This is a genomic window from Mycobacterium sp. MUNTM1, assembly GCF_054660795.1.
The window spans coordinates 1-43,292 of sequence record NZ_BAAGDE010000055.1 but is presented as its reverse complement, the minus strand read 5'-3'; the positions used below and the strand labels follow the sequence as shown (position 1 = coordinate 43,292).

The window sequence follows — 43,292 nt, the reverse complement described above, 5'->3', positions numbered from 1 at the left end:
CGTCCGCGAGCTCTACCGAGCCCTCCAAGCCGACCTCAACCCACCACTCCACATCCTTGACGCTGCATAGGAGCATCCACGTCACCGACTTCAGCAAGTGCCACACCACCGACGTCAACGACCTCACCTTCGCCTGCGGCCCGCATCACCGCCTGCTGCGACCCGGCGGCTGGACCACCCGCAAAAACACCCGAGCCGACACCGAATGGAAACCACCACCTGAGCTCGAACGCGGACAACCCCGCACCAACACCTTCCATCACCCCGAGAAGCTGCTGCGCGATGGAGACGACGATGAGGCGGCGTAGCGGCTTGAGCGGCGCTACAGAATTTTCATCTGCTCCGGCTGCGGCTCGGCCGGCTCAAGCAACTGCGGGCCGTTGTTGCGGACGTTGTTGACCAACGTCGACACCTCGCGCATCCGGATGGCGCGCACGTCGGGCGTGCGGGCCAATAGCTTTTCGTCGATCGCGGCGTCCGGATCCAACCACCGGTCCCAGTCGCGCTCGGGCAGCACCAGCGGCATCCGGTCATGAATCTGCGCCAGCTCCCCAGGCGCATCGGTGGTGATGATCGTGCAACTCAGCAACGGCGACGCGTCCTTGGCCGGTTTCCAGACCGACCACAGGCCCGCCATGAACAGCGGCTCCCCGTCCTCGGAGTACATGAAAAACGGCGTCTTGCGGGTCTTCTTGCCGGCGGCGTCGTCCGAGTTGACCCGCCATTCGTAGTAGCCGTCCATCGGGATCAGGCAGCGCTTGGACTTGGCGCTGGTCCTGAAGGCGGGCGAGGTGGTGACCTTGTCCGCGCGCGCGTTGATCAGCATCGGCCCCTTGGTGTCAGGCGCGCCGTCGGCACCGGCCTTGGCCCACGGCGGCACCAGGCCCCAGCGCATCAGCCGCACCCGCCGCGTCGGCTGGTCGTCGGGCTCGGAATGCCGGCTGACGACGGTCGCGATGGACGTGGTCGGGGCCACGTTGTAATTGGGGGCGCTCGAGGCCCCCTCAGCGCCGGTGGCCTCGTCAATCGCCTTGATCTTCTCGGCCAGCAGGGCCGGATCGGTGGTCACCGCAAACCGTCCACACATAGTCCCAATAGTGGCAGAGCCACTCGTCCCAATAGTGGCAGAGCCACTCGTTCCGACAGTGGCAGAGCCACTCGTTCCGACAGTGGCGGAGCCACTCGTTCCGACAGTGGCAGAGCCACGAAGTCCTATTGGGCCCGAAACCGGTGACAGGCGATGATGGACCGGTGACGACATGGACCGCCCTCTTGGCATCGCAGCCGGTGCACGCGACCGTGACCGTGCCGGGTTCGAAGTCGCAGACCAACCGGGCCCTGGTGCTGGCAGCCCTGGCGGCCGCGCAGGAACAAGGCACCCCGACCGTCAGCGGGGCGTTGCGCAGCCGCGACACCGACCTGATGATCGGCGCGCTGCGCACGCTGGGCTTGCGCATCGACGGTGACGGGACGGAGCTGACGGTCAGCGGTCACGTCGAACCGGAGACCCCGGCGCAAGTCGACTGCGGCCTGGCCGGCACGGTGCTGCGGTTCGTGCCGCCCCTGGCGGCGCTGGCCGAGTCGGCGGTCGAGTTCGACGGCGACGAGCAGGCCCGGGCACGGCCCATCGCGCCGCTGCTGGACGCGCTGCGCGGGCTCGGCGTCCGGATCGACGGCTCCGGTCTCCCGTTCCGGGTGCTGGGCGCCGGTTCGATCACCGGCGGCACCGTGGAAATCGACGCCTCGGCGTCCTCGCAGTTCGTTTCGGGGTTGCTGTTGTGCGCGGCCTCGTTCGCCGAGGGCCTGACCGTGCGGCACATCGGTGACGCACTGCCGTCGGCGCCGCACATCGCCATGACGGTGGTGATGTTGCGTCAGGCCGGCGTCGACGTCGACGACTCCGTCCCCAACCGCTGGACGGTGCGCCCGGGGCCGGTCGCGGCGCGGCACTGGGAGGTGGAGCCGGACCTGACCAACGCCGTGCCGTTCCTGGCGGCGGCGGTGGTCACCGGCGGTGCGGTGCGCATCACCGGCTGGCCGGCGGACAGCGTGCAGCCCGCCGAGAACATCCTGGCCGTCTTGAGAAAGCTCAATGCCGCTGTCACGCAAAATGATTCGTTCCTGGAAGTACGCGGGTCCGGCGACTTCGGCGGGTTCGATGTCGACCTGCGCGCGGTCGGCGAGCTGACACCGTCGGTGGCCGCGCTGGCGGCGCTGGCGACGCCCGGATCGGTGTCGCGCCTGTCCGGCATCGCGCACCTGCGCGGCCACGAGACCGATCGGCTGGCGGCGCTGAGCGCCGAGATCAACCGGCTGGGCGGCGACTGCACGGAAACCCCTGACGGCCTGGAGATCACCGCGACGCCGCTGCGGTCCGGGGTGTGGCACTCCTACGCCGACCACCGGATGGCGATGGCGGGCGCGATCGTCGGGCTGCGGGTGGACGGGGTCGAGGTGAGCGACATCGGCGCCACCAGCAAGACGCTGCCGGACTTTCCGCGGCTGTGGGCCCGCATGCTGGAGCCCGGGGAAGAGCGCGGCATGTGAAGCCCGGCGACTACGACGAGTCGGACGTCAAGATCCGCTCCGGCCGGGGCTCGCGGCCGCGGACCAAGACCCGTCCCGAGCACGCCGACGCCGAGGCCGCGATGGTGGTCAGCGTCGACCGCGGCCGCTGGGGATGCGTGCTGGGCGGCGACGTCGACCGCCGGGTCACCGCGATGCGGGCGCGCGAACTGGGCCGCACCCCGATCGTGGTGGGCGACGACGTCGACGTGGTCGGCGACCTGTCCGGGCGGCCCGACACGCTGGCCCGTATCGTGCGTCGCGGGGAGCGGCGAACGGTGTTGCGGCGCACCGCCGATGACACCGATCCGACCGAACGGGTGGTGGTCGCCAACGCCGATCAGCTGCTGATCGTGGTGGCGCTGGCCGACCCGCCGCCCCGCACCGGCCTGGTGGACCGGACGCTGATCGCCGCCTACGCCGGCGGGCTCACGCCGATCCTGTGCCTGACCAAGACCGACCTCGCCCCACCGGAGCCGTTCGCCGAGCAGTTCGTCGACCTGGACCTGACCGTGGTGGCCGCCGGTCGCGACGATCCCCTGCTGGCCGTGGCGGACCTGCTCGCGGGCAAGATCACCGTGCTGCTCGGGCATTCCGGCGTCGGCAAGTCCACGCTGGTGAACCGCCTGGTGCCCGACGCGGACCGCGCCGTCGGCGACGTGACCGACATCGGCCGGGGGCGCCACACGTCGACGCAGTCCGTGGCGCTGCCGCTGACCGAGCCGCTGGGCACCACCGGCTGGGTGATCGACACGCCGGGCATCCGCTCCTTCGGACTCGCCCACATCCAGCCCGACGACGTCATGATGGCGTTCTCCGACCTGGCCGACGCCATCGCGGACTGCCCGCGCGGCTGCGGGCACATGGGGCCGCCGGCCGACCCCGAGTGCGCGCTGGACACCCTGACCGGGCCCGCCGTGCGCCGCGTCGCCGCGGCCCGCCGGCTGCTGGCCGCGCTCAACCAGACTTCTTAGCCAGCCGCATGCCGAGCTCGTCGGGCGGCACCAGATGTCCTTCGGCGCAACGGATTTCGACGGTCGCCTCGGCGCCGCAGCCGAGGTGGGTCAGCCGCAGCCGGTTGCGGCCCGGCAGGTGATGCCTCCCCCACTCGAACAGCGCCCACACCACCGGCATGAAGTCGATGCCGGCGTCGGTGAGCACGTACTCGTCGCGGCTGCGCTGCCCGGGCTCCCGATAGGGCTGGCGCCGCAGCAGCCCCAGCTCGACCAGCTCGCTCAGCCGCGCCGAGGTGGCGGCCTTGGTGATGCCCACCCGGCGGGCGAAGTCGTCGAACCGGGTGGTGCCGTAGTAGGCCTCGCGCATGATCAGCATCGCGGATTTGGTTCCGACCACCGCCATCGTCTTCTCGATCGCGCACTCGCCCACCGCCGACCACGCGTCGCGGTCGGCCAGCGGACCTTGCAGCAGTGTCATCTAAATCACCTCCGCACCTGGGTTGCTTTAAGCATACCGAGGTGTTTATCTGGGTACAGCGATCTATACCCAGATCGAGACCGACTCGAGGAGGAGTCATGACGAGCCATCCCAGTTTCGGGGTCCGCGACGCCGTCATCGTCGGAGCCGTCCGCACACCCATCGGCAAGGGCAAGGCCAGTGGCGCGCTGCACGACGTGCTGCCTGCCGATCTGCTGGCCCACAGCCTGCGCGAGCTGGTGGCGCGCACCGGCGTGGATCCGGCCCAGGTCGACGACGTCATCGCCGGCGCCGTTACCCAGGTCGGCGACCAGGCGGCCAACATCGCCCGTAATGCCCTGCTGGGCGCGGGCTTCCCGGAATCGGTTCCCGGCGTGACGATCGACCGGCAGTGCGGTAGCAGCCAGCAGGCCATCAGCTTCGCCGCCCAGGGTGTGATCGCCGGCGCCTACGACCTCGTCATCGCCGGCGGCGTGGAGTCGATGAGCCGCGTGCCGATGGGCACCCAGGTGTCGCCGGGCAGCAACCCGATGGGCGAGGACATGACCCGCCGCTACCCCGACGGCCTGGTGCCGCAGGGCATCAGCGCCGAATTGATCGCCGCGAAGTGGGGCTTCTCGCGCGTCCAGCTCGACGAGTTCTCCGCCGGCAGCCACGAGAAGGCCGCCCGCGCCACCAAGGAAGGGCTGTTCGACAACGAACTCATTCCGATCGCCGGGCTGGCCACCGACGAGATCATCCGTCCCGGCACCACCGTCGAGACGCTGGCCGGATTGCAGCCGGCGTTCTACAGCGACGCGGCCAAAGCCCGTTTCCCGCAGATCAATTGGGAGATCACGCCCGGCAACTCCTCGCCGCTGTCCGACGGCAGCGCCGCGGTGCTGATCGCCAGCGGCGAGACCGCCAGCAGGTTGGGGCTGCGCCCGTTGGCGCGGATCCACACCGCCACCGTGGTGGGCTCCGACCCGCTGTACATGCTGACCGGCGTCATTCCAGCGACCGAGAAGGTGTTGTCGAAGGCGGGCCTGACGCTCGCCGACATCGACCTGTTCGAGGTGAACGAGGCGTTCGCGCCCGTCGTGCTGGCGTGGGCGCAAGACACCGGCGCCGATCTGGCCAAGACCAACGTCAACGGCGGAGCGATCGCGATCGGTCACCCGTTGGGCGCCAGCGGCGCTCGGCTGATGACCACTCTGGTCAACGCGCTGGAACAGCGCGGCGGTCGCTACGGGCTGCAGACGATGTGCGAGGGCGGCGGCATGGCCAACGCCACCATCATCGAGCGATTGGGCTGACATCATGCAAGAGACGAAATTCGACGGCGTGCGAGTGCGCTACGACAGCGCCAAGGGCTACGAAGAACTACGTGCCGCGTTGTTCGCCGATATCGGCGAGCAACCGGTGCCGATCAACGACATCGCGACGTCCACCGGCGACTGGCGGTCTTACCAGGAGCGCGTCGAATCCCACGTCGGCCCAAGCGGATTCATGCTGTTCGGCCTGGTCGACCATGGCGCCTGGATCACCAAGGCCGGCATCGAGCGCAAGGCGTTGCGTGTCATCCTCGGCAATCCGTTGATCGCCATCACCATGCTGCGCCACGACGTGACGGCCGGGCTGTTCGCGCCGGTCGAGTTGCTGTTGCTCGAGGAGGACGACGGCAGCAGCCTGACCTACGTCAAGCCGTCGTCGCTGATGGTGGTCGAGCCCAATCCGCAATTGCTCGGCGCCGCAGAGAAACTCGACGCCAAGCTGGCGACGTTGGCCGAAAAGGTGACCGGCGGCTGAGCAGTCAGGATTCGCTCGAGTACCAATGACATACGTCGTCGCCCCGGTTGTAGCGCTCGAACCAGTGGTCGGCGAACTCGGGAAGTGGTTCCTTCGCGGGGTCGTGTAGGGGCGTCTGGCTCATCAGCACCCGGGCGGCGGTGCTGAGCTTCTGCTTCCAGGGCACCGTGTGCAGCGCGGGCTTCACGCGCCGAACCGCATCCGTATCGCGTCTTGGCCCGCGTACCTTGTCGATGACGCTCCTGAGGGGGGCGAAATCCCGTGCGTCCACGCCCCGTTCGGAGAGGGGAACGTTGGCGTCAATGCTGTCGAACAGCCGGGTGGCGACCTTCATCAGGTGTTTGACGACGCGGGGCAGCACCCGCAGCCGGTACAGCTTGTCGTTTACGACCGCGTTGTAGACCATTAGCGCCGAGCTACGGTGTTCGACCTCCTCGACGAAGTGCCACATCAGCAGTGAGGCCACCCGTTCGTCACCGTGGCGAAACAGCGTGGCCTCGTTGTCGAGCAGCATCTTGAAGAACGGCGTGAAAGTCGCCTCCAGGTCCGCGACGTAGGCCAACCGGAAGTTCAGCGGGGTCGTCGCCGTCAGGTGGTCATACGAGGCGACGGCCTCGTCGAGCGTTGTCTGTAGGCCGGGATGGCTTCGGGTCAGGGCCCGCAGGTGCTGGCGGTGTGCGTTGGCGTGTTGGGCCTCCTGCCGCAGGAACGCCTCGGCTTCGTCGGCGACCGCGGCGTCGGTGATGCGCGGCATGGCCTCGCGCACGGCGGAGACGAGCATTTTTTCGAAGCAGATCGCCATGATCGAGACCATGTTCATGTAGGTCGAGAAGGCGGGGTTGCCCGAGTTCCAGTTGAACGGCACGTCGCCGTCCAGGTCGAAGCGAATGCGCCGAATTTCCAGATCGGTCATGGCTTTACCTCGTGCCGGTGAGCTGCTTGCGACGAATGAGGGCCGACGGACGGACGGCGCGTACGGTCACCGACATCGTCAGCGCGACCGCGAGCAGGAAGCATGCCATCGCATAGCCCAGGTTGCCGGTGGGTGTTCCATCGGGCGTGAGGCCGTGGGCGGCCTTGTGGTGGGCGGGCATGGCCGACAACCACAGCGCACCGAGCACGAGCAGGAATGCGGACCCGAAGATCGCGACGAAGGTGTTGCGCGCGCCGGGCGTGAACGCGGTGTTGCGCCACTGCCGCAACAGGATTGGGATCGCCACCACCGCGAATGCACCCAGAATGACGAAGTACAGGGCCCGTCGCAGCGCGCTGTCGGGGTGCTCGTCACCGGCCAGCAGTATCGGGAGATTGGCGACGAGCAGACCGACAGGCACCAGCACGGCCACGCCGAATGTGCGGCCGGCCAATGACATTCGACTCAGCACGCGGCCGCGCTCGATGGGGCGGGTGACCAGGAGCTGGGTGAACAGCGCGACGCAGGCCGGTCCGACGGTGGCGAACAGCAGGACGCTGCTCATCGGCACCGAGGCCAGCATCGGGCGGTTGATCGCGTTGTCGGTGTTCCACGCCCACCAGCGCAGCTGCGGACCCAACTGGTCGAAGATTTCGTAGAAGCAGTTGTGCACGAAGCCCACACACACCGCGCCGACGATCGCGCCCCAGTCCCGGAACACGCCGAGGCTGCGGACCACCTCGTAGGCCAAAGTCATCATCGCGGGATACAACGCGACGATGTAGATCGGCAGCCGGTCGTACATGAACTGAACCGTGAAAACGTTGTGCGCGAAGACCGCACCGATGGAGCCGTCGACGCCGAAGACGGTCGGAAAGTACAGGGGCGGCTCGACGATGAGCAGGTAGATGACCGTGGCGAACCAGATCACGATGTTGGCGGGATCCCGGTCGCGGCGCAGCCGGCGGATCGCCCACCAGAGCGCCAGCACGGCGCCCGCGACCACCAGCAGTTCGAGCACCGGCAGCGTCCAATTCGCCAGTCCGAACGGGTTCCTCAGCGTCACCCATGGCGCGGCGTGCTCGCAGCTGAACCCCAGGCGGCTGGCGATGCGTTCGATGTCGTCGCTACATTGACCGCTCATCGTTGGGCGTCCTCAGTTGCTGGCACACGTACGAGCCCGTACGCGCTTACCGAAAGCTTGACGATACATGTCTAGCAAGAGTGTATCGCCGATGTCCAGCCTCGATTACATTTGCAGCTATGCGGACCCATGGGTGGCAGGGAAAACCACCGAGCAGCGACGAGGATGCCGTCGCGCGAATCGTGGCGGCGGCCGACCGCTGCGTGCGACGCCGCGGCGGGCAAACCACCATCGCCGACGTCGCGGTCGAGCTCGGGGTCAGCCGCAAGACGGTGTACCGGTACTTCCCCAGCACCACCGCGTTGCTGCGGGCGGCGGCCACTGAAGGCACGCGAAAGTTCTTGGAAACCATGGCCGAACGCTTGAGTGCGATCGACGATGTCGCCGAGGCCGTCGTGGAGGGCGTCGTCCTCACCGTCACCGCGGTGCCCGACGAGCCGTACCTACAACTCCTGCTGGAGGAGCCGTCGCACGCGCTGCTGCGCAGCGTCACCTCGGAGACGGCGCTGCGCATCGGGCAGTCGATCCTCGTTGAGAACACGTCGATCGACTGGGAGCGCACACCGATGGCGTCGCGGACCCTGGACGAGTTGGTCGAATGGGCGTTGCGCGCGGTGCACTCGTTCATGTCCAATCCCAGCGATCCCCCGCGAGACGAGGATGAACTGCGCGGGTACCTGCGGCGCTGGCTGGCGCCCGCGATCAGGGACTGGGCCGGACACGCGGCGGCGGGGGTAGCCGGCTGAAATTCACTGACGATCGTCATTGACGACCGTCAGTTACGAGGCGTACGGTGCCACCATGGGGTCACCGCGCGCACCGTCCGCGACCGGATCGCCGGGCGGGAGCGTCCGCGAAACGCGCCGGCTGGAAACCCGCGCGCGCCTGTTCGACGCGGCGCTGGCCGAGATCGCGCGGCGCGGCGTGTCCGCCGCCGATGTCAGCGCGATCGTCGCCGAGGCGGGCGTGGCCCGGGGGACGTTCTATTTCCACTTCCCGACCAAGGAGCACGTCCTCGTCGAGGTGGAGCGGGTGGAAGAGACCCGGATCATCAGCGAACTCGGCGACGCCGAGGGCGATCTGGCGTCGGTGCTCTCCCAGCTTGTGCATCACGTGCTCAGCGCCGAAAGCCGTTTGGGCGAGGCGGTTTTCCGGGACATGCTCGGATTGCATTTCTCCTCGACCCGTCCGGTCGAAGACGAGTTCGCCCAGCACCCGCTCGGCCAATTTCTGGTAGGCGTCATCGGTCGAGCCCAGGACGCGGGGCAGGTGGACTCCGACGTCGACGCGGCCGAACTCGCGACGTTCTTCCTCACCGGACTCTTCGCGCTGCTGGCCACCGGGGCCCACGATGCCGCGCTGTTAAGCCATTACGTGACAACGATTGTCAAAGGGATGGAGAAGCGATGAACCGCACCGGCATCGAAGGCTACCGGGACTTCCTCGCCAAGCGTGACGGCGAGGCCGATCTGCTCAACAGGCGACTGGCCAACCGCGAGCAGTTCTTCAGCGACATCGAATCCAATCCTGTGCGGTCGGCCCATCCCGCCGACCGCACCACCTTCCTGCGCAACCTGCGCCGCCGTCGGCCAGAACCCGGACTGGACGCCACGATGCTGTTCCTGCTGGCGACGGCAAAGCTCAATCAGGCGGAGCGGTTCGGCGTGGGCCTGGGTGAGACCTACGGGCGCAACAGCGACGAGAGCGTGCCGCCCGAGCGCGTCTACCTCGAGCTCGAAGAGCACTACCACACCCGGCTGCTGGCCTACGCGCTCGACGTGTTCGACCTGACCTTCCAGGTCGTCCCGCCGCCCTTCGTGATACGCCAGTTCGTCAAGGCGAACGTGTTCCTGCCCGAACGGCTGGGCTTTCTGTTCGTCGGAGCCGCGGAGATGGCGGGATGCATCCTGTTCGACGAATTACGTCGTGCCGGCACAAGGCTTTTCGCCGACGAACCCCCCGTCGCCGAGCGAATCGAACTGCTCTACAGCGAAATCCTCACCGACGAGATCGGCCACGTCGGCTACTGCGCGTCGCGCTGCACCTCCGCGGAGCGGGCGATCATGCGCCGAATCTATCCCCTCATCGGTCGACTGTTCGCCCGGCAAACCGCGGAGATAAGCCTGCTCATCGATCCGAAGGCGTTGCACGCGCGGCTGGACCGGCCCTTCGACGTCGACGAACTCACCGCCGGCCTGGACAACGAGACCTATCTCGTCACACATCCCTGACCACGGAGAATATCGCCGTCTCTCTCGCAGACGTCGAACACTTCGCTGGCCGAGCTGGCCCACAGGCTGATCCAGATCGACCATCCCAGCCGATGACGCTCTGGCCCGAAAAGCCAAGGGGCGGTTAGGCAGCCAGGCCTTCGCCGGCGGGGCGAGCCGCGGTCGCCCGCTTCCCGCGCCGCCAACCGCGCACGGCGGCAATCGCGGACTTCAGGCCGCGGCGGCGGCCGGTGGCCGGGTCGGTGCCCAGGAAGCCGGGCTCGAGCTCGGCGAACATCCGCTCGCTACGGGTCTCCGGCGCGTTGTCGGCGTCGTCACGCAGGTACTTGTTCGGCAGCGACAGCTTGGCCAGCGTGCGCCAGGTCTTGGCGTACTGGAACAGGAAAGAACCTGTGGTGTAAGGCAAGTCGTACTTGTCGCACACCTCGCGCACCCGTACCGAGATCTCGTGCAGCCGGTTGCTGGGCAGATCCGGATACAGGTGGTGCTCGATCTGGTGGCACAGGTTGCCGCTCATGAAGCGCAGTGCCGGGCCGGCCTCGAAGTTGGCGCTGCCCAGCATCTGGCGCAGGTACCACTGCCCCTTGGTCTCGCCGATCATGTCGGTCTTGGTGAATTTCTCTGCGCCGTCAGGGAAATGGCCGCAGAAGATCACCGCGTTGGCCCACACGTTGCGGATCACGTTGGCCGTCGCATTGGCCGTCAGCGTCGACCGGTAGGTCGCACCGGGCGACAAGGAGGTCAGCGCCGGGAACGCGACGTAGTCCTTGAGCACCTGATGCCCCGCCTTGGACAGGAACTCGTCGACCCGCTGCCGGGCCTCCTCGTGCTCCATGCGCCGCTTGACGATCTTGCCGAGCTCCACATGCTGCAGGCCCACTCCCCATTCGAAGAGCAGCGCGAGCAGGGTGTTGTACACCAGGTTGAAGACGTTGAAGCGCTTCCAGCGCTGGTCGCGGGTGACGCGCAGCAGGCCGTAGCCCACGTCGTCGTCCATCCCGAGGATGTTGGTGTACTTGTGGTGCACGAAGTTGTGGGTGTAACGCCAGTGCTTGGACGACCCGCTCATGTCCCACTCCCACGTCGAGGAGTGGATCTCGGGGTCGTTCATCCAGTCCCACTGGCCGTGCATGACGTTGTGGCCGATCTCCATGTTCTCGACGATCTTGGCCACGCCCAGGGTCACCGCTCCCGCCCACCAGGCCGAGCGCCGCGAGCTGGCGGCCAGCAGCAGCCGGCCGGTCACCTCGAGCGCGCGCTGGGCCGCGATGGTGCGGCGGATGTAGCGAGCGTCCCGCTCGCCGCGTGAGTCTTCGACGTCCTGGCGGATGGCATCGAGCTCAACGGCCAGGCTTTCGATGTCGGCGTCCGTCAAATGGGCGAATACGTCGACGTCTGTGATCGCCATCGTCGTCATCTCCCTGCGGTAGTTTGTTCGGTCCCGATCGTGTTCCAGACCTACGCTATCGTAACCTACGAAGCCGTAGGTTACCTTTGAGTAGCCTTTAAATGTCGAGCACGCAATCGCCGGAAGCCGCGGACACGCAGGTCTGCACGCGGGTCCCCGGGTCGTGCTCCTGGCCGGTCCGCAGATCACGGACGTGACCCTCCACCAGGCCGACCACGCACGACTGGCAGATCCCCATCCGGCACCCGAAGGGCATCTGCACGCCGACGCCCTCGCCCGCGTCCATCAGCGAGGTCGCCGCGTCGGCATCCACGGTGCGTCCACTGCGGGCGAAGGTGACGGTGCCGCCGGCGCCGGTGGGTGCGGCCTTGGACACCGCAAACCGCTCGAGGTGCAGGCGCTCACCGATGCCCGCGCCCGACCATACCCGCTCCGCCTCGGCGAGCATGCCTTCCGGACCGCACGCCCAGGTCTGGCGTTCGCGCCAGTCCGGCACCTCGTGGTCCAGCACGGAAAGGTCCAACCGACCCTGGGTGCGGGTCTCGCGCAGCCGCATTCGATAGCCGGGGTGCTCGGCGGCCAGCGCGGACAGCTCGGCGCGAAACAGAACGTCTGCCTGGGTGGGCGCCGAGTGCAGGTGGGCGATGTCGCCGACTTGGTTGCGGCGCACCAGGGTTCGCAGCATCGACATCACCGGCGTGATCCCGGAGCCGGCAGTGAGGAACAGGATCGACGCGGGCGCCGGATCGGGCAGCACGAAGTTGCCCTGCGGTGCGGCCAGCCGGACGATGGTGCCCGGCTCGACACCGGCGACCAGGTGCGACGACAGGAACCCCTCCGGCATCGCCTTCACGGTGATGGTCACGGTGCGCGCCGAACCGGACTCGGCTCGCGAGCCCCGGGCGGCCGGGGCCGAGGTGAGCGAATACGACCGCCAGCGCCAGCGACCGTCCATCAGCAGACCGATGCCGATGTACTGGCCCGGCTGGTAGTCGAAGTTGAAGCCCCAGCCCGGCTTGATCACCAGCGTCGCGGAATCCTCCGTCTCGCGGCGCACCTGCAGGATGCGGCCCCGCAGTTCGCGTGCCGACCAGAGTGGGTTGGCCAGGTGCAGATAGTCATCGGGCAACAGCGGCGTCGTGATGCGCGCGGCGAGCTTGCGCAGCGCATGCCAGCCGGGGTGCCGGTCCGCGCCGGCGACAACAGGTCGCGTGGTATCGACGACGTTGCCCGTGATCGATGGGTTACGTCTGCCCAGGGGAAGCTCCTGCTCACGATGCGGCGTCTGGCTTGCGCTCACATTGTGATCGATTCTGTGCGCTTCACGAAACCTACGGTACCGTAACCTACGGTGTCGTAGCTAGCGCTGGGCGCCGGTTTGCCTCACATCCGGGTCACATCAGCTCCAGTAGAAACGGCAGCTCCTGGTTGGCGTACCAGGCCAGATCGTGGTCCTGCGCATCGCCGACGATCAGGTCGGCGTCCTCATCGCCCAGGTCGGCGGCGTCGACCGCCTCGATGGCCCTCGCGACCGCCGGTTCGGCCCCGGCGTTGTCGACATAGGCGGCGATCACGTCCTCGATCGGCACCGGCCCGGACAGCCTGACCACGGCGTCGTCGAGGTCGGGACGGTACGTGACGTCCTCGACCTCGGCGGCCAGCACCGCGCGGCGGGGCGGCGGGGGCTCCGACGACTCGTCGCCCCCTTCCGCTTCCGACCCCGCCAGCAGCCGCAGCGAGGCCAGCGCCGCCTCGCGCAGCGCCACGTCGGCGAGCTCGTCGTCGTCGCCCTCGGCGTAGGCCTCGCGCAGCCTGGGCGTCAGCGCGAATGCCGTGCCACTGACCGGCCACAACGAGCCGTCGGCGACGAGCTGCGCCAACATGGGCAGCGTGGCGGGGATGTAGACGACCGTCATGGCAGCTAGATCAGCGTGGCCGCGTAGTCGTCGACGTACGTCGACAGCTCGCGCGACGGGCGCTGATAGTTACCGCTGACGACGGGACGCTGTGGCAGCTTGACCTTGGGCGTCTCGACGTCGTGGTAAGGGACGGTGGACAGCAAATGGGCCATCATGTTCAGTCGCGCGTGCTTCTTGATGTCGGATTCCACGATGTACCAGGGGCTCACCGGGGTGTTGGTGTGCACCATCATCTCGTCCTTGGCACGCGAATAATCATCCCACCGATATAGCGATTCCATGTCCATCGGGGACAGTTTCCATTGCCGCACAGGGTCATTCAGCCGGGCCTTGAACCGGCGCAGCTGTTCGGCCTCCGAGACCGAGAACCAATACTTGCGCAACATTATCCCGTCGTCGATCAGCATCTGCTCGAAGATCGGCGTCTGGCGCAAGAACAACGCATGCTCTTGGGGCGTACAAAATCCCATCACCTGCTCCACGCCGGCCCGGTTGTACCACGACCGATCGAACAACACGATCTCCCCTTTGGTGGGGAGGTGGGCGATGTAGCGCTGGTAATACCACTGGCCGCGCTCCCGGTCGGTCGGCGCGGGCAACGCCGCGATGCGGGTGACGCGCGGGTTCAGGTATTCGGTGATCCGCTTGATGGTGCCGCCCTTGCCCGCCCCGTCACGGCCTTCGAAGATGACCACCAGGCGTTGTTCGGCGTGCCGCAACCACTCCTGCAGTTTCACCAATTCCGTTTGTAGCCGGAACAATTCGGCTTCGTAGACCTCGTCGGAGATCTTGGGCGCGGCTGAGCGCGCCGACTTCTTCTTGGCCGGCGCGCCGTCGCCTTTCGCAGTGCTCACAACAACGAATAGTAGCCCCACGCAGGCGTTTTCACCGCCAGCTAGGATCGGGACGCCTCCAGCAGTTCTTCGAGCGCCTGGTGCAGCAGCCCGGGCAGCAGCTCGACATCGCTCATGGCTTCGCGGTCGGCGTTGATCCCGTAGTACAGCTCGCCGTTGTACGACGTCACGCCGATGGCCAGCGCCTGGTTGTGCAGCAGCGGCGGCACCGCGTAGGTCTCCAGCAATTTGGTCCCGGCGATGTACATCTGCGACTGGGCGCCGGGGGCGTTGGTGATGAGCAGGTTGAAGGTGCGCTTGGAGAAACTCGGGAAGCTGGTCGCCACCCGGATGCCCATGGCGTGCAGCGTCGGTGGGGCGAAACCCGAGAGCGTGACGATGGTCCTGGCGTCCACCAGATGCGCGGCCGTCGGGTTCGATTCGGTAGCGTGCGCGATCTGCGACAGCCGCACCACGGCATTGGGCTCCCCCACCGGCAGGTCGACGAGGAACGGCATCACCTGGCTGATCGCCTGACCGGGCCCGCTGGTGTCGAGGTCGCCGTCGTCGTACACCGGCAGCGGCGCCATCGCGCGCACCGTCGCGGTGGGCGAGACCGCCACCCCGCGTGACATCAGCCAGTTGCCCAGTGCGCCGGCGATGACCGCGAGCACCACGTCGTTGACGTCGCAGTCGTAGCGCGCACGCACGGTGCGGTAATCGTCGAGGCTGCCCCGCGCGACAGTGAAGCGCCGGTGCCGCGACACGGTGGCGTTGAGCGGGCTGCTGGGCGCGGTGCCCCGGGCCACGGTGCGCACCAGGTCAATGGCCCGGCGTCCGGCATCGAGCAGCTCGCCGTGGTTGGTCAGCAGGCCCCCGACCATCGAGCCGACGGCCTGCAGCTGGGCGCCCGGGCCGGTGACCCATTCGCTGATCGCGCCCAACATCAGCCGGGTGTTGCCGGGATCGCGCTCCGGGATCCAGATGTCCTCGGGGAACGGTGGCGGGCGTTTCGTCCGGTCGCCGATGACGTGATTGATCTCCAGCGCCGACATGCCGTTGATCAGCGCCTGATGCGACTTGGTGTACAGCGCGACCCGGTTCTTGGACAGGCCTTCGACCAGATACATCTCCCAGAGCGGGCGGGATTTGTCCAGCGGCCGCGCGGCCAGCCGCGCGATCAGCTCGTGCAGCTGCTCGTCGCTGCCCGGCGAGGGCAACGCCGAGCGCCGCACGTGATAGGTGATGTCGAAGTCGTTGTCGTCGAGCCACACCGGCCGGGCCGTGCCGACCCGCACTTCCCGCACCTTCTGCCGGTAGCGCGGGATCTGCGGCAGCCGCTGCTCGACGGTGGCCAGCAGCGTCTCGTAGCTCAGGCCGGCGCGGGGGCGACGCAGGATCGACAGCGATCCCACGTACATGGGGGTCGCGGTGTTCTCCATGCGGTAGAACGACGCGTCCGGCGGGGACAAGCGACTCACCATGCGGCGCTGTCCTCCTGGTCAGTTCGTCGCCCGCGCGCTCGGGGCCCGATGTCCCGCCCACGGTAACCGTGCGGCCGTGCACCGGTCAGCGTGGGTACGCGTGCGGTCGAGTTGTGCCATGATGACCACTGACTAACCACCGTCTGCCCCTCTCCAGCAGGCTCGAAGGTCCGGCCGAAGAGTTGGAGAGTGCGCGTTGAACACTAGTCCCGTTGCGGATCCACCTGACGCTTTCACCGTCATACCAGTCGTCGACTACGAGCCGCCGACGCAGGACGTACCGCATCCCGCCGCGCAGTGCCGGCCATCCCCGCGTCCCCCGGCGCGCCGTCGCGGCGGCCACGCGCCGCCGCGGTCCTACACCGGCCAGCCCAGTAGGGCGCCGGATCCGGGCGCGGCCATGTCCCCGCGGCTGCGTCAGGCGGCCGTCTTCGCCGACGCGGCGCTGCGCCGGGTGCTGGAAGTCATCGACCGCCGCCGGCCCGCGGCGCAGTTGAATCCGCTGCTGGTGCCGAGCCTGGTGGATTCGGTCGCGGCGGTGGGCCGTTCGGCCGCGGGCCGCAACCGGGGCGCAGCGGTGTTGCGCCGCATGCGGCTACAGGCGGCCGGTCACCGTGACCCGGACTCGGCGGCCGAGGTCTTCGGCTCCTACAGCCGCGGGAACCGGATCCACGCCATCGCCTGCCGGGTCGAGCAGGTCAGTGCCGCGGGCGGCACCCGGTGGATGGTGGTGGCCCTGCACATCGGGTGACGGCGGCGGCGGTCAGGCCGCCGGGGCGGCGCCGGCCGGCCGCGGCCCGCCGGTGTAGCGGGTGAGGATGGGCCCCGCGATCGCCATGATGAAAACGTAGGAGGTCGCCAGCGCCGCGACCGCGGGCAGCGACTTGCCGGCCAATCCGATGATGATCAACGAGAACTCGCCTCGCGCGATCAGCGCGGTGCCCGCGCGCAGCTGCCCACGCCGCGCCACCCCGTCGCGGCGCGCGGCGAAGATCCCGGTGGCCACCTTGGTCGCCGCGGTGACCGCGGCCAGGATCAGCGCCGCCGGAAGCATCGGGACCAACTCGTGCGGGTCCACCGAGTAGCCGATCGCCAGGAAGAAGATGGCGGCGAACAGGTCGCGCAGCGGGCTCAGCACCTGACGGGCCCGCTCGGCCGTCTCGCCGGTCAGCGTCAGGCCCACCAGAAACGCGCCGACCGCGGCCGAGGCGTGCAGCGACTCCGCCATCGCCGCCACGATGAGGGTGATGCCCAGCACCCGCAGCATCAGCTGCTCGGAGTCGGGGTGTTGCACGAGCCGCTCCACGTGGTGACCCCACCGGTAGGACGCGGCGAACGCCGCCACCAGCGCGCCCACCGCCACGACCATGCCGCCGACCGCGTGCAACCATCCGCCGCCCGACGCCAGCACCGCGAAAAGGGGCAGATACGCGGCCATCGCGAAGTCTTCGAGCACCAGCACCGACAGCACCGACGGCGTCTCCCGGTTGCCGAGCCGCTGCAGATCCTCCAGCAGCCGCGCGATGACGCCCGAGGAGGAGATGTAGGTGACACCGGCCAGGCACAGGACGGCCACGCCGTCCAATCCCAGTAACCAGCCGGCGATGGCGCCGGGCGCGGCGTTGAGCACGATGTCGACGGCGGCCGACGGCAGGTGGTGGCGCATGCTGGACGAGAATTCGGCCACCGAGAACTCGCAGCCCAGGGTCAGCAGCAGCAACACGACGCCGATGGGCGCGCTGGTGGTGATGAACTGGCCACCAGTGGACACCGGCAGAATGCCGCCGTTGCCCAGGGCCAGGCCCGCCAGCAGGTACACGGGGATGGGCGACAACGCGAATCGCCTTGCGGCGGCGCCCAATACGGCCAGAGTGGCCAGGAGGGCGCCGAGTTGCAGAAGCAGCGTCCCCGAAATCTGCACCGGCTCAGCCTTTGTCGATAATCTTCTCGACGCCCGCGATGCCGTCTTCGGTGCCGATCACGATCAGAACGTCTTGGACGTGCAGCATCTCGGCGGGTCCAGGTGAGGCGAGCACTTCCTCGTTGCGCACGATCGCCACGATGGACGCGCCGGTACGGGTGCGCGCCCGGGTGTCGCCCAGCGGGTGGTCCACGAAGGGGCTGCCGGCCAGGATGTGCACCTGGCCCGTCTCGAGTCCCGGGATCTCGCTGGCCAGCTCGGTGAATCGCTCGGCGATCCGCGGCGCCCCCAGGATCTGGGCCACGGCCTCGGCCTCCTGGTCGTTGAGGTGCAGCAACGGCCGGGCCTCGTCCGGATCTTCGCGGGCGTACACGACGACGTCGAAATCGCCGCTACGCCGCGCGATGATGCCGATGCGGTCACCCCTTTGGTCGGTGAATTCGTAACGAAGGCCGACCCCGGGGAGCAACACCTCCTTGACATCCATACCGTCAATCCTGACAGGTCGACGGGGGCCGCCGGAAGCGGATGGAGGCAACGAGCCTCAGCTCGGGGCGTCCGCAGGCCGGCCGGGGCCACCGCGCGGCCGACGCCCTAGCGGCAGCAACCTCGGCACCTCGCGGCGGTAGTCGAGGTAGTCATCGCCGAGCGCCTCCACCAGGTCGTGCTCCTCGATCCGGGTGGCGACCAGGATGTAACCCGTCATCACGATCGAGAACAGCAGGTGTCCGGCCGTCATGGTGGGGGCCGCCCAGAAGGCGATGAGGAATCCGAGCATTAGCGGGTGGCGCACCAGCCGATAGAACATCCGAACGTGAAAAGCGATGTGCGTGTAGGGTTTTCCACGCCACGCCAAATACACCTGCCGGAGCCCGAACAGGTCGAAGTGGTTGATCATGAACGTCGACGCCAGGGCGATCGCCCAGCCGAGCCAGAACAGGATCCACAACACCAGGCGCCCGGCCGGTAGCTCCACCTCCCAGATGACGGCCGGCATCGTTCGCCATTGCCAGTAGAGCAGCACCAGCACGGCGTTGGACAGCATCACGTAGGTGCTGCGCTCTATCGACGGCGGCACCGCCCGCGTCCACCACGCCTTGAACCCGGGGCGCGCCATGACGCTGTGCTGCAAACCGAACAGGCCGAGCAGCACCATGTTGACCCACACCGCCTGACCGATGGGCGCCGACAGCCCGCGGTCCACCGTTCGCGGCACCCAGAAGTTGCCAACGAAGGCGACCAGGTACAGAAATACGACAAGAAAGAGCAGATAAGCGGCCGCGCCGTAGGCGACCGTCAGGTAGCGCTTCATTAGCTGATTGTGCGCCCGATCGGGCGTGAAGAACATGGGGCGGTTGCCCCAATTTCGGCGGAAGAGCCTCGGCACGCCGGCCTGGTCCGTCCCGGTTCGGCCTTTGGGGCAAACGCCTCATGCAGCCCTGGCAGCGGTGGATCGATGATCGCCCGTGACAGCCCTAGTTCAAGGAACACGGAGTCCAGATCATGAACAAATCGGTATGCGACGCACCGACCGTCGAATCGCGCGGTGCCCAGCGGGTACCAGCGTCGGACGGCGCACGGGCCGTGGTGTTGCGCGTGCTCGGTCGGCTCCTCGCGGCCGGATGGCACGTCTACGCCTTGCTGTTCGCACGATTGTGATCGAAGCGATCTCGGCGCTGGCCCTGGGCCTTTTCGCGTCGGCCGCCGTCTCCAACTCCGCGCAGGCGGCCCTGGCCCTGCCGATGCTGTGCTTCCCGCAGGTGCTGTTCGGTGGTGCCATCGTCCCCGTCGACCAGATGCCCACGCCCGGGCGGTTGATGAGCCTGGTGCTGTGACGGCCATCCCGGGCCCGGGTCAGTCGGGGAGGCCGCCGGTCAGGCCGTGCCGGGTCGCGTACAAGCTGGCCCCGATCCGGTTCGAGACCCCGATCTTGGCGTAGATGTGTTCGACGTGATTGCGCACCGTCTTCTCGGAAATCCAAAGCGCCGAGGCGATCTCCTTGTTGGAAAGCCCTTGTGCGACATGGAGTAACACCTCGGCCTCGCGGGAGGTCAGTCCCGCCGGCCTGGCTGCTCTGCGCGACGGCCGGTGGCCAGCGGCCTGCAACACCGCTTCCACCGCGTCGCCGTCGAGGCGGCCCCGGGCCGCTTCGTCTCGCAGTTTCCTTGCCGCGGCGTCCCCGTCGCGCGCCTCGCGATACGGTCGCGGTTCCATTGAGGAGCAATAGCTTTCGGCAGCGGCGAGCACGCGGTCGCGAACGGACAGGTCGTCGCCGCGCACACCGTTGGGATAGCCCGAGCCGTCCAGTCGCTCGTGATGATTCACCGCGGCCTCCCGGACAGCCTTCAGCCCACCGACCCGGGCCAAAATCCTGCCCGTCAAATACGGGTGCAGATGCACGCGCTCTCGCTCGACATGGGTCAATTCGCCCGGCTTCTCCCACACCCGGTTCGACACGCCGATGCGGCCGAGATCGTGAACGTAGCCGGCGCGACGCAGGATGTCGATTTCGTCTTGCGGCAAGCCGGCGCACTTCCCGGCGCGGTCCGCCAGCTGTGCGACGGCGCGCGAATGGCCAAGGGTGAACGGGCATTTCAGATCCACGAAATCACCCATCGCGCACAGGAGTCGGTCCAGCGCGGGACCGCTCAACGCCTCGCCCGGATCTGGAGCAAAGCCGCCGGCCGTCGACCACACGTCTTCGTCTTCGCGCAGCAGGTCATCGGCGGCCGCGGTGAACACCGCGACCATATCCGGGTCGAACTGTTTGCCGCTGCGCCGGCGAATTTCGGCGACCGCGGCGCTCGCGCCGTAGGCGCGATGATGCACTTCGGCGATGTCGGAGATCTGCGCCACCCGCATCGCCACCGGAATCTGGTCTCCGGCGGCCCCGGCCGGAAGGCCGCTGCCATCCCATCGTTCGTACGCGTACGGCAGGGCCGCACCCACATCGGCGCCCAGACCGATCTCCTCGGCAAGCAGCGCGGCCGACAGGCAATGAGAGTGCACCAATGCGCCGAGATTCCCGCGCGCGTCCCAGAACACCTTGGCCGCCAACTGCGCTCGTTTCGGCAACGTCGTCCCCCGGCCCAGATTGCTGATGAGGAATCGGCGGTAGGGTGCGCCGGACCAGTCGATGTAGTGGCTGGCGTGTCGGACCGCAATGTCGTCGCCGAACCACTGCGCATACTCGTGCGAGTCGGCGTGACAGCCGATCCACATCACCAGGGCCGTGTAGAAGACCGTCCCGCACTCGCGCTCGTCGAGACCCAGCCGCGTCGCCAATCTCGAGCCCATCGCCGCCGACCGCAGCATGTGATCCATCGGCTGCCCGAGCCCGAGGTCGATCGCCAGGGATAGCGCCGTCAGGACATCGGTCCGCGACACAGCTCCGTCGAAGGGCATGGAACGCGCCCCTTTCTCGGCCCGTCACCGGCGCATCGTCGGTGTAGCCACACACAGGCCGATGCCTGATAAGCCTAGGGCATGGGCGTTGCCAGCCGAATGGCCTCGCCGAGTGTGAGGCTAGGCGCACACTCGGGCAGGGTGGCCAGGCCAGAGGCGGCTAGCGCCGCTTGACCGACTTGGGCGGCTTGGCGCCGCGGCCCTGTTGCCGCGCCGCGGCGCGCCGCTCGCGCCGGCTGGCGCCGCCGGGCACCCCGGCCGGGGCCTTGCCGTCGCCGCCGTTGCGCTGCACCGCCGCGGTGCCGTCCTCGGACGGGCCGGAGTACGTCATGGCCGGCGCCTCGTTGTCGATTCCCTTGGCGCGCAACCGGGTTGGGGCCTCTTCCCGCACGGCCGTCGCGGTGCTGCCAGTGCCGCCTTCGGCGCCGACGGCGGCGGCGGTGGCGAACTCCTCCAGCCCCTCCGGCGCTTCGACCGGCGCGACCTGCGGGCTGGGCACCGCCTCGACGGTGACATTGAACAGGAACCCGACCGACTCCTCTTTCATGCCGTCGAGCATCGCCATGAACATGTCGTAGCCCTCGCGCTGGTACTCCACCAGCGGATCGCGCTGCGCCATCGCGCGCAGCCCGATGCCCTCCTTCAGGTAGTCCATCTCGTAGAGGTGCTCGCGCCATTTGCGGTCGACGACGTTGAGCAGCACGTTGCGCTCCAGCTGGCGCATCGCGCCTTCGCCGGCGATCTCCTCGAGCTCGGCTTCCCTTGTGGCATAGGCATTTTCGGCGTCTTTGAGCAACTCCTCGAGCAGTTCCTCACGGGTGAGGTCGTCGCGGTCGGAGTCCGCATCGTGGTGGGTCAGCGTCGCATGGTCGATGCCGACCGGGTACAGCGTCTTCAGCGCCGTCCACAGGGCTTCGAGGTCCCAGTCCTCGGCATAGCCCTCGGCGGTGGCGCCGTTGACGTAGGCGGTGACGACGTCGCGGACCATGTCCAGCGCCTGCTCCTTGAGGTTCTCGCCCTCCAGGATGCGGCGGCGCTCGGCGTAGATCACCTTGCGCTGCTGGTTCATCACCTCGTCGTACTTGAGGACGTTCTTGCGGACCTCGAAGTTCTGCTGCTCCACCTGGGTCTGGGCGCTCTTGATCGCCCGGGTGACCATCTTGGCCTCGATGGGCACGTCGTCGGGCAGGTTCAGCCGGTTGAGCATCGCCTCGAGCGCCGCGCCGTTGAACCGGCGCATCAGCTCGTCGCCCAGCGACAGGTAGAACCGCGACTCGCCCGGGTCGCCCTGCCGGCCGGAACGGCCGCGCAACTGGTTGTCGATGCGGCGCGACTCGTGGCGCTCGGTGCCCAGCACGTACAGCCCGCCGGCCTCGATCACCTCCGCGGCCTCGGCGCTGACCTCCTCCTTGACCTTGGGCAGTTCCTCGTGCCACGCCGCGTCGTACTCGTCGGGCGTCTCGACGGGGTCGAGGCCGCGCTCGCGCAGCCGCTGGTCGGTGAGGAAGTCGGCGTTGCCGCCCAGCACGATGTCGGTACCGCGGCCGGCCATGTTGGTGGCCACGGTGATGCCGCCGCGGCGGCCGGCGACGGCGACGATGGTCGCCTCCTGCTCGTGGAACTTGGCGTTCAGCACGTTGTGCGGCACGCGGCGCTTCTGGAACTGGCGCGACAGGTACTCCGAGCGCTCGACGCTGGTGGTACCGATCAGCACCGGCTGGCCCTTCTCGTAGCGCTCGACGACGTCGTCGACCACGGCGATGTACTTGGCTTCCTCGGTCTTGTAGATCAGGTCCGACTGGTCGGCGCGGATCATCGGCTTGTTGGTCGGGATCGGCACCACGCCCAGCTTGTAGATCTCGTGCAGCTCGGCCGCCTCGGTTTGGGCGGTACCGGTCATGCCGGCGAGCTTGTCGTAGAGCCGGAAGTAGTTCTGCAGCGTGATCGTGGCCAGCGTCTGGTTCTCGGCCTTGATCTCCACGTGCTCCTTGGCCTCGATGGCCTGGTGCATACCCTCGTTGTAGCGGCGGCCGTAGAGCACGCGGCCGGTGAACTCGTCGACGATCAGGACCTCGCCGTCGCGCACGATGTAGTCCTTGTCGCGGTTGAACAGCTCCTTGGCCTTCAGCGCGTTGTTGAGGTAACTGACCAGCGGCGAGTTGGCGGCCTCGTAGAGGTTGTCGATGCCGAGCTGGTCCTCGACGAACTCCACGCCCAGCTCGTGCACGCCGACGGTGCGCTTGCGCAGGTCCACCTCGTAGTGGGTGTCCTTCTGCATCAGCGGCGCCAACCGGGCGAACTCGGTGTACCAGTTCGACGCGCCGTCGGCGGGGCCGGAGATGATCAGCGGGGTGCGGGCCTCGTCGATCAGGATGGAGTCGACCTCGTCGACGATGGCGAAGTTGTGGCCGCGCTGCACCAGGTCGTCAAGCGAGTGCGCCATGTTGTCGCGCAGGTAGTCGAACCCGAACTCGTTGTTGGTGCCGTAGGTGATGTCGGCGTTGTAGGCCACCCGGCGCTCGTCGGGCGTCATCTGCGCGAGGATCACGCCGACGTCCAGACCGAGGAAGCGGTGCACGCGGCCCATCCACTCACTGTCACGTTTGGCCAGATAGTCGTTCACGGTGACGATGTGTACGCCCTTGCCGCCGATGCCGTTGAGGTAGGCCGGCAGCACCGAGGTCAGGGTCTTGCCCTCACCGGTCTTCATCTCGGCGACGTTGCCGAAGTGCAGCGCCGCGCCGCCCATCAGCTGCACGTCGAACGGGCGCTGGTCGAGCACCCGCCAGGCCGCCTCCCGGGCCACCGCGAAGGCCTCGGGCAGCAGGTCGTCGAGGCTTTCGCCGTCGGCGTGCCGCTTCTTGAACTCGTCGGTTTTGGCCCGCAACTCGGCGTCGGTGAGCTTCTCGATCTCGTCGGACAAGGTGTTGACGTAGTCAGACACCCGCTTGAGACGCTTGAGCATGCGACCTTCGCCAAGGCGCAGCAACTTCGACAGCACAGCTATGTCCCCTGTTGGTAGGAGTCTTGCATTGAGCGACTCCCATGGTAGGCGACGAGCCCAAGATGGCCGCCGTAGCGGCGATCGCAAGCGCGGCAACGCCGGGCGCTGGGGGTACCTCCCGCTTGCGGGGACGGGTCGCCGCGCGACGACCCCGTTCAGGACAGCCTGATCAGCCCGTAGTCGTAGGCGTGCCGTCGGTAGACCACGCACGGCCGTTCGGTCTGCTTGTCGTGGAACAAGAAGAAGTCGTGTCCGACGAGCTCCATCTCGTAGAGCGCGTCGTCGACCGTCATCGGCGTGGCCGGGTGCTCCTTGGTCCGCACGATCCGTCCGGGCTCGTGGTCGGGCTCCACGCCGTCGTGCTCGGCCGGCGGGGACTGCGCCGCGGTGGGCACCGGGGCGGGTGGCGGCACCGCGGTCGCGGCGGCCAGTGACACCGGGGTCTTGTCCCCGTAGTGAACCTTGCGGCGGTCCTTGACGCGGCGCAGCCGGTTCTCCAGCTTGTCGACCGCGGACTCGAACGCGGCATAGAAACTGTTGGCGCACGCCTCCGCCCGCGTCACCGGGCCGCGGCCGCGGGCGGTGATCTCCACGCGCTGACAGGATTTGCGCTGACGCCGGTTGGGTGCGTGCTTGAGCTCGACATCGAAAAGGTAAATGGAGCGATCGAACCGCTCGAGGCGGGCGAGTTTTTGCGAGACGTACAGACGGTAATGATCGGGGATTTCTACGTTGCGGCCCTTGAACACAACGTCTGCGGTGGTTGTCGGTTGGGCTTGCCCATCGGTGACGGGCGGTTGGTCCAGAATCTGACCGGAATCCACGGATAGCCTTGACATACGTGACAACTCGTTTCTCTCTTCACGTCGCACGCGCCCTGCGTGCCCGGCTGTTTACTGCGCCGACGAGGTAAGAGCGGTTCGAGACTGGCTACCGCCGCAGGCTGCCCGCCGGAGCAAGGTGTCGATTACTCACCCCTTCCCGCGGATGGGTCTCACCTGGAGATTTTGCGACCAGTGAGTCAGACCGATGAGTCGTTCTTCGTTGATCTCGACGTTAGCTCGTGTTCGCCTGCCGATGCCACTAATTTGGTCGAGCTGTTGCATGTTCTTCACAACCTCTTGGCTGGTTCATGGGTTGCGCGCGGCGGCGGCAGATTCAGACCGCGGCGAGCGTAAGCACCGCGGCGACACGAACCCCGGCGGCCTGCAGGATCCGCACCGACTCGCGCGCCGTCGCTCCCGTGGTGATGATGTCGTCGACGACCACGACTTCGGTGTGCGGCGGCGCACCGCGCAGCACCACCCGGCCGGCGACGTTGCGTTCGCGCGCGGCGGTGCCCAGGCCCACCGAGTCGCGCGTCAGCGCCTTGAACCGCAAGGCCGGCGCGACGGTGATGTCCGGATGGCGCGCCACCGCGGCGCGCGCCACCCGTGCCACGGGGTCGCCGCCGCGCCGGCGCGCGGCCGAGCGCCGCGTCGGCGCGGGCACCACCGTCAGCGGGGTCGCCACGATCCCCCACCACAACAGGCGGTGCACCCCGACGGCCAGCGCATGCGCCAGCGGATCGACGAGGTCGGCGCGGCCCTGCTCCTTGAGCGCCAGGATCGCGCGCCTGCGGGCGTTGGCGTAACGGCCGAGCGCGAACACCGGTACCCCCGGGTCGATGCGCGGATTCACCACGTGCGGCTGATCGGCGGCCACCGACAGCTCGCCCGCGCATGCGTCGCACCAGCGGGTCGACGGCGCCCCGCAACCGCCGCATTCGGCCGGCAGAAACAGGTCGAGCATGGCGCCAGTGTGCTGGTCGGGTGTGACATGTCTGCCGGCCAGCCCGCGTGTCAGCCCGGCAGCACCGGAGCCGCCCCGGGCACCGTCAGCCCGGGCACCTCCGACCAGCCCTGCTGACCGTCGGCCGACGGCGAATACTGCAGCACGCCTTGGGGACCCGCGACATAGGCAGTCGACGGGTTGGCGACCACCGTCGTCACCGGCATCTGCAAACCGTGCGGCGGCGCGTCGGAGTTCACCCCGTCGATGTTCACGTAGGACACCGGATGGCTGGCGTCGGTGCGGGTCACCACGATGTCATCCCCGGTACGCCACGACAGCGACACCACCGAATTGCCCAACCCGAACCCGAGCCGGCGCGGGAAGGTCAGGGCGTACTGCCCGGCCTGGGTCTGCTCGACGCTGGCGAGGATCACCTGGCCGCCGATCACCATCGCGGCCCGCGTGCTGTCGCGGGACAGCTGCAGGTCCGTGATCGGCCCGGGGAACCGGGTGGCGACCGCCACCGAATCCACGGGAAGGCGCGCGGGTTGCCCGGAGGCCGGCTCCTGGATCGCCCGCAGCACGTTGTTGCCGTCGACCACCACCCAGACCACGTCGTCCAACGACCAGGTGGGGCGTGACAGGTTGTGCCCGTCGGCGGCCTGCACGGCTTCCTGGCCGAGGTCACCGATCCACAGGGACGCCGCCATGTCCGGGGCGCCGCGGTGCAGCGTCACCACCGACGCCACCTGCCGGCCGGTGCGCGACAGCGCGGCGCCGGTCTGATCACCCACGCGCCCGAACGCGCCGGGCACGGTGACGGCGTGCTGGCCGTCCAGCGACACCAGCGAGCCGTTCACCAGGGCGTGCAGCCCCGCGCCCGCGCCGTCGGCCGCGCCGGGATCGGTGGCCGCGACGTCGGAGGTGGTCCACCCGTCGCGGAACCGGTCGTCCAGCGGCGCGCCGTCGGCGCTGATCACGTACGGGCCCCGGATGTCGGCCCTGGCCAGCGTCCAAATGATCTGTGCCGCAAGCAATTGCCGGCTGTGCGGATCGGTGGTGGACAGCTTCTCCAGGTCGACGCGCGCCCCGCCGTACCCGCGCCCGATGCCGCTCTTGCCGCCGTCGGCCCGGGTCACCGGCCCGCGCAGCCGCAGCGGCGGGGCAAGCAGATTGCGCACCGTGTGCGCCATCTCGGGGCGCGGGCCGCCGATCAGCTTGGAGATCAGCTCGGTGGCCAACTGGTCGTGGTCGGGCACCGCCACGTAGCGCGGATCGGGAACCACCGTCTTGCCGGTGGGGTCGGCGAAATAGAGCGTGTTGCGCTTGTAGGTGGACTGGAACTGCTGCCAGTCCAGGAACACGCCGTTGGGCAGCCGGTCGATGCGCCAGCCGCCGGAGGTCTTGACCAACTCGATCGGCCCGGGGTCGGGCAGCACACCCTCGGCGGTCTCGAACACACCCATGTCGGACAGCGAGCCCAGTATATCGGCCCGCATGGTCGCCGAAACCCGTTCGGCCGCACGGGTTTCCACGAACACGACGTGGTCGATCAGCAGCGCGCTACCGGCGTCGTCCCAGGCGTTGGACGCCGACTGGGTGAGGAACTGGCGGGCGGCCAGGTGCCGGTTCGCGGGATCGGCTGTGGCTTTGAGGAATTCGCGCAGCAGCACGTCGGGGTCCATGCCCGGGGTGGGCTTGGGCAGGTTCGACGGCGCCGGCCGCTCGACGGTGCCGATCGCCTGTGGCGCCGACGAGCTCGGCACCCCCGCGCAGCCGGCGAGCAGCATGGCCAGCATCAGCAGGCCCAACAACCGCCGCATCACAGGCTTCTTTCGGCGTGTTCGTGTTGGCGCGGACGGTCTTTCGCGTGCTGCGGGCCGGTCGCGGCGGTCTGCGGAATAGGCTTCATCGGCAGCGGGCTGGTGGTCACCTTGTGCCCACGCACCAGCGGCAGTGTCAGCCGGAAGCACGAGCCGTGACCCGGTTCGCCCCACGCCTCCAGCCGGCCCTGATGCAGTCGCGCGTCCTCGATGCTGATGGCCAGGCCCAGCCCGGTGCCGCCGGAGCGGCGCACCCGCGACGGGTCGGCCCGCCAGAACCGGCTGAACACCAGCTTCTCCTCCCCCGGTCGCAGCCCGACGCCGTAGTCGCGGACGGTCACGGCGACCGTGTCCTCGTCGGCGCCCATCCGGATGTCGACCGGCTTGTGCTCGGCGTGGTCGATCGCGTTGGCGATCAGGTTGCGCAGGATGCGCTCCACCCTGCGGGTGTCGACCTCGGCGATCACCTCCTCGGTCGGCAGGTCCACCAGCAGTTTGATGCCGGCGTCCTCGGCCAGGTGGCCCACGTTGCCCAGCGCGCTCTGCACGGTGGTGCGCAGGTCGACCGCCTCGACGGACAGCTCGGCGACACCGGCGTCGTGCCGGGAGATCTCCAGCAGGTCGTTGAGCAGCGACTCGAACCGGTCCAGCTCGTTGACCATCAGCTCGGTGGAGCGCGCCAGCGTCGGGTCCAGGTCGGCACTGTGGTCGTAGATCAAATCGGCCGCCATCCGCACGGTGGTCAGCGGCGTGCGCAGTTCGTGGCTCACGTCAGAAGTGAAGCGGCGCTGCAGATTACCGAACTCTTCCAGCTGGGTGATCTGGCGCGACAGGCTCTCGGCCATGTCGTTGAACGACATGGCCAGCCGCGCCATGTCGTCCTCGCCGCGCACCGGCATTCGTTCGGACAGATGCCCTTCGGCGAACCGCTCGGCGATGCGCGACGCCGAACGTACCGGCACCACCACCTGCCGCGACACCAGCAGCGCGATCCCGGCCAGCAGCACCAGCAGCACCGCGCCGCCGGTGATCATCGTGCCGCGCACCAGCTGGATGGTGGCCTGCTCGTTCTTCAGCGGGAAGATCAGGTACAGCTCCAGGTTGGCCACCTGAGACGACGCCGGCGTGCCCACGATCAGCGCCGGCCCGGAGAACCCGTCGGTGTGCACGGCGGCGTACTGGTAGGAGGCCTGCCCCGCCTTGACGAAGCCGCGCAGCGAAGCGGGCACCTGGTCGACGGGCCCGGCGGTGGTCGCGGCGCGCGGGCCGTCGCCCGGCACCATCAGCACCGCGTCGAAGGCACCGGCCATGCCCGCACCCGAGGCCGGGTCGGTCTTGGAGGTCAGCGTGTTGCGCGCCAGCTGCAGGCTGCTGTCCAACGAGCGCGCCTCTTCGCCGTTGACGATCCCGCCCACGGTGGTGCGCGCCCGCTCGATCTGCTCGATGGCGGCCTTGACCTTGACGTCGAGCACGCGATTGGTGACCTGACTGGTCAATACGAAGCCGAGCGCCAAGATGACCGCCAGGGACAGTCCCAGCGTCAGCGCCACCACCCGCAGTTGCAGCGAGCGTCGCCAGGCGATGGCCACGGCGCGACTCACCGCGCCCATGCCACGAGTCATGGGGCCGGAACGTCCCCAGCGGCTTCGAGTGCGTCGCCGGGAGCCCCAGATCACTGCCGGCGCTCCTCCCTAACGCGACGCTCTACGACGTCGCCGCCGGTGCCGAAGCGCCGCTCCTCAGCATCGCTGCGCTCTGCATCGTCGCCGGCGGTCACGGAGGTCCGGCCTTGTAACCCACTCCTCGAACGGTCAACACTACGGTCGGGTTTTCCGGGTCTTTCTCAACCTTGGCGCGCAGACGCTGGACGTGCACGTTCACCAGGCGGGTATCCGCCGGGTGACGATAGCCCCACACCTGTTCGAGCAGCACATCACGAGTAAACACCTGCCGCGGTTTGCGCGCCAACGCCACCAACAAGTCGAATTCCAGGGGGGTCAGGGAGATCTGCTCGCCGTTGCGCGTGACCTTGTGCGCCGGCACGTCGATCTCGACGTCGGCGATGGACAGCATCTCGGCGGGCTCGTCGTCGTTGCGCCGCAGCCGCGCCCGCACCCGGGCCACCAGTTCCTTCGGCTTGAACGGCTTCATGATGTAGTCGTCGGCACCCGACTCGAGGCCCAGGACCACGTCGACGGTGTCGGTCTTGGCGGTCAGCATCACGATCGGCACGCCGGAGTCGGCGCGCAACACCCGGCACACGTCGATACCGTTCATGCCGGGCAGCATCAGGTCCAACAACACCAGATCGGGGCGCAGCTCGCGCACCGCAGTCAGGGCCTGGGTGCCGTCACCGATGACCGCGGTGTCGAAACCCTCACCCCGCAACACGATGGTCAACATCTCGGCGAGCGAAGCGTCGTCATCGACGACGAGAATCCTTTGCCTCATGGAGTCCATGGTGTCACCAGATCGGGACAAAACGGAGCTGCCACACGCGTGTTTCTTGCATCTATTACCACAGACCGTGCTGGGCGGATGTTGCCGACGTGACGCCGACCCCGGTTCAGCGCGGTGCCGAAGCCGGAATCGCATCCTCGATCAACCTGGCCGCGATGCTTGCGGCGGTCGACATGGCGTCGATACCGAGCGCGCGGGACCGGACGGACGCGCCGTCGAGCAGAAGCGCCAGTTGCTCCCCGAGCAACTCCGGGTCGGCGGCCCCGGCCTCCCTGGCGGCCTCTGCCAGTCGCGCGGCGATAGCGTTCTTGTACTCGCGCGCGCGCACACGCGCGGGATGGCGGCTGTCGGAGATCTCCACCGCCGTGGCGATGAACGGGCACAAGGGCGTGACCTGGCGGGTGGGCTTCGACGGCACCTCGAAGGCAGCGAGCAGTCGCTCGCGGGGTGTCAGATCGATGCGCTCGAACACTTCGGGCATCGTGTCGGGGTCCAGCCGACGAAGGTACTCGGCGATCAAGTCGTCTTTGCCGTCAAAGTGCTGGTAGGCGGTTCGCTTGGACACCTGGGCGACCGCGCACAGTTGATCCATCCCGGTGCTGTTGATGCCCTGGGCGCCGAACAGCTGCTGGGCGGCGGCCAGGATGCGCTCCCGCGCACCCCTCCCCCGGCGCCGCCCCTGCGGCCCCTTCTCCAACTCCCTCACCGATTCAGACTAGCGCGTCACGGTAACGGTAGGTGTACATAATTTGCCTACGAGACCACGGCCCCCTAATCTTAGATACACAGATAAGTTTACTTAAGAGGTCCGCAGAAATCGGGGGAACGCGAATAGTCATGGGAAAGCTTGATGGCAAAGTTGCGGTGATTACGGGTGGATCAAGCGGCATGGCGCTGGCCAGCGCGCAATTGTTCGTCGAGGAAGGCGCGCATGTCTTCATCACGGGTCGACGGCAAGAAGCCCTCGGCGAGGCCGTCGAGTTGATTGGCCGGAACGTGACCGCGGTCCAGGGCGACGCGGCCGACTTGGACGACCTAGACCGCTTGTACGCGACGGTGCGGCGAGAAAAGGGCAGCATCGACGTGTTGTTTGCCAATGCCGGAATGGGCGAGGCGGGCAGGCTCGGCGAAATCACCGAAGAGCACTTCGACACCGTCTTCGGGCTCAACGCCCGCGGCACACTTTTCACGGTCCAAAAAGCATTGCCACTGTTCAATGACGGTGGGTCGATCTTCATGACCGGATCAATCGCCGCCACGAAAGGTTGGCCCGACTGGAGTGTGTATGCAGCGAGCAAGGCTGCGCTGCGGTCGTTCGCCCGGGTGTGGCTCAACGAACTCAAGGACCGGAGAATCCGGGTGAACGTGCTGAGCCCGGGGCAAATCGCGACGCCGGTTCAAGAGGAATTGTTCGACGCGGAGACGATGCGCCAGTTCGAGGCCCTGATACCCCGAGGCTCGATGGGCCGCCCAGCAGAGATCGCGGCAGCGGCGCTGTTTCTCGCTTCAGACGACTCGAGTTTTGTGAACGGCGTCGAACTGACCGTCGACGGCGGCACGTCGGCAATCTGACCTCACGCGCCGATCCCGGCGTTAGGCCATCAGCTGTGCCGCGAGCCCGGCTGGCTCGACGTCCGCGTCGACGCTCAGCCAGCGTCCACACCAGCCCGCGGCGGCCAGTTCGGCGTAGACCGCGGCGGTGCGTTGCTGCAGCCCGTCGTCGCGTTCGTAGCTGTCGCGCGCGCGCCCGGGATCGGCCTCGGCCCGGCTGCGGGCGCGCTGCCCCGCAAGCTCGGCCGTCACCGCGAGCAGCACCTGCCAGTCCGGCGCGGGCAGCCCGAGCCGTTGATACTCCAGCGCGCGTATCCACTCCACGGCCGCCCCGGTCGCGTCCTGGTGCAGACGGGCCGCGGTGTAGGCCGCGTTGGAGGCGACGTAGCGATCCATGATCACCACGTCGTGCTCGCGGCGCAGCGCCTCGATTTCGTCGACCGCCCCGGCACGGTCCAGCGCGAAGAGTGTCGCCATCGCATAGACCGACGACGCGAGGTCGCCGTGCTCGCCGTGCAGGGCCTCCGCCGCGAGGTCGGCTGTCACCGATCGCCCGTACCGCGGGAAGGCCAGCATGGCGACCGACTTGCCGTCCGCGCGAAAAAGACCGCGAAGCTTGTCCGTCAGCGTCCGCTTGCCGGCGCCGTCAATGCCCTCGATCGCGATCAGCACGGCGCGAGCCTATCGCCGCCTCCGAGCGTTACGCCGGCGTGACGCTCGACGCCGAACGTCACGCTGGCGTGTCATTCGACGAGAACCGAAGGCTCAGTAGCGGTAGTGGTCGGCCTTGTAGGGGCCGTCGACGTCGACGCCGATGTACTCGGCCTGCTCCTTGGTGAGCTTGGTCAGCTCGCCGCCCAGCGCCTCGACGTGGATGCGCGCCACCTTCTCGTCCAGGTGCTTGGGCAGCCGGTAGACCTCGTTGTCGTACTCGTCGTTCTTGGTCCACAGCTCGATCTGCGCGATGACCTGGTTGGAGAAGCTGTTGCTCATCACGAACGACGGGTGGCCGGTGGCGTTACCCAGGTTCAGCAGCCGGCCCTCGGAGAGCAGGATGATCGACTTGCCGGTGTCCGGGAACGTCCACAGGTCGACCTGCGGGCGGATGTTGGTCTTGGTGGCGCCGGACTTCTCCAGCCGGGCGACCTGGATCTCGTTGTCGAAGTGGCCGATGTTGCCCAGGATCGCCTTGTCCTTCATCGCCTTCATGTGCTCGAGGGTGATGATGTCCTTGTTGCCCGTCGTGGTGATGATGATGTCGGCCTCGCCGATCACATCCTCCACCCGCTTGACGTCGAAGCCCTCCATCAGCGCCTGCAAAGCGTTGATCGGGTCGATCTCGGTGACCGTCACGCGCGCGCCCTGGCCGGCCACCGATTCGGCCGAGCCCTTACCGACGTCGCCGTAGCCGCAGATCAGCACCTTCTTGCCGCCGATCAGCACGTCGGTGCCGCGGTTGATGCCGTCGATCAGGGAGTGCCGGCAGCCGTACTTGTTGTCGAACTTGCTCTTGGTGACCGAGTCGTTGACGTTGATCGCCGGGAACGCCAGGTCGCCGGCGGCGGCGAACTGGTAGAGGCGCAGCACGCCGGTGGTGGTCTCCTCGGAGACGCCCTTGATCGACGCGGCGATCTTGGTCCACTTGTCCTTGTCGGTCTCGAACCGCTTGCGCAGCAGGTTGAGGAACACCCGGTGCTCGGTCGAGTCGTCTTCCTCGTCCGGCGGCACCACGCCGGCCTTCTCGTACTGCGCGCCGCGCAGCACCAGCATGGTGGCGTCGCCGCCGTCGTCCAGGATCATGTTGGCCGGCTCGTCGGGCCAGGTCAGTACCTGCTCGGCCGCCCACCAGTACTCCTCGAGCGTCTCGCCCTTCCAGGCGTAGACCGGGACGCCCTTGGGCTCCTCCGGGGTGCCGTGCGGGCCGACGACCACCGCCGCGGCGGCGTGGTCTTGGGTGGAGAAGATGTTGCAGGAGGCCCAGCGGACCTCGGCGCCCAGCGCGACGAGTGTCTCGATCAGCACCGCGGTCTGCACGGTCATGTGCAGGGAACCCGAGATGCGCGCGCCCTTGAGCGGCTGCACGTCGTGGTACTCGCGGCGCAGCGACATCAGACCCGGCATCTCCTGCTCCGAGAGCTCGATGTCCCGGCGACCGTAATCCGCCAACGACAGATCGGCGACCTTGAAATCGATGCCGTTTCGGACGTCGGGGGTCAGTGCGTTTTCGGTCGTCGTCATAGCGTGTTCTTCCTTTTTCGGCTCGCTCGGATCCAAGCGGTAATTAGCTTAGGTATGTTCTTGCGCCACTGTAGTCGCGGGTGGCCGCGCCTCGTGGGTCAGGGAACGTTGATGACGCCGTGACGCTCCGCGAACGGCGTCATCAACCGGGCCAGGTCGGCCGCCACGTCGTGATTCGCCTCCGGCGGCATCGACACGTAGCTCAGCGCCAGCCGCACGATGGCCCGCGCCAGCACCCCGGCGTCCTCGTCGCTGGTGGCCACCCAGCTGTGGGTCAGCGCGCTGGTCAGCCGTTCGGAGGCGCGGTTGATGATGGGGGCGCTGTCGGTGGTGATGATCTGCAGCAGGTCCGGCTTGGCCACGCCGGTGAGCAGCGAGATCACCAGCGGGTCCGCCGACAGCTCGGTGAACAGGTCGCGGAAGCCCTGCAGGAACGCCTCAAAGATGTTGCCGACGTTGGCTTCCAGCGCGGCGTTGACGGCGTCGACCAGCCGGTCGGCCAGGCGCAGGCCGTACCCCTGCGCCAGGCCCTGCCGGGAACCGAACTCGTTGTAGATCGTCTGGCGGCTGATGCCCGCGGCGCGGGCCACGTCCGACAGGGTGATGGCCGACCAGTCCCGCGTCAGCAGCAGATCCCGCATCGCATCCAGCACCGAGTCGCGCAGCAGGGCACGCGACGCCTCGGCGTAGGGCATCCGCTTCACAGGCGCGACAATAGCCGTTCGAGCCCCGGAATCGGTTGTTCCGGGGCTTTTTACGGCGTCGATGCCGGTCACGAACGGGCGATCTCCACCATCTCGAAGTCCGTCTTGGCCGCACCGCAATCCGGGCAGCTCCAGTCCTCGGGGATGTCGTCCCACCGGGTGCCGGGGGCGATGCCGTCTTCCGGCCAGCCCTTGGCCTCGTCGTACTCGAATCCGCACTGTACGCAGATGAAAAGCTTGAACGGAGCTTGGTCGCTCATCGGTTCACTCCTTCTCGGATCTGGGTGAAATCGGCCTTCTCCAGCACCGCGCAATCGGGGCAGCACCAGTCATCGGGGATGTCGGCGAAGGGCGTGCCCGGCCGAAAGCCTTCCCGCGGTGCGCCTTTCGCTTCGTCGTAGGTGTAGTCGCAGCCGGGGCAACGGTAGGCGGTCATGCCGTCGCCCCGTAGCGCGCCAGCAGTTTCTCGCGCAGCCTGGGTTGTACGTTGACCTTGGTGATGTCGCCGTCGTAGTGCGCCAGCACCCGGTGATCCATCACCTTGCGCCACAGCGGCGGGAAGTAGGTGAGCGAGATCATCGACGCGTAGCCGCTCGGCAGGTTGGGCGCGCCCTCCATGCTGCGCAGCGTCTGGTAGCGCCGGGTCGGGTTGGCGTGGTGATCGCTGTGCCGCTGCAGGTGGTACAGGAACAGGTTGGTCACCACGTGGTCGGAATTCCAGCTGTGCACCGGGGTGCAGCGCTCGTAGCGGCCGCTCGAATTCTTCTGCCGCAGTAAGCCGTAATGCTCCAGGTAGTTGACCGATTCGAGCAGGCTGAAGCCGAAGACCGCCTGGATGATCACGAATCCGATCAGCGCCGGGCCGAAGATCGCGATCAGCGCGCCCCACAGCACCACCGACATCACCCAGGCGTTCAGGACGTCGTTGGACGCGTACGTCTTGGGGTGCCACGGGCTGGCGCCCTGCCGGCGGATCCGTTGCGCCTCCAGCCGCAGCGAGGATCGCAGGCTGCCGAACACGCTGCGCGGCAAGAACTCCCAGAAGGTCTCGCCGAACCGCGCCGACGCGGGATCCTCCGGCGTGGCGACCCGCACGTGGTGGCCGCGGTTGTGCTCGATGTAGAAGTGCCCGTAGCAGGTCTGCGCCAGGGTGATCTTGGACAGCCAGCGCTCCAGCGAGTCCTTCTTGTGGCCCATCTCGTGGGCGGTGTTGATGCCGACGCCGCCGAGCACGCCGACCGACAGCGCCAGCCCGAGCTTGCCGGCCCAGCTGAGCGGGCCGTCAAAGCCGAGCCAGTGCAGGTTCGAGGCGGTGAACAGGTAGGCGCCGAAGGCGACGCTGAGGTACTGGAACGGGATGTAGACGTAGGTGCAGTAGCGGTAGTACTTGTCGTTTTCCAGCCGCTCCATGACGTCGTCGGGCGGGTTCTGCCCGTCGGGCCCGAAACGCAGGTCGAGGATCGGCAGCAGGACCCAGAGCAGGATCGGCCCGATCCACAGCGGCACCTGCGCGGCGGCGTGCCAGCCCAGCCGGTTCAGGCCCCACATCAGCGGCAGCATCACGAACAACGCCGTCGGAGCGATCAGCCCCATCAGCCACAGGCGACGCTTCTTGTCCCGCCAGGCGAGCGGCTCGGATTCGGGGCTGAGTTGCGGTTCGAATGTGGTCATATGCCAAACCTCCTTGTGAGTCACACCACGTTGAGGTTGGACAATACCGATGTTTGCGTCTCCTGTCTAGACAAAAGACGCTTGTTTGTAAAGCGGGTGGTTACGGCACCGAACTGCGCGGGTCGGCCTCGAGAGCATCGTCGCGCTCGGCCTCCCCCTCGCCCCGCCGCCCCTGCACCGAGTGCCAGTAGCCATAGCCGGCGTAGATCGCCGTGCCGACCACCAGCCACACCCCGAACCGGACCCAGGTGAGCGCGGTGAGGTTGAGCATCAGCCACAGGCACGCGGCGATCGAGGCGATCGGCAGCAGCGGCACCCACGGCGCCTTAAACCCGCGCTCCAGGTCCGGCCGGGTCCTGCGCAGCACGATCACGCCGGCCGAGACCAGGACGAAGGCGAACAGGGTTCCGACGTTCACCATCTCCTCGAGCTTGGTGATGGGAAACACCGACGCCGTCACGGCCACCACCACCGCGACCAGCACGGTGATCCGCACCGGGGTCCCGTGCGAGCCCGTCTTGGCCAGCGACCGCGGCAACAGCCCGTCGCGCGCCATGGCGAAGAGGACCCGGCACTGGCCGAGCATCAGCACCATCACCACGGTGGTCAGTCCCGCCAGAGCGCCGATGGAGATGATCTTGCTCGCCCAGTGGATGCCGTTCGCGGTGAACGCGGTGGCCAGGTTCGCCTGCCCGCGGCCCGACACGGTCTTGAGTTGGGTGTAGGAGACCATCCCGGACAGCACGATGGCGACCGCGACGTAGAGCAGGGTGACGATGCCCAGCGACGCCAGGATGCCCCGCGGCACGTCGCGCTGCGGATTCTTGGTCTCCTCGGCCATGGTGGCGACGATGTCGAACCCGATGAACGCGAAGAACACGATGGACGCCCCCGCCAGCACGCCGTACCAGCCGTAGTGGCTGCTGTGCGCGCCGGTCAGCAACGACAGGACGGACTGGTCGATGCCCTTGGCCTGGCTACCGGCTTCCGGCTTGGGGATGAACGGCGAGTAGTTGGCGCGCTTGATGTAGAAGACGCCGACCACCACCACGAAGAGCACCACCGACACCTTGATCGCGGTGACCACGGCGGAGAACCGGGACGACAACTTGGTGCCCAGCGCGATCAGGGTCGCCACTCCCCCGACGATCACCAGCGCCCCCCAGTCCACCTGCGCCGAGCCGAATTTGGCGGTGCCGCCGGCGAATCCGAACACCGTCCCCAGGTAGCTCGACCAGCCCTTGGCCACCACGGCCGCGCCGATCGCCAGCTCCAGCAGCAGGTTCCAGCCGATGATCCAGGCCAGGAACTCCCCGAAGGTGGCGTAGGAGAAGGTGTAGGCGCTACCGGCCACCGGCAGCATCGAGGCGAACTCGGCGTAGCACAGCGCGGCCAGCGCGCAGGTGCCCGCCGCGATCACGAACGACACCCAGATCGCCGGGCCGGTGATGTCGCCGGTCGTCGACGCGGTGACCGTGAAGATGCCGGCGCCGATCACCACCGCGACGCCGAACACGACCAGGTCCCGCCAGGTCAGGTCCTTGCGAAGCTTGGTGTCCGGCTCGTCGGTATCGGCGATTGATTGCTCGATCGACTTGGTCCGCCATCGATTGGCCATGCATTCGCCCTTTCCCAACGCACCATTGGTCCGTCACAGTACTGGGTACTCTCCGCAAATGCCGGATAGCACAGCAACGGCGAGGGACCATGCCGTGGTCATCGGGGGCAGCATCGCTGGTCTTTGCGCGGCGCGGGTGCTTTCGGATTCGTATTCGCGGGTGACGGTGTACGAGCGCGACGAGTTGCCGGCCGAACCGGCGAACCGCGCGACGGTGCCCCAGGACCGGCACCTGCACATGCTGATGGCCCGGGGGGCCATCGAATTCGAGGACCTTTTCCCCGGCCTGCTGGACGACATGGTGGCCGCGGGCGTGATCAAGCTCGAGAACCGGCCCGACTGCATCCACCTGGGCGCCGCGGGCCACGTGCTGGGCACCGGGCAGACCCTGCGCGACGAGTTCACCGCCTACGTGCCCAGCCGCCCGCATCTGGAATGGCAGCTGCGCAAACGGGTTCGCGACCTCGACAGCGTCACGGTGGCGCGCCGCTCGGTCGCCGAGCCCCGGTTCGACAGCGCGCGGCAACGGGTGACGGGCGTGCTCCTGGACCCCGCCGACCCCGACGGCGGCGACCCGGAGTTCGTTCCCGCGGACCTCGTCGTCGACGCGGCAGGCCGCGGCACCCGGCTGCCGGCATGGCTGGCGGACTGGGGATTCGAGCGCCCGGTCGAACAGGTGGTGGACATCGGCATCCACTACGCCACCCAACGGTTCGCCATCCCCGACGGGTTGATCGCGGAGAAAGTGGTGGTCGCCGGCGCCTCGCACGACCAGTCGCTGGGGCTGGGCATGCTGTGCTACGAGGACGGCACCTGGGTGCTGACCACGTTCGGCGTGGCAAACGCCAAACCGCCGAGAACCTTCCCGGAGATGCTGGAGCTGGCCCGGCAGCTGCTGCCGGCCCACTTCCACGCCGCGCTGACGCGGGCCGAGCCGCTGGGCGAGCCGGCGTTCCACGCCTTCCCCGCGAGCAAGTGGCGGCGCTACGACAAGCTGGAGCGCCTGCCGGCCGGCATCATCGCCTTCGGCGACGCGGTGGCCAGCTTCAACCCCACCTTCGGGCAGGGCATGACGATGACCTCGCTGCAGGCGGGGCACCTGCGCCGGGCGCTGCGGTGCCCCGACGATCGGGTCGCCGCCGAGCTGAACCGGGCCACCGCCAAGAGCACCTTCCCGGTGTGGATGATGAACGCGATCGGCGACGTCACCTTCCACCACGCCGACACCAAGGGCCCGATCCCCTGGTGGTGGCGGCCGTCGGGTGCGCTGTTCGATCAATTCCTGGGCGCCGCGGAGACCGAACCCGTTCTGGCGGAATGGTTCCTGCGACGGTTCTCGCTGCTGGACAGCCTCTATATGGTTCCGCCACCGCGGATCATCGGCCGGGCGATGGCGCACAACCTGCGGCTATGGCTGGGCGAGCGGCGCGGCGCCGCCAAACGGCGCGTCACAGCCCGACTGTCGCCCTGAACAGCTTGGTGGGTTCGTGCGCGACCAGCCGGATCGGGGCGTCGTCGGCCGCCACCCACGCGGCCATCCCCCGCTTCAGCGTCAGCGAACCGGACTTGCCGTGCACCGTCGTGCAACCCTGGCTGCACAACAGGATCTGCGGACCGTCGTGGCTGCACGTCGCGTCCACCTCGTGGCCGACGTGCTCGTCGTCGAGCTCGAGCAGCGCGACGGCGAACTCGTCGGTCGGGGTCTCGTAGACCAGCCCGAAGCCCTCGCGGCGGATGCGCGGCCGCAGCTGCTCCTCGGTGGTGGGCGTGAAGTCCAGCACCCGCAACAGTTCCGGCACGTCGACGTGCTTGGGGGTCAGGCCGCCGCGTAACACGTTGTCGGAGTTGGCCATCACCTCCACCGCGAAGCCGCGCAAATAAGTGTGCAGGTTGCCCGCCGAGACGAAGATGGCCTCGCCGGGCGCCAGGCTGACGCGGTTCAGCAGCAGGGCCGCCAGCACGCCCGCGTCCCCGGGATAGCGCTCGCCGAGCTCGAGCACCGTCTTGGCCTCGGCGGCGAATTCGGTTGCGCCCGAACTGACGTACGCGATGGCGCCGTCCAGCACCGCGGTCACCAGCACGTCGATGTCGGGCTGCGGGGCGGTGATCCAGGTGGTGAACAGCGCGCGCAGGCCGTCGGCGTCGGACTGGTCGTTCAGCAGGTCGATGTAGGGGTCGAGGTCGGAGACGGCCAGTGCCCGCAACAACTCGACGGTGCGCGAGGCCTGGCGAAATCCGGCCAGCGCCTCGAACGGGTGCAGCGCGACCAGCAGCTCGGGCTTGTGCGACATGTCGCGGTAGTTGCGCACCGGCGAGTTCAGCGGGATGCCGACCCGCTCCTCGCGCAGGTACCCCTCGGCGGCCTGCGCGGCGCTCGGGTGGGCCTGCAGGGACAGCGGCTCGTCGGCGGCCAGCACCTTCACCAGGAACGGCAGCACGTCCCCGAAGCGCGCCCGCGACACCGGCCCGAGCTGCCCCTCCGGGTCGTCGCCCAGCGCCGCGAGCAGCGTGATCTCGCCGTTGTCCGTTTCCAGCCACGCCGGATCGCCGGGGTGCGCCCCAAACCAAAGCTCGGCCTCGGGATGCGCCGCCGGCACCGGACGTTCGGTGAATTCGGCGATGGCGGTACGCGAACCCCAGGCGTACGTTCTCAAGGCACCGCGAAGCAGTTCCACTGTTGTATCTATCCCCGTACCAGTCGCATATAAACCGCGGCCATTTCCAGCCGGACGGCCAATACTGCCAGTTGCTGCTCGGGGCGCTGAGCACCGACCGACCCGCGGGAACCGTCGGACCCGATCGGGCCCGCGGCCGCATCGGGTGCCTCGGGCACGTCCTCGGCAGCAACCAGGTCGGCGTCGTCCACGCCGGCCAGCCGGGCGGCCACCACCGTGCGCTCGGCGGCCAGCGTCAGTGCCAGCACCCGCAGCCGGCGCGGCAGCGGCCCGTCGATCTCTTCGTCGTGGAACAGGGCGGCGTCCGGATCCGGGAAACCGGCCGCGATACCGGCGGAGGCTCCGGAGCGCAGGGCGACGACGGCGTCGGCCAGGCAGGTGGCCGCGGTGACCTGGTGCGCGATCCGCAGCAGCACCGAGCTGCCGTGCCGGGCCAGCGCCAGGGTGGCGGCGCTGTCGCCGGCCAGCGCCACCTGGCGCTCGCCGATCCGTGCGGCCAGGGTCTTGGCCGGGTTGGTGAACAGCTCGCGGGCGGCGCTGTTGCGCAGCGCCTCGGCGTCCAGCTCGTCGGCCAGCAACGCCAGGTCGACGCTCGGTCGCGGGTCGACGGCGTGCAGCACGGCCAACCCGGCGGCCAGGTACCGGCACAGGCCGAATTCGTCGGGCACCCACAGCCGGGGCGACAGCACCGCCACGCGCCCCGCGGTGGAATCGCGCAGCGGGCCCTCGAACGGCGCGGCCACCACCACCCGGGCGCCGCGACGCACCCCGGTCGCGGCGGCGGCGACCAGCGCGGGATCACCGGGATCGTCGCCGGCGATGATCAGCACGTCGAGCGGGCCTACCCAGGGCGGCGCCTCGCCGGTCACCGTGAACGGCTGCGAGGCCGTTCCCCCCAGCGTTGCGGCCAATATCGTCCCGGCGGTCTCGGCGGTACCGCGCCCGGCCACCCAGATGACGCTGCGCGGGCGGTCGTCGCCGCGCAGCGGGTCCAGCGCACCCTCGTCGACGGCGGCGGCAATCGCACGGACCTGGGCGCCGGCCGACGACGCGGCCCGCAGCAGGCCGTCGCGGTCGGCGGCCAGCAGGCCCTCGGTGTCCTCGAGATCGACCGCCCGGGTGGCGTTCACGGCGCGGCCCTGAGACCCGAGGTCGTCGTGGCGATTTCGGCGCTGATCTGGGCGACGACCGCGGCCACGTCCTCGGCCGTGCGGGCCTCCACGTTCAGCCGCAGCAGCGGCTCGGTATTGGAGCTGCGCAGGTTGAACCAGCTGCCGTCGCCGAGGTCGGCAGTCACCCCGTCCACGTGGTCGAGGGAGTGAATCCGGGTGCCGAACGACTTCAGCACCGCCTCGGTGCACTGCCCGGCGTCGGAAACCGTGAAGTTGATTTCGCCGGACGACTCGTAGCGCTGATAGTCCGCGGTCACCTCCGACAGCGGGCGGTCCTGCTCGCCGAGGGCGGCCAGCACGTACAGCGCCGCCAGCATCCCGGAGTCGGCGCCCCAGAAGTCGCGGAAGTAGTAGTGCGCCGAATGCTCACCGCCGAAGATCGCGCCGGTGTCGGCCATCAGCGCCTTGATATAGGAGTGGCCCACCCGGGACCGCAGCGGAGTGCCACCGCGCTCGGCGACCAGTTCGGGCACCGCGCGCGAGGTGATGACGTTGTGGATGATCGTCGCGCCGATCTCGCGGCCCAGTTCGCGGGCGGCCACCAGGCTGGTCACCGTCGACGGCGACACGGGGTTGCCCCGTTCGTCGACCACGAAGCAGCGGTCGGCGTCGCCGTCGAAGGCCAGCCCGATGTCGGCGCCGGTCTTGCGCACATAGGCCTGCAGGTCCACCAGGTTGGCGGGGTCGAGCGGGTTGGCCTCGTGATTGGGAAACGAGCCGTCGAGCTCGAAGTACAACGGCTCCAACGTGATCGAGTCGATCGGGCCGAGCACGGCCGGCGTGGTCAGACCGGCCATGCCGTTGCCGGCGTCCACGGCCACCCGCAACGGGCGCAGCCCGGAGGTGTTCACCAGCGACCGCAGGAATTGCCCGTAGTCGGCCAGCACGTCGCGATCGCTCACGGTGCCGGGTTCCCCGTCGTAATCCTCGACGCCGGCGATCACGTCATCGGCGACAACGCGCAGGCCGGTCTCGGCGCCGACCGGTTTGGCCCCCGCCCGGCACAGCTTGATGCCGTTGTAGGCCGCCGGGTTGTGGCTCGCGGTGAACATGGCGCCGGGGCAGTCCAGCAGCCCGGAGGCGAAGTAGAGCTGATCGGTGGACGCCAGGCCGATGCGCACCACGTCCAGCCCCTGGCCCGTCACGCCGGCCGCGAACGCGGCAGCCAGCGTCGGCGAACTGTCGCGCATGTCGTGGCCGATCACGACCTGGCGGGCGCCCTCGCCGCGCATGAGTTTGGCGAATGCTGCGCCGAGATCGGTGACCAGCGGCTGGTCGAGCTCTTCGCCGACTAGCCCACGCACGTCGTAAGCCTTGACGACACGGTGGACAGTCGCGGCGGGCCGAGACATGCGGGACTCCTGACGACGTGAACTCTTGGCCGTCAGCCTATCGGGCCGCGCAGGACTGGAGCCCCGGCGGTGCGTGAGGATTTCGCGTCGGGCCGGTCAGGACGGCGGGTCGCCACCATCGGGGCTAGTTGTACTCGGCTAAGACGTTGTTGACAGTCGGCTGATCGGAGGGTGGCCTCCGAGTGCTGAGTGGCGTCGTTGATTGT

39 protein-coding genes and 3 pseudogenes are annotated in these 43,292 nt (G+C 68.3%); 12 read left to right on the top strand and 30 right to left on the bottom strand.

The window, feature by feature from the left end:
• Nucleotides 1-308: pseudogene (locus ACYQ8K_RS24515) on the top strand (hypothetical protein); the annotation flags it as partial.
• 14 nt (nt 309-322) lie between these two features.
• Here ACYQ8K_RS24515 and ACYQ8K_RS24510 read toward each other — a convergent pair.
• Nucleotides 323-1,087: an SOS response-associated peptidase gene (locus tag ACYQ8K_RS24510; protein ID WP_459973097.1), complete on the bottom strand. Its 765-nt coding sequence runs from the start codon at nt 1,085-1,087 to the stop codon at nt 323-325.
• A 164-nt stretch (nt 1,088-1,251) separates the two neighbouring features.
• Here ACYQ8K_RS24510 and aroA point away from each other — a divergent pair, with 164 nt between their 5' ends.
• Together aroA and rsgA are read left to right on the top strand one after the other, a co-directional pair.
• Nucleotides 1,252-2,547 carry a 3-phosphoshikimate 1-carboxyvinyltransferase gene (gene aroA / locus ACYQ8K_RS24505; RefSeq protein WP_459973095.1) on the top strand — a complete coding sequence of 432 codons (1,296 nt, stop codon included), beginning with the start codon at nt 1,252-1,254 and terminating at the stop codon, nt 2,545-2,547.
• Nucleotides 2,544-3,539 carry a ribosome small subunit-dependent GTPase A gene (rsgA, locus tag ACYQ8K_RS24500; RefSeq protein WP_459973094.1) on the top strand — a complete coding sequence of 332 codons (996 nt, stop codon included), beginning with the start codon at nt 2,544-2,546 and terminating at the stop codon, nt 3,537-3,539. Before aroA ends, rsgA begins: the two co-directional genes overlap by 4 nt.
• Here the strand turns inward: rsgA and ACYQ8K_RS24495 are convergent.
• Nucleotides 3,523-3,999: a winged helix-turn-helix transcriptional regulator gene (locus ACYQ8K_RS24495; protein WP_459973092.1), complete on the bottom strand. Its 477-nt coding sequence runs from the start codon at nt 3,997-3,999 to the stop codon at nt 3,523-3,525. The two genes, rsgA and ACYQ8K_RS24495, sit on opposite strands and share 17 nt — an antisense overlap.
• 98 nt (nt 4,000-4,097) lie before the next feature.
• On the opposite strand from ACYQ8K_RS24495, the gene ACYQ8K_RS24490 reads away from it, so the two are divergent.
• Both ACYQ8K_RS24490 and ACYQ8K_RS24485 read left to right on the top strand, forming a co-directional pair.
• A complete protein-coding gene (locus tag ACYQ8K_RS24490) occupies nt 4,098-5,294 on the top strand; it encodes a thiolase family protein (RefSeq protein WP_459973090.1) in 1,197 nt (398 codons plus the stop codon).
• Nucleotides 5,295-5,298: 4 nt separating this feature from the next.
• Nucleotides 5,299-5,787 carry a DUF302 domain-containing protein gene (locus tag ACYQ8K_RS24485; protein ID WP_459973089.1) on the top strand — a complete coding sequence of 163 codons (489 nt, stop codon included), beginning with the start codon at nt 5,299-5,301 and terminating at the stop codon, nt 5,785-5,787.
• A gap of 4 nt (nt 5,788-5,791) precedes the next feature.
• On the opposite strand, the gene ACYQ8K_RS24480 is transcribed toward ACYQ8K_RS24485, so the two are convergent.
• Together ACYQ8K_RS24480 and ACYQ8K_RS24475 are read right to left on the bottom strand one after the other, a co-directional pair.
• Complete coding sequence (locus ACYQ8K_RS24480; protein WP_459973087.1) at nt 5,792-6,700, bottom strand: metal-dependent hydrolase; 909 nt, start codon at nt 6,698-6,700, stop codon at nt 5,792-5,794.
• Between the two features lie 4 nt (nt 6,701-6,704).
• Complete coding sequence (locus ACYQ8K_RS24475; protein WP_459973086.1) at nt 6,705-7,844, bottom strand: hypothetical protein; 1,140 nt, start codon at nt 7,842-7,844, stop codon at nt 6,705-6,707.
• A gap of 119 nt (nt 7,845-7,963) precedes the next feature.
• Here ACYQ8K_RS24475 and ACYQ8K_RS24470 point away from each other — a divergent pair, with 119 nt between their 5' ends.
• From ACYQ8K_RS24470 to ACYQ8K_RS24460, 3 genes are read left to right on the top strand one after another with little or no spacing between them, the layout of a single operon-like run.
• Nucleotides 7,964-8,590, top strand: coding sequence for a TetR/AcrR family transcriptional regulator (locus ACYQ8K_RS24470; RefSeq protein WP_459973084.1), 627 nt, complete (start codon nt 7,964-7,966; stop codon nt 8,588-8,590).
• Between the two features lie 55 nt (nt 8,591-8,645).
• A complete protein-coding gene (locus ACYQ8K_RS24465; RefSeq protein ID WP_459973082.1) occupies nt 8,646-9,254 on the top strand; it encodes a TetR/AcrR family transcriptional regulator in 609 nt (202 codons plus the stop codon).
• Nucleotides 9,251-10,075, top strand: coding sequence for a hypothetical protein (locus ACYQ8K_RS24460; protein ID WP_459973080.1), 825 nt, complete (start codon nt 9,251-9,253; stop codon nt 10,073-10,075). Before ACYQ8K_RS24465 ends, ACYQ8K_RS24460 begins: the two co-directional genes overlap by 4 nt.
• A 124-nt stretch (nt 10,076-10,199) precedes the next feature.
• Here the strand turns inward: ACYQ8K_RS24460 and ACYQ8K_RS24455 are convergent, their stop codons facing one another.
• From ACYQ8K_RS24455 to ACYQ8K_RS24435, 5 genes are all read right to left on the bottom strand, one after another.
• A complete protein-coding gene (locus ACYQ8K_RS24455) occupies nt 10,200-11,483 on the bottom strand; it encodes a fatty acid desaturase family protein (protein WP_459973078.1) in 1,284 nt (427 codons plus the stop codon).
• A gap of 97 nt (nt 11,484-11,580) precedes the next feature.
• A complete protein-coding gene (locus ACYQ8K_RS24450) occupies nt 11,581-12,741 on the bottom strand; it encodes a ferredoxin reductase (RefSeq protein WP_459973106.1) in 1,161 nt (386 codons plus the stop codon).
• Nucleotides 12,742-12,877: 136 nt separating this feature from the next.
• Nucleotides 12,878-13,399 (bottom strand): DUF6912 family protein, encoded by a 522-nt coding sequence (locus ACYQ8K_RS24445; protein WP_459973076.1) that lies wholly within the window; start codon nt 13,397-13,399, stop codon nt 12,878-12,880.
• 5 nt (nt 13,400-13,404) lie between these two features.
• Nucleotides 13,405-14,256: a polyphosphate kinase 2 gene (gene ppk2 / locus ACYQ8K_RS24440; protein ID WP_459973074.1), complete on the bottom strand. Its 852-nt coding sequence runs from the start codon at nt 14,254-14,256 to the stop codon at nt 13,405-13,407.
• Between the two features lie 41 nt (nt 14,257-14,297).
• Nucleotides 14,298-15,719 (bottom strand): WS/DGAT/MGAT family O-acyltransferase, encoded by a 1,422-nt coding sequence (locus ACYQ8K_RS24435; protein ID WP_459973072.1) that lies wholly within the window; start codon nt 15,717-15,719, stop codon nt 14,298-14,300.
• A gap of 241 nt (nt 15,720-15,960) precedes the next feature.
• Between ACYQ8K_RS24435 and ACYQ8K_RS24430 the strand changes: the two genes are divergently transcribed.
• Complete coding sequence (locus ACYQ8K_RS24430) at nt 15,961-16,470, top strand: Rv3235 family protein (protein ID WP_459973104.1); 510 nt, start codon at nt 15,961-15,963, stop codon at nt 16,468-16,470.
• Between the two features lie 12 nt (nt 16,471-16,482).
• On the opposite strand, the gene ACYQ8K_RS24425 is transcribed toward ACYQ8K_RS24430, so the two are convergent.
• From ACYQ8K_RS24425 to mddA, 3 genes are read right to left on the bottom strand one after another with little or no spacing between them, the layout of a single operon-like run.
• Nucleotides 16,483-17,640 carry a cation:proton antiporter gene (locus tag ACYQ8K_RS24425; protein WP_459973070.1) on the bottom strand — a complete coding sequence of 386 codons (1,158 nt, stop codon included), beginning with the start codon at nt 17,638-17,640 and terminating at the stop codon, nt 16,483-16,485.
• A 4-nt stretch (nt 17,641-17,644) separates the two neighbouring features.
• Nucleotides 17,645-18,127 (bottom strand): cation:proton antiporter regulatory subunit, encoded by a 483-nt coding sequence (locus ACYQ8K_RS24420; protein WP_459973068.1) that lies wholly within the window; start codon nt 18,125-18,127, stop codon nt 17,645-17,647.
• 57 nt (nt 18,128-18,184) lie between these two features.
• Entirely contained in the window at nt 18,185-18,952 is a 768-nt protein-coding gene (gene mddA / locus ACYQ8K_RS24415; RefSeq protein ID WP_459973066.1) for a methanethiol S-methyltransferase, read from the bottom strand.
• Between the two features lie 272 nt (nt 18,953-19,224).
• On the opposite strand from mddA, the pseudogene ACYQ8K_RS24410 reads away from it, so the two are divergent.
• Nucleotides 19,225-19,472, top strand: a pseudogene (locus ACYQ8K_RS24410) (ABC transporter permease); the annotation flags it as partial.
• A gap of 22 nt (nt 19,473-19,494) precedes the next feature.
• Here the strand turns inward: ACYQ8K_RS24410 and ACYQ8K_RS24405 are convergent.
• The 8 genes from ACYQ8K_RS24405 to ACYQ8K_RS24370 all read right to left on the bottom strand — a co-directional run bounded on the left by ACYQ8K_RS24405 (nt 19,495) and on the right by ACYQ8K_RS24370 (nt 30,811).
• Nucleotides 19,495-21,045, bottom strand: coding sequence for an HD domain-containing phosphohydrolase (locus ACYQ8K_RS24405; RefSeq protein ID WP_459973064.1), 1,551 nt, complete (start codon nt 21,043-21,045; stop codon nt 19,495-19,497).
• A gap of 160 nt (nt 21,046-21,205) precedes the next feature.
• Nucleotides 21,206-24,046, bottom strand: a complete 2,841-nt coding sequence (gene secA, locus ACYQ8K_RS24400; protein ID WP_459973062.1) for a preprotein translocase subunit SecA — start codon at nt 24,044-24,046, stop codon at nt 21,206-21,208.
• A gap of 158 nt (nt 24,047-24,204) precedes the next feature.
• Entirely contained in the window at nt 24,205-24,873 is a 669-nt protein-coding gene (gene hpf / locus ACYQ8K_RS24395; protein WP_459973102.1) for a ribosome hibernation-promoting factor, HPF/YfiA family, read from the bottom strand.
• Nucleotides 24,874-25,207: 334 nt separating this feature from the next.
• Nucleotides 25,208-25,840, bottom strand: a complete 633-nt coding sequence (locus tag ACYQ8K_RS24390) for a ComF family protein (RefSeq protein ID WP_459973060.1) — start codon at nt 25,838-25,840, stop codon at nt 25,208-25,210.
• Nucleotides 25,841-25,890: 50 nt separating this feature from the next.
• Nucleotides 25,891-27,645, bottom strand: a complete 1,755-nt coding sequence (lpqB, locus tag ACYQ8K_RS24385; RefSeq protein ID WP_459973058.1) for an MtrAB system accessory lipoprotein LpqB — start codon at nt 27,643-27,645, stop codon at nt 25,891-25,893.
• A complete protein-coding gene (gene mtrB, locus ACYQ8K_RS24380; RefSeq protein ID WP_459973056.1) occupies nt 27,645-29,321 on the bottom strand; it encodes an MtrAB system histidine kinase MtrB in 1,677 nt (558 codons plus the stop codon). The genes lpqB and mtrB overlap by 1 nt, the downstream gene beginning before the upstream one ends.
• A gap of 97 nt (nt 29,322-29,418) precedes the next feature.
• Nucleotides 29,419-30,105, bottom strand: a complete 687-nt coding sequence (gene mtrA / locus ACYQ8K_RS24375) for a two-component system response regulator MtrA (protein WP_007168097.1) — start codon at nt 30,103-30,105, stop codon at nt 29,419-29,421.
• Between the two features lie 106 nt (nt 30,106-30,211).
• Nucleotides 30,212-30,811, bottom strand: a complete 600-nt coding sequence (locus tag ACYQ8K_RS24370) for a TetR/AcrR family transcriptional regulator (RefSeq protein ID WP_459973054.1) — start codon at nt 30,809-30,811, stop codon at nt 30,212-30,214.
• A 131-nt stretch (nt 30,812-30,942) separates the two neighbouring features.
• Between ACYQ8K_RS24370 and ACYQ8K_RS24365 the strand changes: the two genes are divergently transcribed.
• Nucleotides 30,943-31,677 (top strand): SDR family NAD(P)-dependent oxidoreductase, encoded by a 735-nt coding sequence (locus ACYQ8K_RS24365; RefSeq protein ID WP_459973052.1) that lies wholly within the window; start codon nt 30,943-30,945, stop codon nt 31,675-31,677.
• Between the two features lie 21 nt (nt 31,678-31,698).
• On the opposite strand, the gene ACYQ8K_RS24360 is transcribed toward ACYQ8K_RS24365, so the two are convergent.
• The 7 genes and pseudogenes from ACYQ8K_RS24360 to ACYQ8K_RS24330 all read right to left on the bottom strand — a co-directional run.
• Entirely contained in the window at nt 31,699-32,328 is a 630-nt protein-coding gene (locus ACYQ8K_RS24360; protein ID WP_459973051.1) for a dTMP kinase, read from the bottom strand.
• A 93-nt stretch (nt 32,329-32,421) separates the two neighbouring features.
• On the bottom strand, nt 32,422-33,894 hold the full coding sequence (ahcY, locus tag ACYQ8K_RS24355) for an adenosylhomocysteinase (RefSeq protein ID WP_459973049.1): 1,473 nt from the start codon (nt 33,892-33,894) through the stop codon (nt 32,422-32,424).
• Between the two features lie 98 nt (nt 33,895-33,992).
• Nucleotides 33,993-34,589, bottom strand: a complete 597-nt coding sequence (gene alkX, locus ACYQ8K_RS24350) for a TetR family transcriptional regulator AlkX (RefSeq protein WP_459973100.1) — start codon at nt 34,587-34,589, stop codon at nt 33,993-33,995.
• A gap of 77 nt (nt 34,590-34,666) precedes the next feature.
• Nucleotides 34,667-34,858, bottom strand: coding sequence for a rubredoxin (locus ACYQ8K_RS24345; RefSeq protein ID WP_459973047.1), 192 nt, complete (start codon nt 34,856-34,858; stop codon nt 34,667-34,669).
• Entirely contained in the window at nt 34,855-35,034 is a 180-nt protein-coding gene (locus ACYQ8K_RS24340) for a rubredoxin (protein ID WP_459973045.1), read from the bottom strand. Before ACYQ8K_RS24340 ends, ACYQ8K_RS24345 begins: the two co-directional genes overlap by 4 nt.
• Nucleotides 35,031-36,269, bottom strand: a complete 1,239-nt coding sequence (locus ACYQ8K_RS24335) for an alkane 1-monooxygenase (protein WP_459973043.1) — start codon at nt 36,267-36,269, stop codon at nt 35,031-35,033. Before ACYQ8K_RS24335 ends, ACYQ8K_RS24340 begins: the two co-directional genes overlap by 4 nt.
• A gap of 134 nt (nt 36,270-36,403) precedes the next feature.
• Nucleotides 36,404-37,887 (bottom strand): annotated as a pseudogene (locus tag ACYQ8K_RS24330) (amino acid permease); the annotation flags it as partial.
• A 94-nt stretch (nt 37,888-37,981) separates the two neighbouring features.
• Here ACYQ8K_RS24330 and ACYQ8K_RS24325 point away from each other — a divergent pair.
• Nucleotides 37,982-39,358 (top strand): FAD-dependent oxidoreductase, encoded by a 1,377-nt coding sequence (locus ACYQ8K_RS24325; RefSeq protein WP_459973098.1) that lies wholly within the window; start codon nt 37,982-37,984, stop codon nt 39,356-39,358.
• On the opposite strand, the gene manA is transcribed toward ACYQ8K_RS24325, so the two are convergent.
• From manA to ACYQ8K_RS24310, 3 genes are read right to left on the bottom strand one after another with little or no spacing between them, the layout of a single operon-like run.
• Nucleotides 39,336-40,562, bottom strand: coding sequence for a mannose-6-phosphate isomerase, class I (manA, locus tag ACYQ8K_RS24320; protein ID WP_459973041.1), 1,227 nt, complete (start codon nt 40,560-40,562; stop codon nt 39,336-39,338). The two genes, ACYQ8K_RS24325 and manA, sit on opposite strands and share 23 nt — an antisense overlap.
• Before the next feature lie 8 nt (nt 40,563-40,570).
• Complete coding sequence (locus tag ACYQ8K_RS24315) at nt 40,571-41,692, bottom strand: TobH protein (RefSeq protein ID WP_459973039.1); 1,122 nt, start codon at nt 41,690-41,692, stop codon at nt 40,571-40,573.
• Complete coding sequence (locus ACYQ8K_RS24310; protein WP_459973037.1) at nt 41,689-43,086, bottom strand: phosphomannomutase/phosphoglucomutase; 1,398 nt, start codon at nt 43,084-43,086, stop codon at nt 41,689-41,691. The genes ACYQ8K_RS24315 and ACYQ8K_RS24310 overlap by 4 nt, the downstream gene beginning before the upstream one ends.
• Between the last annotated feature and the right edge of the window lie 206 nt (nt 43,087-43,292).

Excerpts from the sequence above, each read along its gene's own strand:
- ACYQ8K_RS24510 (WP_459973097.1), bottom strand. The coding sequence starts at position 1,087 with ATGTGTGGACGGTTTGCGGTGACCACCGATCCGGCCCTGCTGGCCGAG.
- ACYQ8K_RS24495 (WP_459973092.1), bottom strand. The coding sequence starts at position 3,999 with ATGACACTGCTGCAAGGTCCGCTGGCCGACCGCGACGCGTGGTCGGCG.
- ACYQ8K_RS24490 (WP_459973090.1), top strand. The coding sequence starts at position 4,098 with ATGACGAGCCATCCCAGTTTCGGGGTCCGCGACGCCGTCATCGTCGGA.
- ACYQ8K_RS24485 (WP_459973089.1), top strand. The coding sequence starts at position 5,299 with ATGCAAGAGACGAAATTCGACGGCGTGCGAGTGCGCTACGACAGCGCC.
- ACYQ8K_RS24480 (WP_459973087.1), bottom strand. The coding sequence starts at position 6,700 with ATGACCGATCTGGAAATTCGGCGCATTCGCTTCGACCTGGACGGCGAC.
- ACYQ8K_RS24475 (WP_459973086.1), bottom strand. The coding sequence starts at position 7,844 with ATGAGCGGTCAATGTAGCGACGACATCGAACGCATCGCCAGCCGCCTG.
- ACYQ8K_RS24470 (WP_459973084.1), top strand. The coding sequence starts at position 7,964 with ATGCGGACCCATGGGTGGCAGGGAAAACCACCGAGCAGCGACGAGGAT.
- ACYQ8K_RS24465 (WP_459973082.1), top strand. The coding sequence starts at position 8,646 with ATGGGGTCACCGCGCGCACCGTCCGCGACCGGATCGCCGGGCGGGAGC.
- ACYQ8K_RS24460 (WP_459973080.1), top strand. The coding sequence starts at position 9,251 with ATGAACCGCACCGGCATCGAAGGCTACCGGGACTTCCTCGCCAAGCGT.
- ACYQ8K_RS24455 (WP_459973078.1), bottom strand. The coding sequence starts at position 11,483 with ATGGCGATCACAGACGTCGACGTATTCGCCCATTTGACGGACGCCGAC.
- ACYQ8K_RS24445 (WP_459973076.1), bottom strand. The coding sequence starts at position 13,399 with ATGACGGTCGTCTACATCCCCGCCACGCTGCCCATGTTGGCGCAGCTC.
- ACYQ8K_RS24435 (WP_459973072.1), bottom strand. The coding sequence starts at position 15,719 with ATGGTGAGTCGCTTGTCCCCGCCGGACGCGTCGTTCTACCGCATGGAG.
- ACYQ8K_RS24420 (WP_459973068.1), bottom strand. The coding sequence starts at position 18,127 with ATGGATGTCAAGGAGGTGTTGCTCCCCGGGGTCGGCCTTCGTTACGAA.
- mddA (WP_459973066.1), bottom strand. The coding sequence starts at position 18,952 with ATGAAGCGCTACCTGACGGTCGCCTACGGCGCGGCCGCTTATCTGCTC.
- ACYQ8K_RS24405 (WP_459973064.1), bottom strand. The coding sequence starts at position 21,045 with ATGCCCTTCGACGGAGCTGTGTCGCGGACCGATGTCCTGACGGCGCTA.
- ACYQ8K_RS24390 (WP_459973060.1), bottom strand. The coding sequence starts at position 25,840 with ATGCTCGACCTGTTTCTGCCGGCCGAATGCGGCGGTTGCGGGGCGCCG.
- lpqB (WP_459973058.1), bottom strand. The coding sequence starts at position 27,645 with ATGCGGCGGTTGTTGGGCCTGCTGATGCTGGCCATGCTGCTCGCCGGC.
- mtrA (WP_007168097.1), bottom strand. The coding sequence starts at position 30,105 with ATGGACTCCATGAGGCAAAGGATTCTCGTCGTCGATGACGACGCTTCG.
- ACYQ8K_RS24365 (WP_459973052.1), top strand. The coding sequence starts at position 30,943 with ATGGGAAAGCTTGATGGCAAAGTTGCGGTGATTACGGGTGGATCAAGC.
- ahcY (WP_459973049.1), bottom strand. The coding sequence starts at position 33,894 with ATGACGACGACCGAAAACGCACTGACCCCCGACGTCCGAAACGGCATC.
- alkX (WP_459973100.1), bottom strand. The coding sequence starts at position 34,589 with ATGCCCTACGCCGAGGCGTCGCGTGCCCTGCTGCGCGACTCGGTGCTG.
- ACYQ8K_RS24345 (WP_459973047.1), bottom strand. The coding sequence starts at position 34,858 with ATGAGCGACCAAGCTCCGTTCAAGCTTTTCATCTGCGTACAGTGCGGA.
- ACYQ8K_RS24340 (WP_459973045.1), bottom strand. The coding sequence starts at position 35,034 with ATGACCGCCTACCGTTGCCCCGGCTGCGACTACACCTACGACGAAGCG.
- ACYQ8K_RS24335 (WP_459973043.1), bottom strand. The coding sequence starts at position 36,269 with ATGACCACATTCGAACCGCAACTCAGCCCCGAATCCGAGCCGCTCGCC.
- ACYQ8K_RS24310 (WP_459973037.1), bottom strand. The coding sequence starts at position 43,086 with ATGTCTCGGCCCGCCGCGACTGTCCACCGTGTCGTCAAGGCTTACGAC.